At 38.3% G+C, this 57,671-nt stretch carries 48 protein-coding genes and 1 tRNA gene (2 of these 49 cut by a window edge); 41 read left to right on the top strand and 8 right to left on the bottom strand.

What is annotated here, in order from left to right; translation table 11 throughout:
• The 6 genes from ACESNQ_RS06870 to ACESNQ_RS06895 form a co-directional block, all read left to right on the top strand.
• Nucleotides 1-331, top strand: partial view of a tRNA1(Val) (adenine(37)-N6)-methyltransferase gene (locus tag ACESNQ_RS06870; protein ID WP_314944175.1) — the final stretch only. 419 nt of this gene lie to the left of the window's left edge; the window shows 331 of its 750 coding nt (coding positions 420-750); its start codon lies beyond the left edge, outside the window; it ends in the stop codon at nucleotides 329-331.
• Nucleotides 321-605: a GIY-YIG nuclease family protein gene (locus tag ACESNQ_RS06875; protein ID WP_373075870.1), complete on the top strand. Its 285-nt coding sequence runs from the start codon at nucleotides 321-323 to the stop codon at nucleotides 603-605. The genes ACESNQ_RS06870 and ACESNQ_RS06875 overlap by 11 nt, the downstream gene beginning before the upstream one ends.
• A gap of 84 nt (nucleotides 606-689) precedes the next feature.
• A complete protein-coding gene (locus tag ACESNQ_RS06880) occupies nucleotides 690-1,625 on the top strand; it encodes a manganese-dependent inorganic pyrophosphatase (protein WP_373075871.1) in 936 nt (311 codons plus the stop codon).
• A 53-nt stretch (nucleotides 1,626-1,678) separates the two neighbouring features.
• Entirely contained in the window at nucleotides 1,679-2,005 is a 327-nt protein-coding gene (locus tag ACESNQ_RS06885) for a DUF2568 domain-containing protein (protein WP_006145278.1), read from the top strand.
• A 122-nt stretch (nucleotides 2,006-2,127) separates the two neighbouring features.
• Complete coding sequence (locus tag ACESNQ_RS06890; RefSeq protein ID WP_373075872.1) at nucleotides 2,128-2,640, top strand: YiiX/YebB-like N1pC/P60 family cysteine hydrolase; 513 nt, start codon at nucleotides 2,128-2,130, stop codon at nucleotides 2,638-2,640.
• Nucleotides 2,624-3,274 (top strand): DUF1803 domain-containing protein, encoded by a 651-nt coding sequence (locus tag ACESNQ_RS06895; RefSeq protein ID WP_373075873.1) that lies wholly within the window; start codon nucleotides 2,624-2,626, stop codon nucleotides 3,272-3,274. The genes ACESNQ_RS06890 and ACESNQ_RS06895 overlap by 17 nt, the downstream gene beginning before the upstream one ends.
• A 33-nt stretch (nucleotides 3,275-3,307) precedes the next feature.
• Here the strand turns inward: ACESNQ_RS06895 and ACESNQ_RS06900 are convergent, their stop codons facing one another.
• A complete protein-coding gene (locus tag ACESNQ_RS06900; RefSeq protein ID WP_373075874.1) occupies nucleotides 3,308-4,753 on the bottom strand; it encodes a UDP-N-acetylmuramoyl-L-alanyl-D-glutamate--L-lysine ligase in 1,446 nt (481 codons plus the stop codon).
• Between the two features lie 105 nt (nucleotides 4,754-4,858).
• On the opposite strand from ACESNQ_RS06900, the gene ACESNQ_RS06905 reads away from it, so the two are divergent.
• From ACESNQ_RS06905 to ACESNQ_RS06980, 16 genes are all read left to right on the top strand, one after another.
• Entirely contained in the window at nucleotides 4,859-6,481 is a 1,623-nt protein-coding gene (locus ACESNQ_RS06905; protein WP_373075875.1) for a putative polysaccharide biosynthesis protein, read from the top strand.
• 189 nt (nucleotides 6,482-6,670) lie between these two features.
• Nucleotides 6,671-8,629 (top strand): peptide ABC transporter substrate-binding protein, encoded by a 1,959-nt coding sequence (locus tag ACESNQ_RS06910; protein WP_373075876.1) that lies wholly within the window; start codon nucleotides 6,671-6,673, stop codon nucleotides 8,627-8,629.
• A 146-nt stretch (nucleotides 8,630-8,775) separates the two neighbouring features.
• The gene (locus ACESNQ_RS06915; RefSeq protein ID WP_373075877.1) at nucleotides 8,776-9,870 is read left to right on the top strand and encodes a cystathionine gamma-synthase; all 1,095 of its coding nucleotides are present in this window, start codon (nucleotides 8,776-8,778) and stop codon (nucleotides 9,868-9,870) included.
• A gap of 4 nt (nucleotides 9,871-9,874) precedes the next feature.
• Nucleotides 9,875-11,041, top strand: coding sequence for a MalY/PatB family protein (locus tag ACESNQ_RS06920; RefSeq protein WP_373075878.1), 1,167 nt, complete (start codon nucleotides 9,875-9,877; stop codon nucleotides 11,039-11,041).
• Between the two features lie 91 nt (nucleotides 11,042-11,132).
• Nucleotides 11,133-14,231 carry a pilus expression-regulating Snf2 family helicase gene (locus tag ACESNQ_RS06925; RefSeq protein ID WP_373075879.1) on the top strand — a complete coding sequence of 1,033 codons (3,099 nt, stop codon included), beginning with the start codon at nucleotides 11,133-11,135 and terminating at the stop codon, nucleotides 14,229-14,231.
• A gap of 46 nt (nucleotides 14,232-14,277) precedes the next feature.
• Nucleotides 14,278-14,871, top strand: coding sequence for a divisome accessory protein ZapJ (zapJ, locus tag ACESNQ_RS06930; RefSeq protein ID WP_373075880.1), 594 nt, complete (start codon nucleotides 14,278-14,280; stop codon nucleotides 14,869-14,871).
• 11 nt (nucleotides 14,872-14,882) lie between these two features.
• Nucleotides 14,883-16,217, top strand: coding sequence for a UDP-N-acetylmuramate--L-alanine ligase (murC, locus tag ACESNQ_RS06935; RefSeq protein ID WP_006151975.1), 1,335 nt, complete (start codon nucleotides 14,883-14,885; stop codon nucleotides 16,215-16,217).
• An 8-nt stretch (nucleotides 16,218-16,225) separates the two neighbouring features.
• Nucleotides 16,226-16,741, top strand: coding sequence for a GNAT family N-acetyltransferase (locus ACESNQ_RS06940; RefSeq protein WP_373075881.1), 516 nt, complete (start codon nucleotides 16,226-16,228; stop codon nucleotides 16,739-16,741).
• Nucleotides 16,738-17,232: a GNAT family N-acetyltransferase gene (locus ACESNQ_RS06945; protein WP_036753537.1), complete on the top strand. Its 495-nt coding sequence runs from the start codon at nucleotides 16,738-16,740 to the stop codon at nucleotides 17,230-17,232. Before ACESNQ_RS06940 ends, ACESNQ_RS06945 begins: the two co-directional genes overlap by 4 nt.
• An 82-nt stretch (nucleotides 17,233-17,314) precedes the next feature.
• A complete protein-coding gene (gene mltG, locus ACESNQ_RS06950) occupies nucleotides 17,315-18,982 on the top strand; it encodes an endolytic transglycosylase MltG (RefSeq protein WP_444465317.1) in 1,668 nt (555 codons plus the stop codon).
• Nucleotides 18,983-19,056: 74 nt separating this feature from the next.
• Nucleotides 19,057-19,539 (top strand): transcription elongation factor GreA, encoded by a 483-nt coding sequence (greA, locus tag ACESNQ_RS06955; protein WP_006148148.1) that lies wholly within the window; start codon nucleotides 19,057-19,059, stop codon nucleotides 19,537-19,539.
• An 82-nt stretch (nucleotides 19,540-19,621) separates the two neighbouring features.
• Nucleotides 19,622-20,995 (top strand): amino acid permease, encoded by a 1,374-nt coding sequence (locus tag ACESNQ_RS06960; RefSeq protein WP_373075882.1) that lies wholly within the window; start codon nucleotides 19,622-19,624, stop codon nucleotides 20,993-20,995.
• Between the two features lie 98 nt (nucleotides 20,996-21,093).
• Nucleotides 21,094-21,504, top strand: a complete 411-nt coding sequence (locus ACESNQ_RS06965; protein WP_373075883.1) for a GNAT family N-acetyltransferase — start codon at nucleotides 21,094-21,096, stop codon at nucleotides 21,502-21,504.
• A gap of 180 nt (nucleotides 21,505-21,684) precedes the next feature.
• Nucleotides 21,685-23,145 carry a nicotinate phosphoribosyltransferase gene (locus ACESNQ_RS06970; RefSeq protein ID WP_373075884.1) on the top strand — a complete coding sequence of 487 codons (1,461 nt, stop codon included), beginning with the start codon at nucleotides 21,685-21,687 and terminating at the stop codon, nucleotides 23,143-23,145.
• Nucleotides 23,142-23,966 carry an NAD(+) synthase gene (gene nadE / locus ACESNQ_RS06975; RefSeq protein ID WP_373075885.1) on the top strand — a complete coding sequence of 275 codons (825 nt, stop codon included), beginning with the start codon at nucleotides 23,142-23,144 and terminating at the stop codon, nucleotides 23,964-23,966. The genes ACESNQ_RS06970 and nadE overlap by 4 nt, the downstream gene beginning before the upstream one ends.
• 391 nt (nucleotides 23,967-24,357) lie before the next feature.
• Nucleotides 24,358-24,900 (top strand): GNAT family N-acetyltransferase, encoded by a 543-nt coding sequence (locus tag ACESNQ_RS06980; protein ID WP_373075886.1) that lies wholly within the window; start codon nucleotides 24,358-24,360, stop codon nucleotides 24,898-24,900.
• A gap of 46 nt (nucleotides 24,901-24,946) precedes the next feature.
• Here the strand turns inward: ACESNQ_RS06980 and ACESNQ_RS06985 are convergent, their stop codons facing one another.
• From ACESNQ_RS06985 to ACESNQ_RS07000, 4 genes are all read right to left on the bottom strand, one after another.
• Entirely contained in the window at nucleotides 24,947-26,029 is a 1,083-nt protein-coding gene (locus ACESNQ_RS06985; RefSeq protein WP_075230825.1) for a M24 family metallopeptidase, read from the bottom strand.
• A gap of 115 nt (nucleotides 26,030-26,144) precedes the next feature.
• On the bottom strand, nucleotides 26,145-26,927 hold the full coding sequence (gene gatD / locus ACESNQ_RS06990) for a lipid II isoglutaminyl synthase subunit GatD (protein WP_373075887.1): 783 nt from the start codon (nucleotides 26,925-26,927) through the stop codon (nucleotides 26,145-26,147).
• A complete protein-coding gene (murT, locus tag ACESNQ_RS06995) occupies nucleotides 26,927-28,270 on the bottom strand; it encodes a lipid II isoglutaminyl synthase subunit MurT (protein WP_373075888.1) in 1,344 nt (447 codons plus the stop codon). Before murT ends, gatD begins: the two co-directional genes overlap by 1 nt.
• An 87-nt stretch (nucleotides 28,271-28,357) precedes the next feature.
• Nucleotides 28,358-29,674, bottom strand: coding sequence for an FAD-containing oxidoreductase (locus ACESNQ_RS07000; RefSeq protein WP_074324623.1), 1,317 nt, complete (start codon nucleotides 29,672-29,674; stop codon nucleotides 28,358-28,360).
• Nucleotides 29,675-30,012: 338 nt separating this feature from the next.
• Here ACESNQ_RS07000 and cshA point away from each other — a divergent pair, with 338 nt between their 5' ends.
• The 17 genes from cshA (at nucleotide 30,013) to ACESNQ_RS07085 (ending at nucleotide 52,452) form a co-directional block, all read left to right on the top strand.
• Complete coding sequence (gene cshA, locus ACESNQ_RS07005) at nucleotides 30,013-31,590, top strand: degradosome RNA helicase CshA (RefSeq protein ID WP_373075889.1); 1,578 nt, start codon at nucleotides 30,013-30,015, stop codon at nucleotides 31,588-31,590.
• Nucleotides 31,591-31,863: 273 nt separating this feature from the next.
• Nucleotides 31,864-32,652 (top strand): GTP-sensing pleiotropic transcriptional regulator CodY, encoded by a 789-nt coding sequence (codY, locus tag ACESNQ_RS07010; RefSeq protein WP_373075890.1) that lies wholly within the window; start codon nucleotides 31,864-31,866, stop codon nucleotides 32,650-32,652.
• Nucleotides 32,652-33,227, top strand: coding sequence for a cysteine hydrolase family protein (locus tag ACESNQ_RS07015; RefSeq protein ID WP_247921705.1), 576 nt, complete (start codon nucleotides 32,652-32,654; stop codon nucleotides 33,225-33,227). The genes codY and ACESNQ_RS07015 overlap by 1 nt, the downstream gene beginning before the upstream one ends.
• Before the next feature lie 77 nt (nucleotides 33,228-33,304).
• Nucleotides 33,305-33,390, top strand: a tRNA-Leu gene (locus tag ACESNQ_RS07020).
• A gap of 135 nt (nucleotides 33,391-33,525) precedes the next feature.
• Nucleotides 33,526-34,803 (top strand): ABC transporter permease, encoded by a 1,278-nt coding sequence (locus tag ACESNQ_RS07025; RefSeq protein ID WP_373075891.1) that lies wholly within the window; start codon nucleotides 33,526-33,528, stop codon nucleotides 34,801-34,803.
• A 118-nt stretch (nucleotides 34,804-34,921) separates the two neighbouring features.
• Nucleotides 34,922-35,554 carry an ABC transporter ATP-binding subunit Vex2 gene (gene vex2 / locus ACESNQ_RS07030; RefSeq protein ID WP_006150586.1) on the top strand — a complete coding sequence of 211 codons (633 nt, stop codon included), beginning with the start codon at nucleotides 34,922-34,924 and terminating at the stop codon, nucleotides 35,552-35,554.
• A gap of 258 nt (nucleotides 35,555-35,812) precedes the next feature.
• Complete coding sequence (gene vex3 / locus ACESNQ_RS07035; RefSeq protein WP_373075892.1) at nucleotides 35,813-37,192, top strand: ABC transporter permease subunit Vex3; 1,380 nt, start codon at nucleotides 35,813-35,815, stop codon at nucleotides 37,190-37,192.
• Nucleotides 37,193-37,262: 70 nt separating this feature from the next.
• Nucleotides 37,263-37,919, top strand: coding sequence for a response regulator transcription factor VncR (gene vncR / locus ACESNQ_RS07040; protein WP_263393812.1), 657 nt, complete (start codon nucleotides 37,263-37,265; stop codon nucleotides 37,917-37,919).
• The gene (vncS, locus tag ACESNQ_RS07045; protein ID WP_373075893.1) at nucleotides 37,916-39,235 is read left to right on the top strand and encodes a sensor histidine kinase VncS; all 1,320 of its coding nucleotides are present in this window, start codon (nucleotides 37,916-37,918) and stop codon (nucleotides 39,233-39,235) included. The genes vncR and vncS overlap by 4 nt, the downstream gene beginning before the upstream one ends.
• Before the next feature lie 147 nt (nucleotides 39,236-39,382).
• A complete protein-coding gene (locus ACESNQ_RS07050; protein WP_033688381.1) occupies nucleotides 39,383-40,264 on the top strand; it encodes a class II fructose-bisphosphate aldolase in 882 nt (293 codons plus the stop codon).
• 130 nt (nucleotides 40,265-40,394) lie between these two features.
• Nucleotides 40,395-41,327, top strand: a complete 933-nt coding sequence (locus ACESNQ_RS07055) for an alpha/beta fold hydrolase (protein WP_373075894.1) — start codon at nucleotides 40,395-40,397, stop codon at nucleotides 41,325-41,327.
• 50 nt (nucleotides 41,328-41,377) lie between these two features.
• Nucleotides 41,378-41,923 carry a histidine phosphatase family protein gene (locus tag ACESNQ_RS07060; RefSeq protein WP_045613970.1) on the top strand — a complete coding sequence of 182 codons (546 nt, stop codon included), beginning with the start codon at nucleotides 41,378-41,380 and terminating at the stop codon, nucleotides 41,921-41,923.
• 313 nt (nucleotides 41,924-42,236) lie between these two features.
• Nucleotides 42,237-43,229, top strand: coding sequence for an ABC transporter ATP-binding protein (locus ACESNQ_RS07065; RefSeq protein ID WP_373075895.1), 993 nt, complete (start codon nucleotides 42,237-42,239; stop codon nucleotides 43,227-43,229).
• Nucleotide 43,230: 1 nt separating this feature from the next.
• Nucleotides 43,231-44,049 carry an ABC transporter permease gene (locus ACESNQ_RS07070; RefSeq protein ID WP_373075896.1) on the top strand — a complete coding sequence of 273 codons (819 nt, stop codon included), beginning with the start codon at nucleotides 43,231-43,233 and terminating at the stop codon, nucleotides 44,047-44,049.
• Between the two features lies 1 nt (nucleotide 44,050).
• Complete coding sequence (locus ACESNQ_RS07075; RefSeq protein WP_373075897.1) at nucleotides 44,051-44,836, top strand: ABC transporter permease; 786 nt, start codon at nucleotides 44,051-44,053, stop codon at nucleotides 44,834-44,836.
• Nucleotides 44,837-45,265: 429 nt separating this feature from the next.
• Nucleotides 45,266-51,697 (top strand): S8 family serine peptidase, encoded by a 6,432-nt coding sequence (locus ACESNQ_RS07080; protein ID WP_373075898.1) that lies wholly within the window; start codon nucleotides 45,266-45,268, stop codon nucleotides 51,695-51,697.
• Between the two features lie 440 nt (nucleotides 51,698-52,137).
• The gene (locus ACESNQ_RS07085) at nucleotides 52,138-52,452 is read left to right on the top strand and encodes a hypothetical protein (protein ID WP_223333230.1); all 315 of its coding nucleotides are present in this window, start codon (nucleotides 52,138-52,140) and stop codon (nucleotides 52,450-52,452) included.
• Between the two features lie 36 nt (nucleotides 52,453-52,488).
• Here the strand turns inward: ACESNQ_RS07085 and ACESNQ_RS07090 are convergent, their stop codons facing one another.
• Both ACESNQ_RS07090 and ACESNQ_RS07095 read right to left on the bottom strand, forming a co-directional pair.
• On the bottom strand, nucleotides 52,489-54,174 hold the full coding sequence (locus ACESNQ_RS07090; RefSeq protein ID WP_373075899.1) for an N-acetylmuramoyl-L-alanine amidase: 1,686 nt from the start codon (nucleotides 54,172-54,174) through the stop codon (nucleotides 52,489-52,491).
• A 109-nt stretch (nucleotides 54,175-54,283) separates the two neighbouring features.
• The gene (locus ACESNQ_RS07095) at nucleotides 54,284-54,643 is read right to left on the bottom strand and encodes a DUF3397 domain-containing protein (protein ID WP_371499692.1); all 360 of its coding nucleotides are present in this window, start codon (nucleotides 54,641-54,643) and stop codon (nucleotides 54,284-54,286) included.
• Nucleotides 54,644-54,888: 245 nt separating this feature from the next.
• On the opposite strand from ACESNQ_RS07095, the gene ACESNQ_RS07100 reads away from it, so the two are divergent.
• Together ACESNQ_RS07100 and ACESNQ_RS07105 are read left to right on the top strand one after the other, a co-directional pair.
• Nucleotides 54,889-56,139, top strand: coding sequence for a dicarboxylate/amino acid:cation symporter (locus ACESNQ_RS07100; RefSeq protein WP_373075900.1), 1,251 nt, complete (start codon nucleotides 54,889-54,891; stop codon nucleotides 56,137-56,139).
• Between the two features lie 14 nt (nucleotides 56,140-56,153).
• Nucleotides 56,154-57,095, top strand: a complete 942-nt coding sequence (locus tag ACESNQ_RS07105; protein ID WP_373075901.1) for an ATP-grasp domain-containing protein — start codon at nucleotides 56,154-56,156, stop codon at nucleotides 57,093-57,095.
• Between the two features lie 66 nt (nucleotides 57,096-57,161).
• On the opposite strand, the gene ACESNQ_RS07110 is transcribed toward ACESNQ_RS07105, so the two are convergent.
• A protein-coding gene (locus ACESNQ_RS07110; protein ID WP_373075902.1) for a YihY/virulence factor BrkB family protein crosses the window boundary here: on the bottom strand, nucleotides 57,162-57,671 show its 3' portion. The gene runs 354 nt beyond the window's last position; 510 of the gene's 864 nt are visible here — the last part of the coding sequence; its start codon lies beyond the right edge, outside the window; its stop codon occupies nucleotides 57,162-57,164.

Raw genomic sequence — 57,671 nt, forward strand, 5'->3', positions numbered from 1 at the left:
GCATTATCTTTTAGCTCGGCATGAAATTACAACCAATCTTAAGGAAATCTGTCGTAGTGCCCAGAGTATTCTCAAATCAAATGGGCGTTTGGCAATGGTTCATCGTCCTGATCGATTATTAGATATCTTAGCTACGCTCCAACAGCATAATCTGGCTCCAAAACGTCTGCAATTTGTTTATCCTAAACGGGAGAAGGAAGCTAATATGCTTTTGATTGAGGCTATTAAGGACGGCTCCACTAGTGGTTTTAAGGTTTTACCACCACTCATTGTTCATAATAGTGATGGTACTTATACACCAGAAATTCAAGAGATTTACTATGGATCATAAGGCTTATATGTATGTGGTTGAGTGTTGTGATGGTTCCTACTATACTGGTTACACGACAGATGTTAAGAAACGGATTACTGTTCACAATAGCGGTAAAGGAGCCAAATATACACGAGCTCGATTGCCAGTAAAACTCATCTTTGCAGAAGGTTTTGATAGTAAGGAAGAGGCCATGTCTGCTGAAGCTTTTTTCAAGCGCAAGACACGTATGCAAAAAGAACATTATCTCAAAGAGAATCAAAATAAGAATTTAGTCGATACTTTTGACATGTAATGAGGAGTCCTTTGGCTCCTCAACCTTTTGTCAAAAATTGAAAAAAATGCTACAATAAAGAGAATAAAGAAACGAGGTATTATCATGTCTAAGATTCTAGTATTTGGTCACCAAAATCCAGACTCAGACGCCATTGGTTCATCTGTTGCTTTTGCTTATCTTGCAAAAGAAGCATACGGTTTGGACACAGAAGCGGTGGCTCTTGGAACTCCAAATGAAGAAACGGCCTATGTATTGAACTATTTTGGTGTGGAAGCACCGCGCGTGATTACATCTGCTAAAGCAGAAGGTGCAGAGCAAGTCATTTTGACTGACCACAATGAATTCCAACAATCAGCGTCAGACATTGCTGAAGTTGAAGTTTATGGTGTGGTGGATCACCACCGTGTGGCTAACTTTGAAACTGCCAGCCCACTTTACATGCGTTTGGAACCAGTTGGATCAGCATCATCTATTGTTTACCGCATGTTCAAAGAGCATGGCGTAGCTGTTCCAAAAGAAATCGCAGGTTTGATGCTATCAGGTTTGATTTCAGATACTCTTCTTTTGAAATCTCCAACCACTCACCCATCAGATAAAGTCATTGCTCTTGAATTGGCTGAATTGGCTGGTGTGAACTTGGAAGAATACGGTCTTGCCATGCTCAAGGCTGGTACAAATTTAGCAAGCAAATCTGCTGAAGAATTGATTGATATTGATGCTAAGACATTTGAACTCAATGGAAACAATGTCCGTGTGGCTCAAGTGAATACAGTTGATATTGCTGAAGTATTGGAACGCCAAGCTGAAATCGAAGCAGCTATCCAAGCTACAAATGCAGCTAACGGCTACTCTGACTTTGTCTTGATGATTACAGACATCGTCAACTCAAACTCAGAAATTTTGGCTCTTGGTGCTAATATGGACAAGGTAGAAGCAGCTTTCAACTTCAAACTTGAAAACAACCATGCTTTCCTTCCAGGTGCTGTTTCACGTAAGAAACAAGTGGTACCACAATTGACTGAAAGCTTTAATGGGTAATATTTAAGGAATATTTAGAACTGTTAATTTGACTATTTATAGAAGGTGATAGCATGATGCGATTGATTGAAGGGCTACGCTTTTTGGTTGAGGTTGTGGCAATACTTGGTCTTTTCTCCGTGTCTGTAATACAAATTTCTTGGCTGGAAAAATTCCTATTTTTTCTTCTAGCAGTTCTATTAATCTTATTTTGGGCACGATATATGGCGCCAAAATCTCCACATGCTTTAAAAAAATGGCATCGCCTCGTTGCTGAGACGTCGATTTTTATTTTAGTTAGTTGTATTTTTTGGCATTTGTATGGATTGCAAATAGGAATCTTCTACTTAGCTCTGTCTTTTGGAAGTTTGGTGCTTCTTTATTATTTTCAGCTAGAGTGATTCTTGGAATATAGTTAATGAATTATTTAAATGGTAATTATTTGACTAGAGATTGACACGAGAAAACGATGTTTTCCATATAACTAAAGGAGTTTCGACTCCTTTTTTTCTAGGAGAGAAAGATGTTAGAAAATGGCGATTTGATTTTTGTGAGAGAAGATACAGAAATGGGGCAGGCTATCCAGGCTTCTACAGGTAACTACAGTCACGTGGCTATCTTTTTGGACGGACAGGTCTATCATGCCACGGTAGAAGGTGGTGTCCTTGCTCAGTCTCCTGAGGTCTTCTTTGAAGCTGGAAAAGTCTATGACCGTTATCACTATGAGCAGATTGATTGTGCAGAGGTCAAAAAGCGAGCAGAGAGTCTCTTAGGGGCTCCCTACAATGCGTCCTTTTATCCAGATGGAGATGGTTTCTATTGTTCCCAGTTTGTAGCAGAAATTCTCCCTATTTTTGAGACCATTCCCATGAAGTTTGGTGATGATACACAGGAAATCAGTGATTTCTGGAGAGAATATTATCGAGAGTTGGGGATTACTGTGCCTCTGAACCAGCCGGGGACCAATCCCAGTCAGTTGGCAGCCTCTCCACTTTTAGTATGTAAAGAAAGGAATCTTCATGATTCAGATTTTTAATCCATCACGTTTGACACGGCAGCCATTCTTTTGGGACTTGGTTGACTATCTTGATCGGCATGATGATGTGATCCTCCGTGAAATCAAGGCTCAGTTTCCAGAGGTCGCAGTTGACAAGCTCTTGGAGGAGTACATTAAAGCGGGATTGATTTTAAGAGAAAATAAACGCTACACTCTCAATCTCCCATTTCTAGAATCTACAGATTCTCTTGCACTTGACCAAGAAGTCTTTGTGAGGGATGATAGTCCTATCTATCAAGAAATCCTGGAGAAAGATTTTATGACAGAATTGCGCAATCAAACAAATGCAGCTATCCTAGAAGAACACACCGATTTTGCAAGGGAAAAGATGACCTTGTCTAATTACTTCTACAAGGTCAAGTTCCAGTATCCACTGACGGAAGAACAGCAGAGACTGTATGAAATTTTAGGGGATGTCAATCCTGAGTATGCTCTCAAGTATATGACAACCTTTTTGCTTAAATTTCTCAAAAAAGACCAGCTTATGCAGAAACGTCGAGATATCTTTGTTGATAGTTTAGTCTTATTAGGTTACATCGTTCAAAATGAAGATGGGAAATATGAGTTGGCTGTAGAATTTGATAAAGAACGATTCATCTTTATAAAAAAATAAGGCTAGGAAATTTCCTAGCCTTATTTAAATATACTATAGATAACGTTCTGCAACAGCAGCATCTCCAGGATAGTCTTCTTTCTTACCTTGGATGATTTGGTAGCAGTCAGCTCCTTTACCAGCGATAATGACAGCATCTAGTTCTTGACTTGTAACTGACATCGCAGTTTTGATGGCTTGTTCACGGTCAGCAATCTTTTCAACAGGACGATGGATGTAGCTACTAATTTCATCAGCAATGGCCATCGGATCTTCATAGTTTGGATCGTCAGCCGTAAGGAATACTTGAATTTCAGGATGTTGATCGAGGAGAAGTCCAAAGTCCTTACGACGGCTTTCTCCCTTGTTTCCAGTTGAACCAAGTACTAAAGCAATCTTTCCAGTCTGATGTGTTTCAACGACTGAAATCAATTTCTTCAAGCTATCACCATTATGGGCGTAGTCAATGAAAACTTTTGCGCCATTTTTCTGAGTGAGAACTTCCATACGGCCAGGGACGCGTGTTGTAGCAATCCCTTTTTTAATGTCATCCAGACTAGCACCTAAACGAAGGCAGGCAAGTCCAGCTGCGACTGCATTTTCTTGGTTAAAATGTCCAATCAACTGGATGTCATAATCACCAGCTAATTTACCAGTAGCTGAGAAGCTAAAGGCTTTGGAGTTTTCGATTTGGTTATCAGATTGGCTACCGTAGAAGTCATGCTCTTGGTTCTCAACTTGTTCTTTTAGAACAGAGAAGTGGTCCATATCGCTATTAATGACAACTGCTCGGCTATTTTTCATCAAGAGACGCTTGTGGTAGAAGTAGTCTTCAAAGGTTGGATGCTCAATAGGGCCAATGTGGTCAGGACTGATATTTAGGAACACTCCTACATCAAAAGTGAGGCCGTAGACTCGCTTCACCAAGTAGGCTTGACTAGAAACTTCCATAATAAGGTGGCTTCTTCCATTATCAACTGCCTGCGCCATCATATCAAAGAGGTCGATGCTTTCAGGTGTTGTCAGAGCAGACTTGAAGAAAGTTTTTCCGTCCAAAGTCGTATTCATAGTTGATAACATAGCAGGACGATGTTGCTGATTTAAGATATTGTAGGCGAAGTATGCCGCTGTTGTTTTTCCTTTGGTACCAGTGAAAGCGAGAAGTTTTAGTTTTTCCTGCGGATTGCCATAAAATTCCATGGCAATCAAACTCATAGCCTTCTTAATATCGCTAACAACGATGACAGGAATGCCTACTTCATAATCCTGCTCCGCTACATACCAACCGAGTCCTTGTGAGATTGCCGAAAGAAGAAATTCCTTCTTAAAAGCAGCTCCTTTTACAAAAAAGAGGCTATTATCATTGGCTTTTCGGCTATCGTAGCAAATGCTATCAAAAGTTACATCATTAAAATAATAGTGGTAATGTCCTTGGTCGATAATCTCACGGAAGAGATCGTCTTTTTTTAAAATATCTAATACGGTTTCAATCTTTATCATACTTTCTATTGTAAACTGAAAGTCTGAATTTTACAAGTAACAAGGAAAAGTTTATAATGGAAGATAAGGAACTTTTCCTAGTGATTAAAATTGAATGAGGAAGTTATGTCTAACGAAAATAATCATCAGCAGGCCCAGATGTTACGCGGGACTGCCTGGCTTACAGCTAGTAACTTTATCAGTCGCCTGCTCGGGGCTATTTACATCATCCCTTGGTATATTTGGATGGGAACATATGCTGCTAAGGCAAATGGACTTTTCACCATGGGTTATAATATCTATGCTTGGTTCTTGTTGATTTCGACAGCAGGTATCCCAGTGGCGGTCGCTAAGCAGGTCGCTAAATACAATACCATGCATGAGGAAGAGCATAGTTTTGCCCTGATTCGAAGCTTCTTAGGCTTTATGATTGTATTAGGACTTGCCTTTGCTTTGATCTTATATCTCTTTGCACCTTGGTTGGCCGATCTTTCGGGTGTCGGGAAGGATTTGATTCCCATTATGCAGAGTCTAGCTTGGGCTGTCTTGATTTTCCCGTCTATGAGTGTTATCCGTGGATTTTTCCAAGGGATGAATAATCTTAAACCTTATGCCATGAGCCAAATCGCTGAACAGGTCATTCGTGTTATCTGGATGCTCTTAGCAACCTTTATCATCATGAAGCTGGGTTCAAAAGATTATATATCAGCAGTTACCCAGTCTACCTTTGCGGCCTTTGTGGGAATGGTAGCTAGTTTTGCAGTCTTGATCTATTTCCTATACAAAGAAGGAATGCTTCAAAAAGTTTTTGAAACCCGAGATAAGATTGATAGTAAGAGTCTTTTGGTTGATACGATTAAGGAAGCTATTCCTTTTATCTTGACTGGTTCGGCTATTCAGCTTTTCCAAATCTTGGACCAAAATACCTTTATCAATAGTATGAAGTGGTTTACCAACTATAGTAATGAAGACTTAATTGTCATGTTTTCTTATTTCTCTGCCAATCCTAATAAAATTACTATGATTTTGATTTCGGTTGGAGTTTCGATTGGTAGTGTAGGTCTGCCTCTCTTGACGGAGAACTATGTCAAAGGGGATTTACCAGCAGCTTCTCGTCTAGTTCAAGATAGTATCACCATGCTCTTCCTATTCCTCTTACCTGCAACGGTTGGAGTAGTTATGGTAGGTGAACCACTCTATACAGTATTTTACGGTAAGCCAGATGGCTTGGCTATGGGCTTATTTATCTTTGCGGTCTTGCAATCAACAATTCTAGGCTTGTACATGGTCTTGTCACCAATGCTTCAGGCTATGTTCCGTAACCGTAAGGCGGTCTTGTATTTTGTTTATGGCTCAATTGCTAAGATTGTTCTACAATTACCATCGATAGCTATTTTCCATAGTTATGGTCCTCTCATTTCAACGACTATCGGTCTTATCATTCCGAACGTCTTGATGTATCGTGATATCTGTCAGGTTACAGGCGCGCGTCGAAAGATTATTCTGAAGAGAACAATCTTAGTCACTATTTTGACTCTAGTTATGTTTATTCTAGTAGGACTCTTGCAATGGATTATTGGATTTGTCTTCCAACCAACTGGACGTTTCTGGAGCTTCCTCTATGTCGCCTTAATTGGTACAATCGGTGGCGGGCTTTACGGAGTTATGTGTCTCTATACTCGTCTCTTGGATAAGGTTATTGGACAGGAAAAAGCAAATCAGTTACGAGCACGCTTGAAAATATCATAATAGTTAATAAATAAAACGAACAATTTTAACTTTTTGCGTAAAAGAGTCTAAATTGTTCTTTTTTTCTTAAAAAAATACAAAAAAATATAAAAAATGTAGAAAAATATAATTTTTTAGAGCATAATCACTTGACTAAAAAAAACAATAGCTGTATAATGATACAAATATTTAAATTTGGAGGTTCTGTTTATGAAAAAGTCTAAGGCCAAGTATGCAGCACTTACAGGTGTCGTGTTAAGTGCAGGTATTTTATTAAGCGCGTGTGGAAATTCAAGTACAGGGTCAAAAACATATAGCTATGTTTATACTAGTGATCCGTCTAGTTTGAACTATCTAGCAGAAAACCGTGCAACAACCAATGATATCGTGGTTAATCTGGTAGATGGGCTCATGGAAAATGACCAGTATGGGAACTATATCCCATCCTTGGCAGAGGATTGGAGTGTATCCAAGGATGGTTTGACCTATACCTACAAACTGCGTAAAGATGCTAAATGGTATACTGCGGATGGGGAAGAATACGCTCCTGTAACTGCCCAAGATTTTGTGACAGGTTTGAAATATGCGGCTGATAAAAAATCAGAAGCCTTGTACTTAGTTCAAGAATCCGTTGCTGGTTTAGATGACTATATCACTGGTAAAACAACAGACTTTTCAACTGTTGGAGTTAAGGCTCTTGACGACCAAACGGTTCAATATACCTTGACACGACCAGAATCTTATTGGAACTCAAAAACAACTTCAACCATTCTCTTCCCAGTTAATGCGGAGTTCTTGAAATCAAAAGGGGATGATTTTGGAACAGTTGATCCTTCAAGTATTTTGTACAATGGACCTTTCTTGATGAAATCCTTTGTTTCAAAATCTGTCATCGAATTCAAGAAAAATCCTAACTACTGGGATGCTAAAAATGTCTTTGTAGATGATGTGAAATTGGCCTATTATGATGGTAGTGACCAAGATGCACTGGCTCGTAACTTTGTAGAAGGTGCTTATAGCTACGCTCGTCTTTATCCAAATAGTTCAAGTTTTGAAGGAATTAAAGAAAAGAATAAGGATAATATCATTTATAGTTTACAAGATGCTACTTCTTACTTCTTAAACTTTAATCTAGATAGAAAATCTTATAAATTCACTTCCAAGACAAGTGATGCTGAGAAGAAATCGACTCAAGAAGCGGTTCTTAATAAAAACTTCCGTCAAGCCATCAACTTTGCCTATGACCGTACAGCTTACGGGGCTCAATCTCAGGGAGAAGATGGTGCAACTAAGATTTTGCGTAACTTGGTTGTTCCTCCAAACTTCGTAAGTATCAACGGAAAAGACTTTGGTGAAGTAGTAGCCTCTAAGATGGTGAATTATGGTAAGGAATGGCAAGGAATCAACTTTGCGGATGCTCAGGATCCATACTACAATGCTGAAAAAGCTAAAGCCAAATTTGCTGAAGCTAAGAAAGAACTCCAGGCCAAAGGAGTCCAATTCCCTATCCACTTGGACATGACAGTTGACCAAGCTGCTAAAAAGGGTGTCCAAGAGGCAAACTCTATGAAGCAATCTATTGAGGCGGCTTTAGGTGCAGAAAATGTTGTAATTGATATTCAACAACTCACTACGGAAGATTATGACAATTCAAGCTATTTAGCTCAGACAGCATCTCAGAAGGATTATGATCTTTACAACGGTGGTTGGGGACCTGATTACCAAGACCCTTCAACTTATCTTGATGTCTTAAACCTTAATTCTGGAGGTTTGTTGCAAAATCTAGGTTTAGAGCCAGGTGAAGCCAATGACAAGGCCAAGGCTGTTGGGCTAGATGTCTACACTCAAATGTTGGAAGAAGCCAATGCTGAACAAGATTTGAACAAACGTTATGATAAATACGCTGAAGCACAAGCTTGGTTGGTGGATAGCTCTCTAGCAATTCCAAACGTTTCTAAAGGTGGAACACCTACATTGAGAAAAACAGTTCCATTCTCTGCCGCCTTCTCTCAAGCTGGTAATAAGGGTGTTGAATCCTACAAATACGTGAAATTGCAAGATAAGATTGTCACAACAGCTGAGTATGAAGAAGCTAGACAAAAATGGCTGAAAGAAAAAGAAGAATCTAATAAAAAAGCCCAAGAAGATTTTGCTAAACACGTTAAGTAATCAGTCTATTCAACAGGAAAAACGATAGTTTCTCAGGAAGCTATCGTTTTTTATATAGTTTGAAACTATAACTAGCTCTTGAAAACAAGAAAACGAAGGATCCAAAATAAGTGGTACAATAGTTACTATAGATTTGGAGGTATTGTATGAGTAAATCATTTCACATCAACACAATTTTAGCACAAGCAGGTATTAAGTCTGATGAGGCAACAGGTGCTTTGGTTACACCTATTCACTTTTCAACGACCTATCAACATCCAGAATTTGGTCAATCAACTGGATTTGACTATACACGCACCAAAAACCCAACTCGTAGCAAGGCAGAGGAAGTTTTGGCAGCTATTGAATCCGCCAAGTATGCTTTGGCGACTAGTTCAGGTATGTCTGCTATTGTGTTAGCCTTTAGCGTTTTTCCAGTAGGAAGTAAGGTTTTGGCTGTCCGTGACCTTTACGGTGGCTCTTTCCGCTGGTTCAATCAAGTGGAGCAGGAAGGACGTTTCCACTTTACCTATGCCAACACAGAAGAAGAGCTAATTGCCGAGCTAGAAAAGGATGTGGATGTACTTTATATCGAAACACCAACCAACCCTTTGATGTTGGAATTTGATATTGAAAAATTGTCAAAATTAGCTCATGCTAAGGGTGCTAAAGTTGTCGTCGACAATACCTTCTATAGCCCGATTTATCAACGTCCAATTGAAGATGGAGCAGATATTGTCCTTCATTCAGCGACAAAATACCTTGCAGGCCATAATGATGTTCTAGCTGGTGTAGTTGTGACAGACAGTACTGATTTATACGAAAAACTCTTTTATAATCTCAATACGACAGGGGCTGTTTTGTCACCATTTGATAGTTATCAATTGATTCGTGGTCTTAAAACATTGTCACTTCGTATGGAGCGCTCAACAGAGAATGCTCAAGAAATCGTAGCATTTTTGGAACAATCACCTGCAGTCAAAGAAGTCTTGTATACAGGTCGTGGAGGGATGATTTCCTTTAAAGTGGCAGATGAAAAACGTATCCCTCATATCTTGAATACCTTAAAAGTATTCTCTTTTGCTGAAAGTTTGGGTGGTGTAGAAAGTCTGATTACCTACCCAACCACTCAAACCCATGCAGACATTCCTGCAGAGGTTCGTCATTCTTATGGACTGACCGATGACCTTTTACGCTTGTCTATTGGTATTGAGGATGCTAGAGACTTGATTGAAGATTTGCGTCAAGCTTTGGAAGGATAAGACTATGGGGAAATATGATTTTACGACTTTGCCCAATCGTTTTGGACATCATACCTACAAATGGAAAGAAGCAGAGACTGACCGTCAAGTATTGCCGGCCTGGATTGCTGATATGGACTTTGAAGTCTTACCTGAGATTCGTCAGACTGTCCATGACTATGCTGAGCAATTAGTCTATGGCTATACCTATGCTAGTGATGGATTGATTGAAGCCGTTCAAAAATGGGAGGAAAAACACCATAGTTATCGCTTTGAAAAGGATGCTCTAGTCTTTATCGAAGGGGTAGTGCCAGCTATTTCAACAGCTATTCAAGCCTTTACCAAAGAAGGTGAAGCAGTTCTGATTAACACACCGGTTTATCCTCCTTTTGCTCGAAGCATTAAGCTCAATAATCGTAGACTAATCACCAACTCTCTAGTAGAAAAAGACGGGCTTTTTGAGATTGACTTTGATCGATTGGAGAAAGACTTTGTCGAAGAAGATGTGAAACTCTACGTCCTTTGTAATCCTCATAATCCTGGTGGACGCGTTTGGGAAAAGGAAGTCTTAGAGAAGATTGGACAGCTGTGTCAAAAACATGGAGTCTTGCTAGTATCTGATGAGATTCACCAAGATTTAGCCTTGTTTGGAAACAAGCACCAGTCATTCAACACGGTAAATGAAGATTTTAAAGAATTTTCATTGATTTTAAGCAGTGCTACCAAGACCTTTAACATTGCTGGGACGAAGAATTCCTACGCTATTATCGAAAATCCTAAGTTGAGACTTGCTTTCCAAAAGCGCCAGCTGGCTAATAATCAACATGAAATCTCAGGTTTGGGTTATTTGGCAACAGAAACTGCCTATCGATATGGTGAAGATTGGTTGACAGAACTCAAAGAACTGATTGAGAAACACATCGATTATGTAGTGGATGTATTTGGCAAAGAAACTAAAATCAAGGTCATGAAACCTCAAGGGACCTATCTCATTTGGCTTGATTTTTCAGCCTATGATATTAGCGATGAAGAGTTAAGAAAGCTTTTACGAAACGAAGCCAAAGTTATCCTGAATAGAGGCTTGGACTTTGGTGAAGAAGGAGCCCTCCACGCTCGTCTCAATGTAGCCATGCCGACATCTATTTTGGAAGAAGTCTGCCAACGAATCATTGCCACTTTTTCAAATCTTTAAAAACTAGCCTTTTAGGAGAAAAGTCTTCCTAGAAGGCTATTTTCATAGGCGAAAATATGGTATAATTAAGAGATAAAGTAAAGGGGAAATTATGGCTAAATTGATTCCAGGAAAGCTTCGAATGGAGGGAGTGGAACTCTATGAAACTGGTCAGATTGAAATCATTAAAGAACAAGACCATCGTATCTATGCGCGTGTAGCGGAAGAAGAAATTCGTTATAGTTTAGACGATGACTTGATTTTTTGTGCATGTGATTTTTTCAAAAAAAGAGGTTACTGTGTTCATTTAGCAGCTCTAGAATATTACTTGAAAAATGACCAGCTAGGACAGCAAATCTTACTCAATCTGGAGGCTAATCAGGAAGAGAAGGAAACTGTTGAGACACAGGTGACTTTCGGAGGAGAATTCTTGAAGTCTATCCAAGTTCCGCGTCAATCTAACATCTATCGGCTTTCTGCTCAAGGGCAGGTGGAAGCAGGAACCAATCGCATTATCTGGACTTTAAGAATTGGTCTTTCTCAGCAAGACAAGTTTTATGTGATTAGGGATATCCCTCTTTTCTTAAAAATCATAGAGTTTGCCAAACCCTACATGATAGGAAAGCATTATGAGACTTCATTAAGACTTGAACAATTTGATAAAGCCAGTCAAGAAGTTTTGAATTTTTTACTTGGATTAGTTGAGGAGAAAACAGACAATTCTATTTTTTTCCCAAATCAAGGACGACATCTCTATTTCCCTAAAACCTTTTTTGAGCAGGGGGCTAGTCTACTGATGGGATTAGAAGCCTTTCAGTTTGACCACCAACTTTCGAGTTATCATCGTCTTCTCTTCCAAGACTTTGATGGCCAAGCAAGTTTGTTTTCATTTAGAATTGAAGAAAAATCCAACTATTTTGAAATGGAGATTTTCGAACAGACAGGGCTTAATTTCTTTTACAGGGGACAAGTATTATTCTACAAGGGGAATTTTTTCCTGATGACGAAAAAACAGGCTAGTTTATTAGATGCGCTTAGAAAAGTTCCTTTAGACAATGGTGGCAAAAAAATCTTACAGTTTGATACTCGTGATCGAGATCTTTTAGCTTCGACCTTGTCACAGTTTAAATGCATAGGAAAAGTAGAGGCTCCTGATTCACTACAAATCCAATCCTTCCGTCCGTCTTTTTACATGGATCGTGAAGAGGATGGTTCTATTCGATTAGATATGCAATTTCAATATGAAACTTGCCTAGTAACCAATCGTAATGAACTAGAGAAACTTCCTTTTGCTAGTGACATTCAATTGGAAAAACAGATTTTTCAGTTGGCCTTATCTGCTGGGTTTGAAGCGGATTTTCGTTCGTGGCGTCAAAGTTTGAAAGCTGAAGCAGTCCATGTTTTCTTTCAGGAAGTTTTACCAGCATTTGCAGCGCTTGGAGAATTAAAGATTTCAGAGAGCATGCAAGATCTTTATCAGATTCAAAAACCTCAAGTTCAGATATCATCTAAGGGAAGTCTTTTAGAAATTCAATTTGATTTTCAGGATATAGACCAAGAAGAAATCAATCGAGCAATGAAAGCTCTCGTTGCCAAGCAGGACTATTATATTAGCTCGTCTGATCAGGTCTATTATTTTGATGAACAGACAAAACGTATTCGACAAGATTTAGAGGAATTAGGAATTGATGAGATAGAGAGTACTGCTTTCCAGGCTCGCAAGTCTTTGGCTTATACCTTATCTCATCTGTTTAAGGACCAGGATCAAGTTACGTTTACTGATGAATTTCGTCATTTGGCGCATCATTTAACGCATCCAGAGGATTTTCCGATGAAGTCCCTAGATATTCGAGCCCAACTCAGGGATTATCAGAAAAAAGGGATTCAATGGCTTCAGATGTTAGACCATTATGGATTTGGTGGAATTTTAGCTGATGATATGGGACTTGGAAAAACCTTACAAGCCATCGCCTTTTTAAGTAGCCAACTTCAGGAAAATAGCCGTGTCTTGATTCTTGCTCCATCTGGTCTCATCTACAATTGGGCTGATGAATTTAAAAAATTTGCACCGAATTTGGATGTGGCTGTCGTACATGGATTGAAACCTTATCGCGAGACTATTTTAGCAGAAAAACATCAGGTCTATGTGACCAGTTATGCCACTTTCCGTCAGGATAGTGAAATCTATCGAAATTTATCTTTTGATTTTCTATTTCTAGATGAAGCCCAGGTGATGAAAAATGCCCAAACCAAAATTGCTAAGATTTTGAGAAAGTTTGTGGTTCCATCAGTTTTTGCTCTTTCCGGAACACCAATTGAAAATAATCTAGGGGAATTATGGTCTATCTTTCAGATTGTATTGCCAGGACTTTTGCCGGCAAAAAAAGACTTTATGAAATTGCCTGCTGAGAGAGTGGCACAGTTTATCAAACCATTTGTCATGCGTCGAAAAAAAGAGGATGTTCTTACAGAGTTACCTGATTTGATAGAAGTCGTTTATAAAAATGAACTGGAAGATCAGCAAAAGGCCATCTATCTAGCCCAACTTCAACAGATGCAAGAGCGTTTGGGACAAGTGACCGATGCAGAATTTCAACGAAATCGAGTTGAAATTTTAACAGGACTCATGCGTCTTCGCCAGATTTGTGATACTCCAGCTCTATTTATGGAGGATTATAAGGGAGATAGTGGGAAGCTTGATAGTTTACGAGATCTGCTAAGTCAAATTGCTGAGGGAAATCATCGTGTACTCATCTTCTCTCAATTTAGGGGAATGCTTGATCGCATCGAAAAGGAGTTGCCTCAGCTTGGCTTAACTTCCTTTAAGATTACTGGCTCTACACCATCACAGGAGCGTCAAGAAATGACCAAGGCTTTTAACCAAGGTGAGCGCGATGTGTTTTTGATTTCTCTAAAAGCTGGTGGAGTTGGTCTCAACCTTACTGGTGCGGATACAGTTATTCTGGTAGATTTATGGTGGAATCCAGCTGTTGAATCGCAGGCTATTGGCCGGGCCCACCGTATGGGACAAGACCAAGCTGTTGAGGTTTATCGTCTGGTAACTAGAGGCACAATTGAGGAGAAGATTCAAGAGTTGCAGGAAGAGAAAAAGAATCTGGTCTCAGAAGTATTGGATGGAACAGAGTCTCGTGGAAGTCTCACACTTACTGAAATTCAAGAAATATTAGGAATTTCTGAAGCCAAGACTTGAAAAATCAAGACTTTACGTTATAATGGAGTATTGAAAGGGAATAAAAATGAAACAAGTACGATTTCCAATAGTGTCAGATGATGAGATCATGCTGACAGAGATGCCATTTATGGATTTATATGATGAGTCGGATCTCATTAGTAATATCAAGGGAGATTACCAGGACAAAAACTACTTGGAATGGTCACCAATTACTACCGAAAAAAAGCCACTGGTTCAAGCATCAGATAAGCTACCTGAAAAGAAGGAAAAATCCTATGCTGAACTTGCCCGTGAAGAAGCAAGAGCTGATCTAAAACGGAAACGTTCAGCAAAATATTTGACTCAAGATGTTAGTTTTACGAAACGTTATAAACCTTCAAGTAATGTAGTAAGACAGGCAAATCAGCCAACAGCTCCATTCCAAAAGGAAAATCCTGGGGAGCTAGCAAAATTTAGTGACAAACTAACTCAGAACCATTATATTTTGGCTGAAATGGCTCCACAGATGCAACAGACAACCAAAGAAGAGCATCTTGGACCAAAGAAAAATAATTATGATTTTTTAAAGAAAAGCCAAATTTATAACAAAAAAGAAAATCAATCAGAAAAAGAACGTAAAATTGCTCAAGAGTTGAACTTGACAAATATGACAGAGTAAAGGGGAAAAAGATGGCAAAAACCTATCATTTTATCGGAATTAAAGGATCAGGGATGAGTGCCTTGGCTTTGATGTTGCACCAAATGGGGCATAAGGTCCAAGGTTCTGATGTAGAGAAATACTACTTTACACAAAGAGGCTTAGAGCAAGCGGGTATCAAAATTTTGCCTTTTGATGAGAAGAATCTTCAAGGGGATTTAGAAATCATCGCTGGGAATGCCTTTCGTCCAGACAACAACGTTGAAATTGCCTATGCAGACAAGAATGGGCTAAGCTATAAACGTTATCATGAGTTTCTTGGTAGCTTTATGCGTGACTTTATCAGCATGGGAGTTGCTGGAGCACACGGTAAGACTTCAACAACAGGTATGCTTTCTCATGTTTTGTCACACATCACTGATACAAGCTATCTAATTGGAGATGGTACAGGTCGTGGTTCTGAAAATGCCAAGTATTTTGTCTTCGAATCAGACGAGTACGAACGTCATTTCATGCCATATCACCCAGAATACTCTATTATTACTAATATCGACTTTGACCATCCTGACTATTTCACAAGCTTAGAGGATGTCTTCAACGCCTTCAATGATTATGCGAAACAAATCACCAAAGGTTTGTTTGTCTACGGTGAAGATGCTGAGTTGCGTAAGATTACGGCAAATGCCCCAATCTATTATTACGGTTTTGAAGCAGACAACAATGACTTTGTAGCTAGTGATTTGCTTCGTTCTACTACAGGTTCAACTTTTACAGTTCACTTCCGTGGACAAGAGTTAGGTCAATTCCACATCCCAACTTTTGGTCGCCACAACATCATGAATGCAACAGCAGTAATTGGTTTGCTTTATACTGCTGGATTTGACTTGGATTTGGTACGTGAACACTTGAATACTTTTGGAGGCGTTAAGCGTCGCTTTACCGAAAAGATTGTTAACGATACAGTCATTATCGATGATTTTGCGCATCACCCAACTGAAATTATCGCAACTCTAGATGCTGCACGTCAAAAATACCCAAGCAAGGAAATCGTTGCTATTTTCCAACCTCATACTTTTACTCGTACAATTGCTTTGTTGGATGATTTTGCACAAGCTTTGAATCAGGCTGACGCAGTTTACCTAGCACAAATCTATGGATCTGCTCGTGAAGTTGACCATGGTGATGTTAAGGTTGAGGATTTAGCAGCTAAAATTGATAAAAAACATCAAGTTATCACTGTTGAAAATGTGTCTCCGCTCTTAGACCATGACAATGCTGTATACGTCTTTATGGGAGCAGGTGACATTCAATCATATGAATACTCATTCGAACGTCTCTTGTCAAATTTGACAAGTAATGTTCAGTAAGGAAAACCATGGAATTTCCAATTAAAATAAGGGAAGTTCAGCAATCTGATATCGAGCAGGTTTGCTTGATACAGGAGAGTACTCAAAACTTCCAAGAAATAGTTAAGAGAGAAATAATAGAAGAACGTATCCGTAATTTTGCGGATACGTTTCTCTTAGCTAGTTTAGATGATCAGGTGATTGCTTATATTTTAGCGACAGATTTTGCTACATCCTCAGTAAGTAGATGGATAGTAGAGATGGCAGATGGAGAAGCTATTAGTAATAGAAATCTTGTTATTGATGCTTTATCTGTTCATCCAAATTATCAAGGGCAAGGATTTGGAACCTTGTTGCTCGCAGCCATGAAACAAGTCGCTCTTCAGAAAAATAGCCCCAGTATTTATCTGGTCTGTAAAGATGAATTCCTGTCTTATTTTGAGATGAATGAATTTATAGAGCAAGGAATAGTAGATCTGGGAGTCGGAAATGAAGTTAATTTTCTCATGTGTTGGAAGAATCCCTTTTATCAGGAGGAGCTATGATTATTCGACAAGCTAGACTGAGTGATTTAGACCGTATTTTAGAGATTGAATTAGAGAATTTCTCAATTGAAGAAGCCATACCTCGATCTGTCTTTGAAGCACATTTAAAGGAAATAAAAACGAGCTTTCTAGTGGCTGAAAAAGAGGGAGAGATACTTGGTTATATCGAAGGACCAGTAGTCCCTCATCGTTATTTACAAGACCAGTCTTTCACTGAAGAAATAAAAGACCACAGTCATAAGGAAGGTGGTTATATTTCTGTGACTTGTCTTTCGATAGCAAAAAAAGCTCAATCTCTAGGGCTAGGGAAAAAACTCCTGACCGCTCTTAAAGAAGTGGCTCTTAAGCATGAACGAGAGGGGATCAATCTGACCTGTCATGACTACCTTATTGAATACTATGAGAAGCATGGTTTTGTCAATGAAGGAAAGTCTAAGTCCCAATTTGCGGGAGAAGAATGGTATGATATGGTCTGGGAAAACAAGAATTAGTGAGTAGAAAGGCTTCTAAGGTTGCTTTTCTTTAGTTTTTAAGATATAATATTAAGGATTATCAACAAGGAGGTAAATACTTTTGAGCGAAAATTCAAATGAAGAAAAGTTGAGTTTTAAAGAGCAAATTTTGCGAGATTTAGAACGACTAAAAAAAGAGGCAAATGAAGTTGAACAAACGGATGATCTTTTTTCAACTTTAGCAAAACCTTCTGAAGCAACTTCAGAAAAAAAGAAACCAAGTATTTCGGAAGAGGAGTTGATTGCAAAATCAGTTGCAGCTGTTGATCAATTGATTGATAATGCCCCAACTGTTCCTGAGCGTCCTGTTCTTGTAGAAGAAGTTCCAGAAGAAGCTGCAGAGGAAGTACAAGAAGAAATTCCAGAAGCAGTACGAGAAGAAGTAGTTGAGTCATCTCAATCAATTCCGGAAAAAGAAGAGAACAATTCAATTCCAACTAGAGTTTCAGTTTCTTATCGTGCATTTGATACTGTTCCAGAAAAAGAAACAGTAAACCTTGCGTCACACAAGGAAGAATTGACAAGTCAAGAAGCTACTGAAGAAGCAGACCTTCCTAGAAGAAGTCGGAGAGAGACTGTGAAACCAGCCAAGAAAAAGAAGAAATCCCGCTTAAAAGGATTTTTAGTAACAGTTTTGGTATTATTGATTCTAATTGGTGCTGGTGGATTCTTTGGCCTACGCTATGCTGAATCAGCTCTACAACCAGTAGATCCAAGTTCTAAACAATATATGTCAGTTCAGATTCCAGATGGTGCTAATACTCAAGAAATTGGCTCAGTTTTGGAAAAATCTGGTGTTATTAAGAACGGTTTGGTCTTTACGCTTTATGCCAAGTATAAAAACTACACTGGATTGAAGTCTGGTTATTATAACTTGCAAAAGAGTATGAGTGTTGAAGATGTCATTAAAGAGTTGCAAAAGGGTGGTACACCTGAACCTCAGGAAGTTGCTCTTGCAGACTTGACTATTCCTGAAGGCTATACTTTGGAACAAATTGCTCAAACTGTTGGCCAACTTCAAGGTGACTTTAAGGAACCTTTGACAGCGGAAGCATTCTTGGCTAAGGTCCAAGATGAGACCTTTATTGCTCAAGAGGTTGCCAAATATCCAAACTTACTTGAAAGCTTGCCAGCAAAAGATAGTGGTGTTCGTTACCGTTTAGAAGGTTATCTTTTCCCTGCGACTTATACGATCAAAGAAAGTACAACTGTTGAAAGCTTAATTGATTCAATGCTTGCAGCTATGGATAAGAACCTTTCTTCACACTATGCTGCTATCAAAGAAAAGAACTTGACCGTAAATGAGCTCTTAACAATTGCATCACTTGTTGAGAAAGAAGGTGCAAAAACAGAAGATCGTAAGCTGATTGCAGGAATCTTCTATAACCGCTTAAACCTCGGTATGCCACTTCAAAGTAATATTGCTATCCTTTACGCAGAAGGCAAACTTGGTCAAAACATCAGTCTCTCTGATGATGCAGCCATTGATACATCTATTAATTCACCATACAATGTCTATACAAAAGTAGGCCTAATGCCTGGACCAGTTGATAGCCCAAGCTTGGATGCTATCGAATCAAGTATCAATCAGACAAAGAGTGAATATCTCTATTTTGTAGCCAATGTTCAAGATGGTAAAGTTTACTATGCAACAACACTAGAAGAACATGATCGTAACGTTCAAGAACATATCAATAGTAAATTACCTCAATCAAATAGCACAAACTAAAATTATGTGGTTTTCCACATAATTTTGCTTTAAAGCATATATTTATTAATTCAATCAAAAGAAAGTTGAGAAAAATGGTAGAAAAAACATATCCAATGACCTTGGAAGAAAAGGAAAAACTCGAAAAAGAATTAGAAGAATTGAAACTAGTACGTCGTCCAGAAGTTGTAGAACGTATCAAGATTGCTCGTTCATATGGTGATTTGTCAGAGAACAGTGAGTATGAAGCAGCGAAAGACGAGCAAGCTTTCGTTGAGGGACAAATCTCAAGTCTAGAAACTAAGATTCGTTACGCAGAAATCGTTAACAGCGATGCCGTTGCAAAAAATGAAGTTGCTATCGGAAAAACTGTAACAATCCAAGAAGTTGGAGAAGACGAAAAAGAAGTATACATTATCGTTGGTTCAGCTGGAGCAGATGCTTTTGCAGGAAAAGTGTCAAATGAAAGCCCAATTGGTCAAGCATTGATTGGTAAGAAAAAAGGTGATGTTGTTACAATCGAAACACCTGCTGGAAGCTATGATGTTAAGATCTTGAAGGTTGAAAAAACCGCTTAATAGGATAAAAAGAAGGAGTGGGATTTAGGGAAAGCGTTTTCTATCACTCCTTTTCTTAATTCTAAAAACTTAAGGAGACTAGATGAATTCAGAAAATAAACATAAAAAGAAAAGTAAAATGGAGCGTGGCTTAACAAACCGCCACGTTCAGGTTATGGCCATTGCGGGAACAATCGGAACTGGTCTATTTTTAGGTGCTGGTCGCTCTATCAGTTTAACGGGACCTTCGATTGTCCTTGTCTATATGATTACGGGTGGTTTTATGTATCTCATGATGCGTGCAGTCGGTGAGATGCTTTATCAGGATCCCGAACAACATACCTTTATCAATTTCATTACTCGTTATCTCGGTAAAGGTTGGGGATATTTCTCTGTTTGGTCCTATTGGTTATCAGTAGTCTTTATCGGTATGGCTGAGATCACAGCTATCGCTCATTATGTTCAGTTTTGGTTTCCATCCTGGCCATCTTGGTTGATTCAGGTTGTCTTTTTAACAATTTTAGGATTGGTTAATCTGATTGCAGTTAAAATATTTGGTGAAGTGGAATTTTGGTTTGCCATGATTAAAATCGTTGCTATTCTTGCCATGATTGCAACAGGGGTCTTTCTAGTCTTGACTGGTTTTGAAACGCCATATGGTTCAGCAAGCCTTGTCAATATCAGTGAGCAATTCTCCCTTTTCCCAAATGGAGGAATGAACTTTGTCATGGCCTTTCAAATGGTTTTCTTTGCTTACTTGATGATTGAATTTATCGGAGTTACAACATCTGAAACTAAGGATCCTCGGAAAGTATTGCCTAAGGCGGTTAAGGAAATTCCTTTGCGAATTATCTTCTTCTACGGTGGGGCTCTCTTAGCCATCATGTCTATTATTCCTTGGCGTGAGCTTTCTGCGACGGATTCACCATTTGTAACGGTATTTGAACTTGTTGGTCTTAAGTGGGCAGCAGCCTTGATTAACTTTGTTGTCTTGACTTCCGCGGCGTCAGCCTTGAATTCAACCCTTTACTCAACAGGTCGTCACTTGTACCAAATTGCCCATGATTCACCAAATCGTTTTTTGAAAGCTATTAAGGCAGATACACTTTCACGCCACAACGTTCCTCAGAATGCTATCATTGCTTCTGCGGTATTGATTGGTTTTGCTGCCTTCATCAATGTACTTCCTGGCGTATCAGATGCCTTTGCTTTGATTACGGCTTCTTCATCAGGTGTTTATATCGCCATCTACATCTTAATCATGGTGGCCCATCTTAAGTATCGCAAGTCAAAAGACTTTATGGCAGATGGCTATCTCATGCCCCAATATCGCTTGCTAAATCCTCTGACTATGCTCTTCTTCATCTTTGTATTCGGAACTCTCTTTTTACAAGAATCAACTGTAATGGGAGCCAGAGGTTCAGCTATCTGGATTGTTGCTTTTGGTATTTATAGCCAATGGAAATTTAGAAAATAAGTCAGAAGCTCATCAACATCAGTTAGTGGGTTTTCTAGTTTGACAGCTCTTGGTAATAAGACTATAATCAAGCTATAAGTATCTTCGAGGAGGTTTGGATGCAGATAAGATTGGAAAATACAGAGTCTCAGAAATCGCAAATTATAGGAGACTTGATTCGCTCCTATAATCGATCCAAAAGAGAAGTTGCTGAAAGTGAACCACTAAACCTTTATGTCGAAGATGAACATGGTAAAATCATGGCTGGCTTAGTAGCAGAGACTTTCGGGAATTGGTTAGAAATTGAGTATTTGTTTGTGAAGGAGGACTTGCGAGGACAAGGAATCGGATCCCAACTATTGCACCAAGCAGAAAGTGAAGCTAAAAAGAGAAACTGTCGCTTTGCTTTTGTGAATACCTATCAGTTTCAAGCACCAGGCTTTTATCAAAAGCAGGGCTACAATGAAGTCTTTACCTTAAAAGATTATCCCTACATTGGACAAAGGCACTATTATCAAAAAGATTTGTAAACATAGAACTCTCTATCATGTAAGTGGTAGAGTTTTTTGTTTATAAAAAATTAAATACAGAATAGGATAGTACAATGTTCCTCTTTTCTCAATGTTCCTAAAATGTGTTATAATAGTACTAATTTATGAGAAAAGAAGAAACATTTTCATCTTTTTACAAATAGGGAAGAAGGACAGTATATGTACCCAGATGACAGTTTAACATTGCACACAGATTTGTATCAGATTAACATGATGCAGGTTTACTTCGACCAAGGAATTCATAACAAGAAAGCAGTTTTTGAAGTTTATTTCCGCCAACAACCGTTTAAAAATGGTTATGCTGTTTTTGCAGGTTTGGAACGAATTGTGAACTACCTAGAAAACCTGCGCTTTTCTGATAGTGATATTGCTTATTTAGAATCACTGGGTTATCATGGTGCCTTCCTGGAATATCTCCGTAATCTCAAGTTAGAGTTGACGGTACGTTCTGCTCAAGAAGGGGACTTAGTATTTGCTAATGAACCAATCGTTCAAGTGGAGGGCCCTTTGGCGCAGTGTCAATTGGTTGAAACAGCCCTCTTGAATATTGTCAACTTTCAAACCTTGATTGCGACCAAGGCTGCTCGTATTCGCTCGGTCATTGAAGATGAGCCTTTGATGGAGTTCGGAACACGTCGTGCGCAAGAGATGGATGCAGCTATCTGGGGAACACGTGCGGCTGTCATTGGTGGTGCTAATGGAACCAGTAATGTCCGTGCTGGTAAGCTCTTTGGAATTCCAGTTTTAGGGACTCACGCCCATGCTTTGGTTCAAGTCTATGGGAATGACTATCAGGCTTTCAAGGCTTATGCCTCAACTCACAAAAACTGTGTCTTCCTAGTGGATACCTACGATACTCTTCGCATCGGTGTTCCAGCAGCAATTCAGGTTGCGCGTGAACTTGGTGACAAGATTAATTTCCTTGGTGTTCGTATTGACTCTGGAGATATCGCCTATATTTCTAAAAAAGTTCGTCAACAACTGGACGAGGCAGGGTTTACTGATGCTAAGATTTATGCATCAAATGACCTTGATGAAAATACCATCCTTAACCTCAAAATGCAAAAAGCTAAGATTGATGTCTGGGGTGTCGGGACTAAGCTCATTACAGCCTATGACCAACCAGCTCTAGGAGCAGTTTATAAGGTTGTTGCCATTGAAGATGAAAATGGTCAGATGCGCAATACCATCAAACTTTCAAATAATGCAGAGAAGGTTTCAACACCAGGTAAGAAACAGGTTTGGCGCATCACTAGTCGTGAAAAAGGCAAGTCAGAAGGTGATTACATTACCTATGACGGTGTCGATGTTGCTAGCATGACTGAAATTAAGATGTTCCATCCAACCTATACTTACATCAAGAAGACTGTCCGTAATTTTGATGCCGTTCCTCTCTTGGTAAACATCTTCAAGGACGGTAAGCTAGTCTATGATTTACCAAGTCTTCCTGAAATTCAAGCTTATGCTCGTAAGGAATTTGATAAGCTTTGGGACGAATACAAACGCGTACTTAATCCACAACATTATCCTGTTGACTTGGCTCGTGATGTATGGCAAGATAAGATGGACTTGATTGATAAGATGCGTAAGGAAGCTCTAGGTGAAGGAGAAGAAGAATGAGTTTGCAAGAGACCATTATCCAAGAACTGGGGGTTAAACCAGTCATTGATGCTCAAGAAGAAATCCGTCGTTCGATTGACTTCTTGAAAAGATACTTGAAAAAACATCCTTTTTTAAAGACATTTGTCTTAGGAATTTCTGGAGGACAGGACTCGACCTTGGCAGGACGCTTGGCTCAACTAGCTATGGAAGAAATGCGAGCAGAAACTGGAGATGACAGCTACAAATTTATCGCTGTACGCCTGCCTTATGGAGTGCAAGCTGATGAAGCAGATGCCCAAAAAGCCCTAGCTTTTATCCGACCAGATGTGAGCTTGGTCGTTAATATCAAGGAATCTGCTGATGCTATGACAACAGCAGTGGAAGCAACAGGCAGTCCTGTTTCCGATTTTAACAAGGGAAATATCAAGGCTCGCAGTCGTATGATTGCCCAATATGCCCTTGCGGGTACCCATAGCGGAGCTGTTATCGGGACAGACCATGCTGCGGAAAATATCACAGGTTTCTTTACCAAATTTGGTGACGGTGGTGCAGATATTCTCCCACTTTATCGCCTCAATAAACGCCAAGGAAAACAACTTTTGAAGGAACTTGGAGCTGATCCAGCCCTCTATGAAAAAATCCCAACAGCAGATTTGGAAGAAGAAAAACCAGGTATTGCAGACGAAGTAGCTTTAGGAGTTACTTACAATGAAATTGATGATTACCTCGAAGGTAAGCAAGTCAGCCCAGAAGCCCAAGCCACCATTGAAAAATGGTGGTACAAAGGCCAACACAAACGCCATCTACCAATCACAGTGTTTGATACGTTTTGGGAGTAAAAAGGTCCGGGGGACCTTTTTACCCTGAGTCTAGAAACAGGAGAACGAGGAAGGTCCGGGGGACCTTTTTAGCCCGAGCCTGAAAATACAAAAGCGAGGAGAGTTCGGGGGATCTTGAACCCCGAGTCTTGAAATGGGAAAACGAGGCAGGTCGGTAACTCGAAGAGTTCGATTTCCTTGTCTCACCACCGCAAGGCTTACTAGGCTTGAAAAAACTTGCTAAAGGGCATTTCAAGCCAGACAGCTACTGCGTCATGAAATTAGAGGAAACTGTTGTTTTCTCAATGTTTATGAGTAAAGTGTTTTTACCCTGATCCTAGAAATAGGAAAGCTAAGAAGGTCCAGTGGAACTTTTTAGCTTGAACATTCAAATAGAAAGCGAGTAACGATTATGAAAGCACTAGGTACACAAACTATTGAGACAGAACGTTTGATACTGAGGAGATTTGTGGAAGATGATGCTCAAGCTATGTTTGAGAATTGGGCTTCTCGTCTAGATAATCTAACCTATGTTACTTGGGATCCTCATCCAAATGTTGATTTCACAAAGAGCTCAATTAGAACTTGGGTAGCATCTTATGACAATCCTAACTATTACAAATGGGCCATTTGTCTCAAAGAAAATCCAAATCACGTTATCGGAGATATTAGTCTGGTCAGTATGGATGAAGAGAACTCTAGCTGTGAAGTCGGATATATCTTAGGCTTGAACTACTGGGGACGAGGAATCATGACAGAAGCATTGAAAGATGTTTTATCATTCTGTCTAGATGAGATTGGTTTTGACCAGGTAGATGCTTGCTATGCAAGTTTAAATCCTGCCTCTGGTTGTGTCATGGAAAAGGCTGGAATGACTTTTTGGAAGACAATTCCAAATGCAGTTGAACGAAAAGGCTACATAGCAGATAAAATCTATTATCAAATCAAAAAATAAGATGGAAAAGTTATTCTTTTCCATCTTATTTTTTATAATATACTTTTTAATCAAAATAAAGCAAGTCTTTGCTGGTACTTGTAAAGAGGTCGAAGCCATCCTTCGTAACAACACCGCAGTCCTCGATACGAACACCGACTTTACCAGGGATGTAGATACCAGGCTCAACTGAGAAGCACATGCCTTCTTCGATAACCATGTCGTTTCCTTCCATGATTGAAGGGAATTCGTGGACATCCATACCGATACCGTGACCGAGACGGTGGTTGAAGTACTCACCGTAGCCAGCTTTTTCAATCACTTCACGAGCTGCGCGGTCTACTTCATGAGCTGTCACACCAGGTTTGATAAAGTCAAGGGCAGCTTGTTGAGCTTCAAGAGTCAAGTTGTAAATATCTTTCTTGAATTGGTCTGGTTTACCAACAGCGACTGTACGAGTCATATCTGATGCATAACCATTGACCATCACACCGAGGTCAAAGAGGAGAAGGGCATTGTTTTCAACCTTGTTAGCTCCCGGGATACCATGAGGATTTGCAGCGTTATCTCCTGTCAAGACCATAGTATCAAAGCTCATTTCATAGCCTTCACGTTTCATAGCAAAGTCGATTTGCGCAATGATATCAGTTTCTGTATTATCAAGAGAGATATTGTCAAAACCAACTTTAACAGACTTGTCGGCGTAAACACCTGCAACCATCATCTTTTGCACTTCGTCTGCTGATTTTATCAAGCGCATACGTTGGATCAATGGAGTCAAGTTCTCAAACTCAGCACTTTCAAAGACAGTTTTCAAACCGTGGTATTTAGTCAAGATGAGATTGTCAAACTCAACTGCTACACGTTTGAAATCAAGCTGTGGAAGAGCATTTTGAATTTTCTTCCAAGGGTTTTCAGAGTCCACGTAGCCAACTACTGGGAAAGAGACAGTGCTAGTCGCACGTTCAACCTCAAGGGCTGGCACAAAGAGAAGTGGTTCTTGGTTTCCAAGGACAAAAAGGAACATTTGACGTTCGTGTGGATCACTGTAAAAGCCAGTGAGGTAATTAATTGTGACGGGGTCAGATACGACAGCGACGTCTAGCTTTTCTGATTCAAGATAAGTTAAGATTTGTTGTAATTTAGACATATGCTACCTTCTTTCTACCCCTCTATTTTTGCAAAAATTAGGAGAAAATGCAAGGAAGAAGGAGAAAAGAACCTAAAAAAATTCCAACAGCTAATAGCATGTTGGAATCTAAATATTAATTGAAGTCTGCCTTGCTTTTAACATCGCTGTATTCTTCAGCAACTTCTTGGCTGAGAATATCCTCGTAAGTTGGTAGAACGATGTCCTGACCGTATTTTTTCTTGAGGGCAGTAGTGACCAAGCGATAGGCTAGATTGGCGTTACGAGAAAGGATTGGTCCGTGGAAATATGAACCAAAAACGTTTTTATAGTGAACACCTTCTCCGATTTTCTCTTCATTATTTCCATTTCCATAGACAACCTGCCCCAATGGTTTTTGGTCATCTGAGAGGAAGGTACGACCTTGGTGGTTTTCAAATCCATAGTAGGTTTCATCAAACTCTTCATTGTGAATCTTAATATCACCGATGAAGCGGTTATTGGTTTGGTTGAGTGTGTAGTGTCCCATAACACCCAAACCTTCGATACGCTTACCAGAAGCTTCAATATAGTATTGGCCTAATAGTTGGAAGCCACCACAGATAGCAAGGACGACACCATCATTTTGGATAAAGTTGTCAATACTATCTTTTTTAGCAGGTAAATCACCAGCAATGATACTTTGTTCAAAGTCTTGACCACCACCGAAAAAGGCGATATCGTAGTGATTTTCATCGAAATTATCATGAAGCGAAACGATATCAACTGTTACATGAGCCCCGAGTTTTTCAGCTACGTACTTGAGCATAAGGATATTTCCATTATCTCCGTAGGTGTTCATGAGATTCCCATAGAGGTGGGCGATATTTAGTTGGTAAGGATAATTGCCGTCTTTTGAGGAAAGTGAAGTATAAACCATTAGTTCATCTCCTTTCTAACAAGCTGACGATTGGCTAGTAATTCTCGGAATTCCAGCATAGCAGTGTATGTCGCCAGGATATAGGCATGCTTGCAGTCTTGAGATTCGATTGTTTTGAGAACTTGTTCCAGGCTACTTGTTTCAGTGATCTTGTCAGCTGGATAGCCAGTAACACGTAGACGACGAGCAATTTCAGAATGACGAACTCCACCCGCATTGATTTCAGGAATGTCCATATCAGTAATTTGCTCAAAGTCAGCATCCCAAATCCAGCTGGTATCAATCCCGTCCGCATAGTTAGCATTGAGGAGAACAGATAAACTAAATGGGTAAGGAGCTAGTTTGATCATTTCGATGGCCTGGGTAGCACCAACAGGATTTTTAATAAGAACCAGTGTGCATTCCTTGTCACCGATATGGAAGGTTTCTTGTCGTCCAAAGACAGCACGACTCTTGTCAAATCCTTGTTTAATCAGTTGAGAATCAGCGCCTAGGTAACGAGCAATAGCGACTGCAGCCAGAGCATTGTAGATGTTGTAGAGACCACCTATTTGAATACCATATTCCTGACCGTCAATAACAAAACGAGAACGATTGTTAGTCAACTCAACCAATTCTGTCAAACGGTAGTCCAAGTCAGGACGTTTACATCCACAATTCTCACAGATATAAGCTCCCAAGTTGGCATATGTATTTAGCTCATATTTTAAAATACTTTGACATTCAGGGCAGAGAATACCTTCAGTATTGTAGTGAGCAAGTTGCGCTGGACCTTTTTCTAGATCAAAACCAAAATACTGAACAGGATTTGAAATTGCAGGCTTGTAAAAAAGCGGACTATCACCGTTCAGCAGGACAGTAGCAGTAGGAACTTTTCGAATAGCGTCCAAAATCATGTTGTAGGTCGTATAGATCTCACCGTATCGGTCCATCTGATCGCGGAAGATATTAGTGATAACGAAAAGACTAGGCTGGATATAGTCACAGATATGTGAGAGACTAGCTTCGTCGATTTCAAGTACTGCTATATTTTTTCCAGTTTTTGAAGATTTTGCAGTCAAGAAAGTAGTCGTAATCCCTGTGATCATGTTGGCACCACTAGGATTAGTTAAAACTTGACCATAAATTTCCTTTAGGATACCGACAGTGAGAGCGGTCGTCAAGGTTTTTCCATTGGTACCAGTTACCACAACAATCTCGTAGTTCTTCGCTAAATTTTGTAGAATATCTTTATCAAATTGAAGGGCGAGTTTTCCAGGCAGCGTACTTCCACGTCCAAGACGACTCAAAATAAAATGAGAAGAACGCCCAGCAAGAAGGCCCAAAGTAGTTTTTAATTTCATGTTTCTATTATATCATAAATGCTGGAAAAGACAGATTTGAGATTTTAGAAAAAGAAAAACAGCCCGCTATCGGACTGCTTTCTATAATTAAATCGCAAACAAGTCATTCAAGTTTTCAGCCAAGGTTGGGTGAGTGAAGATTTGTTTTGTGAAGTAAGTGTATGGAATCTTGTTGTCCATTGCAACAGTGATGATGTTGATGATTTCTTGTGATCCTTCTGAAAAGATAGTTGCACCTAGAATTTCTTTGGTTTCAGTGTTGACAACAGCTTTGAAGGCTCCACGAAGGTCACCATTTACATGACCACGAGGCATAGCAGCAACAGGAATTTCCTTAACAGCGTATGGAAGTTTCAAATCAGCTGCTTGGCTTTCAGTCAAACCAACTTGTGAAAGGGCAGGTGTGATAAACATAGTGTTTGGCACATTGAGACGGTCTTCAAGTGTGTAGCTGCCATCACCAGCAAGGTAGCTGTAAACAACACGGAAGTCATCTAGTGAAATGTAGGTAAATTGAAGTCCACCGTTGACATCTCCAACTGCAAAGACACCAGGAACGTTTGTTTGACAATGTTTGTCCACCTTGATAGCACCACGTTCAGTTAGTTGAATATCCGTATTTTCAAGATGAAGTGGCTCTACATTTGGTTTACGTCCTGTTGCGTAGAGAAGGGCATCGAAACGGTAGGTTTCATTCTCTGTCACGACAAGAACTTGGTCACCATCGTTTTTGATTTCAGTAGTATGGATATTTTGAAGGAGTTCAATGCCGTCTTCTTCCATGTATTGTTTAGCAAGAGCAGCAATGGAAGGTTCTGCGCGAGGTAGGAAAGTATCTAGAGCATCTAGGACTGTTACCTTGCTTCCAAGTTTATTGTAGAGACCAGCAAACTCAAGACCGATATTTCCACCACCAAGAATTCCAAGTTTCTCTGGTAATTGTTCCAAGTTTTGGATACCAGTTGAATCAAAGACATTCTTGCTAGTAGCTAGACCTGGAATTGGTAAAACGTTTGAAACAGCACCAGTGTTGATGACGATTGTTTCAGCAGTTAGTTCTTGTTTTTCATCACCGGCTTGAATTTCGATGACCTTGTTTGAAACAAAGTGGGCTTCGGCATCAATGATATCAACTCCAGTACCAGCGATAGTAGCATAGTTTTTACCATTGAGGCGGCTCGTAATTGTATTTTTTGTTGCCATAACCTCGTCAAATGACAAGTCCTTCTCTGCGGCAACTAACAAGGTTTTAGTTGGAATACAACCGATGTTGATACAAGTTCCACCGTACATTGCTTTGTTGCGTTCGATAAGGGCAACTTTTTTACCAGCTGAAGCTAGTTTGGCAGCAAGGGTCTTACCTGCCTTACCAAATCCAATGACAATTAAATCGTATGTTAACATTTTTAAATCCTCCTGTTTGATTTCATTCTAGCATAAGAAAAAAATTTTTTCACAATTCTGCTACGGGAAAAAATATTGGACTAATTTAGTCTCACGAAAGCTTTTGAGAATCAAGTTCAAAAATAGAAAAATCGTTTACATGATTTAATCAAGTGGTTAGACTATCTTTTGGCCCTGGTCTATGGTATACTAGATAGGTTGCAAAGAAAGCAGTACTTTTCTTTAGTGGAAAAGAAGCAACACGGTCTTTCATAAAAACTGAAAGTACGTCATGACAAGAAAAGTATAAACTAAGCGCTATAGGATGGCTTCGCACCATCTTTAGAAAGAAGAATAACGTGAAATTTAATGAATTTAATCTTTCTGCTGATTTGTTAGCAGAAATTGAAAAAGCAGGATTTGTAGAAGCAAGTCCTATCCAAGAGCAAACCATTCCTTTGGCTCTTGAGGGAAAAGATGTTATCGGTCAAGCACAGACTGGTACAGGGAAAACTGCAGCCTTTGGATTGCCAACCCTTGAAAAAATTCGTACAGAAGAAGCAACTATCCAAGCTTTGGTGATTGCCCCAACTCGTGAACTGGCTGTTCAAAGTCAGGAAGAACTCTTCCGCTTTGGTAGAAGCAAGGGTGTGAAAGTCCGTTCAGTATACGGTGGTTCAAGTATTGAAAAACAAATCAAGGCTCTTAAATCAGGTGCTCACATCGTTGTAGGAACACCAGGACGACTTCTTGACCTCATTAAACGCAAGGCTTTGAAATTACATGATATTGAAACCTTGATTTTAGATGAAGCAGATGAAATGCTGAACATGGGATTCCTTGAAGATATTGAAGATATCATCTCTCGTGTACCGGAAAATCGTCAAACCTTGCTCTTTTCAGCGACTATGCCAGATGCCATCAAACGTATTGGTGTTCAATTCATGAAAGAACCTGAGCATGTGAAGATTGCTGCTAAGGAATTGACAACAGAGCTGGTTGACCAATACTATATCCGAGTTAAAGAACAAGAAAAATTTGACACCATGACACGTCTTATGGATGTTGATCAACCTGAGTTGTCAATCGTTTTTGGTCGTACCAAACGTCGTGTGGATGAGTTGACTCGTGGGCTTAAGATCCGTGGTTTCCGTGCAGAAGGGATTCATGGAGATTTGGACCAAAACAAACGCCTTCGTGTCCTTCGTGATTTTAAAAATGGCAACCTCGATGTCCTCGTTGCAACAGACGTTGCTGCCCGTGGTCTAGATATCTCAGGTGTGACTCATGTCTACAACTATGATATTCCTCAAGACCCTGAGAGTTATGTTCACCGTATTGGTCGTACAGGGCGTGCAGGGAAGTCAGGTCAGTCCATTACCTTCGTTTCACCAAATGAAATGGGTTATCTCCAAATTATCGAAAACTTGACTAAGAAACGCATGAAAGGTCTCAAACCTGCAAGTGCAGAAGAAGCCTTCCAAGCTAAGAAGCAAGTAGCTCTTAAGAAAATTGAACGTGATTTTGCTAATGAGGAGATTCGTAGCAACTTTGAGAAGTTTGGTAAGGATGCTCGTCAATTGGCTTCAGAATTCAGTCCAGAAGAATTGGCAATGTACATCCTTAGCTTGACGGTTCAGGATCCAGACAGTCTTCCAGAAGTTGAAATTGCGCGTGAAAAACCACTACCGTTTAAACCTTCAGGTAATGGCTTCGGTGGGAAAGGTAAGGGAGGTCGTCGTGGAGATGACCGCCGTGATCGTGACCGCCGTCGCGACAATCGTCGTGGTGAACGTCGAGATGATTTCAAAAAAGGCAGTCGCAAAAACGACCGCTTTGACAAGGAAAAACGTTACCGTAAAGACAACAAAAAACCTCGCACAACATCTAGCGAAAAGCAAACAGGCTTTGTTATTCGAAACAAAGGAGATAAATAACAAAAAAAGCGGTTCACTGAGGTGGATCGCTTTTATATATAAGGAGACCGAGAGTCATATGAAAAGTAATACGAGAAGTTTGTATTTATAAATTTGTTATCTTGTAATATTATCTTATCAAAAAAATAAAATACTGTCAATAAGAAAATAATAAAAAAATAGGAAAAATTTTCGAATACACTTGAATTGCAATTCAATAAACAATTTTCAGATAATTGTTGAAGTAGTCAGAATTTTATGATATAATGAAAGCGATTATATGCGAGGTAAAAAATGGCACATTTATTAGAAAAAACAAGAAAAATCACATCAATTTTAAAGCGTTCGGAGGAGCAATTACAAGATGAGCTTCCTTATAATGCCATTACACGTCAATTAGCAGATATTATTGACTGTAACGCTTGTATTGTGAATAGCAAGGGTCGTTTGTTGGGCTACTTTATGCGCTACAAAACTAATAATGACCGAGTAGAGCAATTCTTCCAATCAAAGACTTTTCCAGAAGATTATGTGCAAGGTGCAAACATGATCTACGATACGGAGGCCAATCTTCCAGTAGAGCATGATTTGACAATTTTCCCAACTGAGAGTCGTTCTGATTTTCCAGATGGTTTGACAACGATTGCTCCAATTCATGTCTCAGGGATTCGCTTGGGTTCTTTGATTATTTGGCGTAATGATAAAAAGTTTGAAGAAGATGATTTGATTCTGGTTGAAATTGCCAGCACAGTAGTAGGAATTCAACTCTTAAACTTCCAACGTGAAGAAGATGAGAAAAATATTCGTCGTCGTACGGCTGTAACTATGGCGGTTAATACCCTTTCTTACTCTGAACTTAGAGCAGTATCGGCTATTCTATCTGAATTAAATGGTAATGAAGGTCAATTAACAGCTTCAGTCATTGCAGACCGTATCGGTATCACTCGTTCTGTAATTGTTAATGCCCTTCGTAAACTTGAATCGGCAGGGATTATTGAGAGTCGTTCTCTTGGTATGAAAGGAACTTATCTCAAAGTTCTCATTCCAGATATTTTTGAAGAAGTGAAAAAGAGGGACTATTAATGGCTAAGGCTTTAATTTCTATTGACTATACAGAAGATTTTGTAGCGGACCATGGGAAACTGACTGCGGGAGCTCCAGCTCAAGCAATATCTGATGATATATATGGGGTGACCCAAAAGGCTTTTGAACGTGGAGATTATATCTTTTTTACCATCGATGCTCATGAAGAAAATGATGTTTTTCATCCTGAAAGCAAACTATTCCCACCACATAATATTATTGGGACTAGTGGACGAAACTTGTATGGCAAACTAGCCGAGTTCTATCAGGAATACGCCGATGATAGTCGTGTTTTCTGGATGGACAAACGTCACTATTCGGCCTTTTCTGGAACAGATTTGGATATCCGTCTCAGAGAGCGTAGGGTAGATACAGTCATTTTGACAGGAGTTCTTACTGACATTTGTGTCTTGCATACGGCCATTGATGCTTATAATCTTGGTTATCAAATAGAAGTGGTCAAACCAGCAGTTGCATCCATTTGGCCTGAAAATCATGCCTTTGCACTTGGACATTTCAAGAATACACTTGGTGCGAAATTGGTTGATGAAAATTTGCTTGAAATTACAGAATAATACATTTCAAGATGAAAAAATCTGAAAAAAGTCTTGACAATTTTTTTCAAAGTTGATATACTAGTAAAGTAATCGACGCGGGGATGGCGGAATTGGCAGACGCGCAGGACTAAGGATCCTGTGACCGCTTTAGGTCGTGAGGGTTCAAGTCCCTCTCTCCGCATAGGAAAAGAGTTAGCTTTGGCTAGCTTTTTATTTTTCATCAAAAAGAGCAAAAATATTTTTGCTCTTTTTTTGGTATTTCATAAACATTTCATATTTGAATATTATAATGGTTTTACAAATATGGAGGTGCTATATGAATCCCACTCAAAGAGCTTGGGCTTACGTCAGCAGAAAACGACTGAGAAGTCTCATATTATTCTTGATTTTATTTGTATTATTGGCTGGAATATCGGCTTGTTTGACGCTCATGAAGTCTAACAAAACAGTAGAAAATAATCTCTATCGCTCATTGAATACATCTTTTTCTATTAAAAGAATAGAAGCAGATCAGACTTTTCAACTGTCTCAACTAGATGACCTTAAAAAGATAAAGGGGCTTGAGAAGATTTCACCTGAGCTAGAAACAATAGCCAAGTTAACTGACAAAGAAGTTGTTACTGGAGAACAAAGTATCCAAAGGGATGATTTGACAGAGGCTGAAAAAAATCTTATCAGTTTAATTGCTTTAGAAGATTCTTCCAAGGATGTTTCTTTTACAAGTTCCGCCTTTAGTCTTAAAGAAGGAAGACATCTCGAAAAAGGGGATCGTAAAAAAATCTTAATCCATGAAGATTTAGCTAAGAAAAACAATCTAAAGCTAGGAGATAAGATTAGTTTAAATCCTGGTCAAGTTGAAGGAAATAGTGGACAAAGGCTAGACTATGAAATCGTAGGTATTTTCTCAGGTAAGAAGCAAGAGAAATTTACCGGTCTCTCATCAGACTTTAGTGAAAACACGGTCTATACAGACTACGAAAGTAGCCAAACTCTTCTTGGAAATAAGGAAGCTCAAGTTAGCGCCGCTCGTTTTTATCTAGAAAATCCAAAAGATATGGACAGCATCATTCAAGAGGTTGAAAAGTTATCCCTAGAAACTAAAGGTTACCAAGTCGAAAAGGAAAATAAGGCTTTTGAACAAATCAAGGATTCAGTTTCGACCTTCCAAACCTTCTTACAAATTTTCCTCTATGGCATTATGATTGCTGGTGTAGGAGCGCTGATCTTGGTCTTGTCACTTTGGTTACGAGAGCGAGTCTACGAGGTTGGTGTTTTATTGGCACTAGGTAAAGGGAAAATAGCAATCTTTAGCCAATTCTGCCTGGAAGTCATCCTAGTTTCATTGGCATCTATTTTGCCTGCATTTGTAGCTGGGAATGCCATTACTTCCTATCTCTTGAAGACTGTACTAGCAAGCGGTGACCAAGCTGCACTACAAGATACGCTAGCAAAAGCAACGAATCTTTCAACAAGTCTTTTATCATTTGGAGAATCTTATATCTTCCTACTTATCATTAGTTGCTTGTCAGTTGCACTTTGTTTCCTATTTTTATTTAGAAAATCACCTAAGGAAATTTTATCATCTATTAGTTAATACTCTTCGAAAATCAAATTCAAACCACGTCAGCTTCGCCTTGCCGTACTCAAGTACAGCCTGCAGCTAGCTTCCTAGTTTGTTCTTTGATTTTCATTGAGTAGAAGAAGGAGAAATCATGACTTTACTACAATTACAAGATCTTACTTATCGTTACAAAAACACTGCAGAAGCAGTATTATATAAAATCAATTACGATTTTGAACCTGGCAAGTTTTATAGTATTATCGGAGAATCAGGAGCTGGGAAGTCAACACTCTTATCTCTATTAGCAGGACTTGATAGCCCAGTCGAAGGAGCTATCTTATTCGAAGGCAAGGATATTCGTGAACAAGGTTATTCTTATCATCGCATGCACCACATCTCGCTAGTTTTCCAAAACTATAACTTGATTGATTATCTTTCTCCATTGGAAAATATCCGCTTGGTTAATAAAAAAGCTAGCAAGGATACCCTTCTTGAACTTGGTTTAGATGAAAGTCAAATCAAGAGGAATGTTCTCCAATTATCAGGAGGGCAGCAACAACGTGTTGCCATTGCTCGTAGCCTTGTATCGGAAGCACCAGTGATTTTAGCAGATGAACCAACAGGAAACTTGGATCCTAAGACTGCTGGGGATATCATCGATTTGCTCAAATCTCTCGCTGAGAAAACAGGCAAGTGTGTGATCGTTGTGACCCACAGCAAGGAAGTAGCACAGGCGTCAGATATTACACTTGAATTGAAGGATAAGAAATTGACTGAAAAATAGAGTCTACTTCTTAAACTTTTGGAATTGCTTTAGTAAACTATTAAGTAATTATAAACGAAGTGATTCTTAAACAGTTATTTCCCGCTATAGTGGTATCCTAGATAATAACTTTGTTATTATCTAGGACGGGATTTTTGAGACAGATGGCTCAAAAATTAGGGATGAAATTCTAAAATGAAGTTGCTCCCGTCCGCACTATTTAAGGGAAATAAAGAAATATAAAAACATATAAGCGAAGTAAATCTAGAAAGGAATCTTATGTTACACAACGCATTTGCCTATGTCACAAGAAAATTTTTTAAGTCGCTTGTGATCTTTCTTATCATTCTCTTGATGGCTAGTTTGAGTTTGGTCGGCTTGTCTATCAAGGGAGCGACAGCCAAGGCTTCTCAAGAAATCTTTAAAAATATTACCAATAGTTTCTCCATGCAAATCAATCGTAGGGTCAATCAAGGAACTCCACGTGGTGCGGGGAATATCAAGGGTGAAGATATCAAAAAAATTACCGAGAATAAGGCTATTGAATCCTACATCAAACGGATTAATGCTATCGGTGATTTGACAGGCTATGAACTGATTGAAACGCCTGAAACCAAGAAAAATCTAACTGGAGATCGAGCTCAACGTTTTGGAAGTAGCTTGATGATAACAGGTGTCAATGACTCTTCTAAAGAAGACAAGTTTGTGTCAGGCTCTTACAAACTGGTCGAAGGAGAACATTTAACAAACGATGACAAATACCAAATTCTCATGCACAAAGACTTGGCTGCTAAACATGGCTGGAAGGTAGGGGACAAGGTCAAACTAGACTCAAATATCTACGATGCAGATAATGAAAAAGGTGCCAAGGAAACAGTAGAAGTAACGATCAAAGGACTCTTTGATGGACATAACAAATCTGCTGTGACCTATTCACAAGAACTTTATGAGAATACAGCTATCACAGATATTCACACAGCTGCCCAACTCTATGGTTATACAGAAGATACAGCTATTTATGGAGATGCTACCTTCTTTGTTGCTGGAGATAAGAACCTAGATAGTGTTATGCAAGAATTAGGGTCGATCAACGGTATCAACTGGAAGATGTATAGCTTGATTAAGAGTTCATCTAACTATCCTGCCCTCGAACAATCTATCTCAGGTATGTACAAGATGGCTAATCTTCTCTTCTGGGGTAGCTTGAGCTTCTCAGCTCTTCTACTGGCTCTCTTACTGACACTATGGATTAACGCCCGTCGTAAAGAGGTTGGAATTCTCCTTTCCATTGGTCTAAAACAAGCAAGTATTCTAGGTCAATTTATCACAGAAGCAGTTATGATTGCAATTCCAGCACTAATTTCAGCTTACTTCTTAGCTAACTATACTGCTCGTACTATTGGAAATACAGTTCTTGCAAATGTCACATCAGATGTGGCTAAGCAGGCTAGTAAGGCAGCCCAAGCCTCTAATCTTGGTGGTGGTGCAGAAGTTGACGGCTTTAGTAAGACACTTTCAAGTCTGGATATTTCCATTCAACCTTCTGACTTTGCTATCATCTTTGTACTTGGCTTAGTTCTTGTAGTATTAGTTATGGCACTTGCTTCAAGCAATCTCCTCTTTAAACAACCAAAAGAACTCTTGTTGGATAGTGAATAAAAAACATGCTACCTATTCTCATTCAAATGAGATATAATATAGGTAGCATTTTTGATAGAAAAGGATTTATATGAAAATTCTAATTGTAGAAGATGAAGACATGATCCGCGAGGGAATTAGTGACTATTTGACGGATTGTGGCTATGAAACCATTCAGGCAGCAGATGGCCTTGAGGCCTTAGAACAATTTTCCAATCACCAAGTTGCCTTGGTTCTCTTAGATATTCAAATGCCGAAACTCAATGGTTTAGAGGTTTTGTCAGAAATTCGAAAAAGTAGCCAAGTTCCGGTCTTGATGTTGACAGCCTTTCAGGATGAGGAGTATAAGATGAGTGCCTTTGCTGCATTAGCAGATGGTTATTTGGAAAAGCCTTTTTCTCTATCTTTGTTAAAAGTACGAGTGGATGCTATTTTCAAACGTTATTATGATACTGGTCGTATATTTACCTATGGGGATACTCAGGTAGACTTTGACAGTTATAGCGCTAAAGTAGCTGGTCAAGAAGTTGCAGTGAATGCAAAAGAACTGGAAATTTTAGACTATCTGGTTAAAAATGAAGGTCGAGCCTTAACACGGTCGCAGATTATCGATGCTGTATGGAAGATGACTGATGAGGTTCCTTTTGACAGAGTGATCGATGTCTATATCAAGGAACTACGGAAAAAATTGGATTTAGACTGTATTCTTACCGTGCGCAATGTTGGTTATAAATTGGAGAGAAAATGAGACGTTCAGGTTTATTTAAAAAAATTTTTATCTATACCTTCTCGGTATTTTCTACCTTGGTCATTTGTTTGCATTTGGCCATCTACTTCCTCTTTCCTCCGACCTATCTCAGTCATCGTCAGGAGAGTATCGGGCAAAAGGCTACAGAAATTGCCCAGTCTCTCCAAGGCAAAGATGGTCAAGCTATTCAGGAAGTCCTTGAACTTTATTCTAAAAGCAGTGATATTAAGGGAGCTGTTAAGGGAGAGATGACTCAGGATAAGTTGGAAGTCAATGATAATCTTCCCATTGATAAACAACGACAAACGGCCTCCTTGGTTATTGAGGAAAGAGAAGTTCAAACTAAGGATGGTCAGACCATGACCTTACAGTTTTTAGCTTCTATGGATTTGCAGAAAGAAGCAGAAGACATCAGTCTTCAATTTCTGCCTTATACTTTATTAGCGTCTTTCATCATTTCGCTCCTCATCGCCTTTATCTATGCTAGAACCATTGTTGCTCCTATTTTGGAAATCAAACGAGTGACTCGACGGATGATGGATTTGGATGCAGAGGTGAGGTTGCGCGTGGATTCTAAGGATGAAATTGGCGATCTTAAAGAACAAATCAACAGCCTTTATCAGCATCTCTTGACGGTCATTGCAGACTTGCATGAAAAGAACGAGGCCATCCTTCAGCTGGAAAAGATGAAGGTTGAGTTTTTGCGAGGTGCTTCCCACGAACTGAAAACACCCCTAGCTAGTCTAAAGATTCTTCTGGAGAATATGAAAGCCAATATTGGACGCTATAAAGATCGGGACCATTATCTGGGAGTTTCTTTGGGGATCGTGGATGATCTGACTCACCACGTTCAGCAAATCTTATCCCTTTCTTCAGTGCAAGAATTGCGAGATAAGAAAGAACAAATCAACCTTCTTGAAATGACAGATTTACTCTTAAAGGATTATGATTTATTAGCCAAAGAGAGGGAAATCTCAGTCGTGAATCAACTGACTGACCAACAAACTTATCTAAATCCTTCGGTACTCAAGTTGATTCTTTCCAATCTTATCAGTAATGCTGTGAAACACTCTGTTCAAGGTGGTTATTTAAAAATTGGGACAGAAGATGGCTGGGTCTTCATTGAGAACGCCTGTACACCTGAGGAGCAAGATAAGTTTGAACAATCCTTTACGGTTTCTAGTCGACAAAGTAAGGGAGCTGGCTTGGGACTATTCGTAGTTAAAAGTTTATTTGAAAACGAAGAAATTGACTATCGATTTGAACGCTATGAAGACCACTTAGCCTTTTATATGAACCTACCTAAAGACCTGTAAAATTAGGACTTTGAGGAGAGTTACATATTTTAAGATAGAAGAAATTCAATTCAAACTACAGGAAAAACTAGATTTTTTTGTCAAAAAGTGATAAAATGAACAATGTAAATGGGATATCCCATAAAAATATACAGGAGGCCTGATAAAATGGCAATCGTTTCAGCAGAAAAATTTGTCCAAGCAGCTCGTGACAACGGTTATGCAGTTGGTGGATTTAACACAAACAACCTTGAGTGGACTCAAGCTATCTTGCGTGCAGCAGAAGCTAAAAAAGCTCCAGTTTTGATCCAAACTTCAATGGGTGCTGCTAAATACATGGGTGGTTACAAAGTTGCTCGTAACTTGATCGCTAACCTTGTAGAATCAATGGGTATCACTGTACCAGTAGCTATCCACCTTGACCACGGTCACTACGAAGATGCACTTGAATGTATCGAAGTTGGTTACACTTCAATCATGTTTGACGGTTCACACCTTCCAGTTGAAGAAAACCTTAAATTGGCTAAAGACGTAGTTGAAAAAGCACACGCTAAAGGTATCTCAGTAGAAGCTGAAGTTGGTACTATCGGTGGTGAAGAAGACGGTATCATCGGTAAAGGTGAATTGGCTCCAATCGAAGACGCTAAAGCAATGGTTGCAACTGGTATTGACTTCTTGGCAGCTGGTATTGGTAACATCCACGGTCCTTACCCTGCAAACTGGGAAGGTCTTGACCTTGACCACTTGCAAAAATTGACAGAAGCTCTTCCAGGCTTCCCAATCGTATTGCACGGTGGATCAGGTATTCCTGATGAGCAAATCCAAGCAGCTATCAAACTCGGTGTTGCTAAAGTTAACGTTAACACTGAATGCCAAATCGCATTCGCTAACGCAACTCGTAAATTTGCTCGTGACTACGAAGCAAACGAAGCAGAATACGACAAGAAGAAACTCTTCGACCCACGTAAATTCTTGGCTGACGGTGTAAAAGCTATCCAAGCATCAGTTGAAGAACGTATCGACGTATTCGGTTCAGAAGGTAAAGCTTAATCTAGCTGAACAATACAAAATGAAACCCGCCTGTGAAGGTGGGTTTTTTGTTTCTGGATATAGACAGATTATACTGGAAATTTCTTAAACTTAAGTTGCTAAAAGAGTCTAATTTTTGTACAATAATGCTATGAAAATACTGAAAAAATCAGCCCTTGTCCTTGTTAGTTTCCTTATCTTGTTTTTAGTAGGGACATTTATCTTTCATCGTATCAGCTTAGAAAAGGAACAAGCCTCTCTAACTCCTATGGGTAAAACTGATCTCGTTAATGGGCACAAAATCAATGTTTACGTTGATGGTGATGGTCCAGAGACTATAGTAGTTCTCTCAGGTGCTGGAATTGCTTCCCCAATCTTGGACTTTAAAAATGTTTCGGATTCCTTATCAAAAAAATATAAGGTAGTCATCGTAGAGCGGGCTGGCTATGGTTATAGCGAGGATAGTAATCAATCAAGAGATGTGATGGAAGTTTTGTCTGAGACACGTCAAGCTCTATCACAAGCAAATATATCAGGACCTTTTATCATTCTGTCTCATTCAATGGCTAGTCTTGAAAGTCTGGATTGGCAGGAGAAGTATCCTGATGAAGTGAAAGCCTTGGTTGGTCTGGATTGGGCATTACCAGCAAGTTATGAGGATTTAAAGGATAATCAGGCCTTGCTTACTGTGGCTTATTGGAGCAGTAAGATTGGCTTATTACGCTATTTCCCTGAGTCCTTTTATATAAAAAATCCAACTCTGACTGAAGCTGAACGACAACAATATAAATTACTAGCATATAAGCAGTTGATGTCACAAGCCATGCTTCATGAATCCCGTTTGGTAAAGGAAAATGCCAAGAAAGTTCCATCTAGCATTAATCCGAAAATTCCCACCTTATTACTGGTTTCTAACGGTGAAGGCACGACCTTTAGCCAATCAGAGTGGCAGCATTATGCAGAGAGATTTGCTAGTGGACAGTCCAATGTGAAAGTCGTCTATATGGATGCGCCTCACGAACTTTATCATTATCAAAGTCATGAAATAGTTTCTCGAATTGAAGAATTTTTAGAGAATAATTGAGGGCTTAAAAATCCATTGAGACTGATGATAATAATTGAAAGGAATGACTTATGAATAATTCTTATATTTTACTTAGACATGCTCATTCAAGATTTTCAAGTGATGATTTTAATAGAACTTTGTCAGAAAAAGGATTTTCATCTCTTGACCAGTTAGAGTTTTTGAATTCTTTTAATATTGATTATTATTTTTCTAGTCCTTATAAACGAGCATTTGAAACAATTAATAGCTCGCCAATTCAATTTGATAAAATAGTTCTTGATAATCGGTTACGAGAGCGAAAATTATCTTCAACCTTTATAAAAGATTCTGAGTTTGAAGACAGTATTAAATATTTATGGCAAAATCCCAGTGAATCTCTTTCAGAAGGGGAATCAAATCAAGATGCACTAGCTAGAGTACTAAATTTTTTAATGGAATTGGAAGAGAGATACTCAGAAAAAACGATTTTACTTAGTTCACACGGGAATTTGATAGGAATACTACTACATCATTTTGATTCCAGTTTTGATTATGAAAAATGGGAGCAGATGACCTTTCCAGATTGTTTTCTAATTGATAGAAATGGGATTGTGAAAAGAATTATGAAAGATTAGTTCTTTGATTAAATAGTGATTCTTATTGATCAAAATAGTTTGCCTTTTTACAATTCGTAGCCTGCCCCTAATGGCAGGTTTTTTGGTGTCTTAAGGAAACTATTTAACATAATTTTTGATTAAAAGCATCATTTTAAGAGAGAAATCTCTAATTTCATAATCTATAAGCAAACGCTTGCATTCCTTTATTTATTGGATTATAATAGGTTGGTATAAATCCTTCTGTAATAATATTGAGAAGGTGTAGAAAGTAAGGATTTAGAATATTTGTAGTCAAAAATACAATGTTGTTTCTTACGATAAGGAGATAGATATGGCAATGATAGAAGTGCAACATCTTCAGAAAAATTTTGTGAAGACTGTTAAGGAACCGGGCTTGAAGGGAGCTTTGCGCTCCTTTATTCATCCTGAAAAGCAGACCTTTGAAGCGGTCAAGGATTTGACTTTTGAAGTACCCAAGGGGCAGATTCTAGGCTTTATCGGAGCTAATGGTGCTGGGAAGTCGACCACCATCAAAATGCTAACAGGGATTTTGAAACCGACATCTGGTTTTTGTCGGATTAACGGCAAGATTCCCCAGGATAATCGCCAAGATTATGTCAAGGATATTGGAGTCGTTTTCGGACAACGTACCCAGCTATGGTGGGATTTGGCCCTGCAAGAGACCTACACGGTTTTGAAGGAGATTTACGATGTGCCAGACTCGCTTTTCCATAAGCGTATGGACTTTTTGAATGAAGTTTTGGATTTGAAGGAATTTATCAAGGATCCTGTGCGGACTCTTTCATTGGGTCAACGGATGCGGGCGGATATTGCGGCTTCCTTGCTTCACAATCCCAAAGTTCTCTTTTTAGATGAGCCGACTATTGGTTTGGATGTGTCGGTCAAGGATAACATCCGACGTGCTATCACCCAGATCAATCAAGAGGAAGAAACTACTATTCTCCTGACTACTCATGATTTGAGTGACATTGAGCAACTCTGTGATCGGATTTTTATGATTGATAAGGGGCAAGAGATTTTTGATGGGACGGTGAGCCAGCTCAAGGAGACCTTTGGCAAGATGAAGACTCTTTCCTTTGAACTGCTACCAGGTCAAAGTCATCTCCTTTCTCACTATGAAGGCCTGCCAGATATGTCCATTGATAGACAAGGAAATAGCCTTAATATTGAATTCAATAGTTCCCGCTACCAGTCAGCTGATATTATCAAGCAAACCTTATCTGATTTTGAAGTCCGTGATTTGAAGATGGTAGATACGGACATTGAAGATATTATCCGTCGCTTCTATCGAAAGGAGCTCTAAGATGGTCAAATTGTGGAGACGTTATAAACCCTTTATCAATGCAGGTGTTCAGGAGTTGATTACCTATCGAGTCAACTTTATTCTTTATCGGATCGGTGATGTCATGGGTGCTTTTGTGGCCTTTTATCTCTGGAAGGCAGTCTTTGACTCCTCCCAGGAGTCTTTGATTCAGGGCTTCAGTATGGCAGATATCACCCTCTACATCATTATGAGTTTTGTGACCAATCTTTTGACCAGGTCTGATAGCTCCTTTATGATTGGGGAGGAGGTCAAGGATGGCTCTATTATCATGCGCTTGCTGAGACCAGTGCATTTTGCGGCCTCTTACCTTTTCACCGAACTTGGCTCCAAGTGGTTGATTTTTATCTCTGTTGGACTGCCATTTTTAAGTGTCATTGTTTTGATGAAAATCTTATCTGGGCAAGGTATTTTAGAAGTGTTGGGATTAACTGTCCTTTACCTCTTTAGCTTAACCCTAGCCTATCTGATTAATTTTTTCTTTAATATCTGCTTTGGATTTTCAGCCTTTGTGTTTAAAAATCTATGGGGTTCCAATCTACTCAAGACTTCAATAGTGGCCTTTATGTCTGGCAGTTTAATTCCCTTGACTTTCTTTCCGAAAATTGTTTCAGATATTCTGTCCTTCTTGCCTTTCTCATCCTTAATTTACACTCCGGTCATGATTATTGTTGGGAAATACGATGCCAGTCAGATTCTTCAAGCACTTTTGCTTCAGCTTTTCTGGCTTATAGTGATGGTGGGCTTGTCTCAGTTGATTTGGAAACGAGTCCAGTCATTTATCACCATTCAGGGAGGTTAGGATGAAAAAATATCAACGCATGCATCTGATTTTTATCAGACAATACATCAAGCAAATCATGGAATACAAAGTTGATTTTGTGGTTGGTGTCTTGGGAGTCTTTCTGACTCAAGGCCTGAATCTCTTGTTTCTTAATGTACTCTTTCAACACATCCCCTCGCTAGAAGGTTGGACCTTTCAAGAGATTGCCTTTATCTATGGATTTTCCTTAATTCCAAAGGGATTAGATCATCTCTTTTTTGACAATCTCTGGGCTTTAGGTCAACGACTAGTTCGAAAAGGGGAGTTTGACAAGTATCTGACTCGTCCTATCAATCCTCTCTTTCACATCCTCGTTGAGACCTTTCAGATTGATGCCTTGGGTGAACTTTTGGTCGGTGGAATCTTACTAGCGACAACGGCGACTAGCATTGCTTGGACTCTTCCCAAATTCCTGATTTTTCTAGTCTGTATTCCTTTTGCGACCTTGATTTATACTTCCTTGAAAATTGCGACAGCTAGCATCGCTTTTTGGACCAAGCAGTCAGGTGCCATGATTTACATTTTCTATATGTTTAATGATTTTGCCAAGTACCCGATTTCCATTTACAATTCGCTCCTTCGTTGGTTGATTAGCTTTATCGTTCCTTTCGCCTTTACGGCCTACTATCCTGCCAGTTATTTCTTGCAGGACAAGGATGGATTCTTTAATATCGGTGGTTTGATTCTGATTTCCCTTGTTTTCTTTATCATTTCCCTCAAACTTTGGGACAGGGGATTGGATGCCTACGAAAGTGCGGGATCGTAAGAGATAATATAGGATGAGATTTAAAAATTAAGTATGTTACAAACAACCGTTGAAAATTATTGCGGTTGTTTTTGCATGTTTATGAAGACATAAATTCTATCCATACCACTTTTTGCGATTTTGGTAGTTATTCCAGTTGATTGATAATATTTTTGATGGTAGGAATGAGTCTATATTGTACCCAGTTAACTATAATATTTATCGATTAGATCATTTGTTAACATGGATTAAAAAAAAAATTAACCCGCGTTAATTTCTCTTGACTTAAATTTTTTTAATTGATATACTATTTTTCAGAGAGCTAACAATTATATATAAATGTACTACTCTATTTCCTAGATAATACTTAGTAAAACTTTTTATAACAAAGGCTAGCAAAGTTAAAGTTTTCTATCTATTGGAAGTTAAATAAATATGTAAGGAATTAAAATGAAAAAAAGTACAGTATTGTCACTAACTGCAGCTGCAGTTATTTTAGCAGCATATGTCCCTAATGAGGTAGTCTTAGCAGATACATCTAACTCTGAAGATGCTTTAAATATCTCTGATAAAGAAAAAGTAGTAGTAGAGAAGGAAACAGAAAATAAAGAAAAACATGAAAATATTCCTAATGCTATAGAAACTTCAAAGGATACTGAAGAGAAGAAAACAACAATTATTGAGGAAAAAGAAGTTGTTAGTAAAAATCCTGAGATAGATAATAAAACTAGCAATGAAGAAGCAACAATCAAAGAAGATTCCAATCAATCTCAAGGAGATAAAGCGGACTCGTCTGCAAGTAAAGACCCAGAAAGTCCCAAAAAAGAGGATAAACTTGTCTATATTGCTGAATTTAAAGATAAAGCATCTGGAGAAAAAGCAATCAAGGAATTATCCAATCTTAAGGATACAAAAGTTTTATATACTTATGATAGGATTTTTAACGGTAGTGCTATTGAAACAACCCCAGATAATCTGGACAAAATTAAACTAATAGAAGGTATCTCATCGGTTGAACGATCACAAAAAGTCCAGCCAATGATGAATCATGCTAGAAAGGAAATTGGAGTTGAAGAGGCAATTGATTACCTAAAGTCTATCAATGCTCCATTTGGTAAAAATTTTGATGGTAGAGGTATGGTCATTTCAAATATCGATACCGGGACAGATTATAGGCATAAGGCCATGAGAATTGATGATGATGCTAAAGGCTCAATGAGATTCAAAAAAGAAGACTTAAAAGGTACTGATAAAAATTTCTGGTTGAGTGATAAAATCCCTCATGCTTTCAATTATTATAATGGTGGTAAAATCACTGTAGAAAAAGCTGATGATGGAAGCGATTATTTTGATCCACATGGGATGCATATTGCAGGGATTCTTGCGGGAAATGATACTGAAAAAGATATTAAAAACTTTAACGGAATAGATGGAATTGCTCCTAATGCACAGATCTTCTCTTATAAAATGTACTCTGACGCAGGATCTGGGTTCGCAGGGGATGAAACAATGTTTCATGCTATTGAAGATTCAATCAAACACAATGTCGATGTTGTTTCAGTATCATCTGGCTTTACAGGAACGGGCCTTGTAGGTGAGAAATATTGGCAAGCTATTAGGGCGTTAAGAAAAGCAGGCATTCCAATGGTTGTAGCTACGGGTAACTATGCAACTTCTGCTTCAAGTTCTTCATGGGATTTGGTGGCAAATAATAATCTGAAAATGACCGACACTGGAAATGTAACACGAACTGCAGCACATGAAGATGCGATAGCGGTCGCTTCTGCTAAAAATCAGACAGTTGAGTTTGATAAAGTCAACATAGGTGGAGAAAATTTTAAATACAGAAATATAGGGGCCTTTTTCGATAAGAATAAAATCACAACAAATGAAGACGGTTCAAAAGCTCCTAGTAAATTGAAATTTGTATATATAGGTAAAGGTCAAGACCAAGATTTGATAGGATTGGATCTTAAGGGCAAAATTGCAGTAATGGATCGAATTTATACCAAGGATTTAAAAGATGCTTTTAAAAGAGCAACGGATAAGGGCGCACGCGCCATTATGGTTGTAAATACTGTCAATTACTACAATAGAGATAATTGGACAGAGCTTCCAGCCATGGGATATGAAGCGGATGAAGGGACTAAAAGTCAAGTATTTTCAATTTCAGGAGATGATGGTGTAAAGCTATGGAACATGATTAATCCTGATAAAAAAACTGAGGTTAAACGAAATAGTAAGGAAGATTTCAAAGATAAATTGGATCAATACTATCCAATTGATATGGCCAGCTATAATTCTAATAAACCGAATGTAGGTGACGAAAAAGAAATTGACTTTAAGTTTGCACCTGACACAGACAAAGAATTGTATAAAGAAGATGTTATAGTTCCAGCAGGATCCACATCTTGGGGACCGAGAACAGATTTGCTTTTAAAACCTGATGTCTCAGCACCAGGTAAAAATATTAAATCCACTCTCAATGTCATTAATGGGAAATCAACTTATGGTTATATGTCAGGGACTAGTATGGCAACTCCAATCGTGGCAGCTTCTACTGTTTTGATTAGACCAAAGTTAAAGGAAATGCTTGAAAGACCTGTATTGAAAAATCTTAAGGGAGATGACAAAATAGACCTTACAAGTCTTACAAAAATAGCCCTACAAAATACTGCACGGCCTATGATGGATGCGACTTCTTGGAAAGAAAAAAGTCAATACTTTGCATCACCTAGACAACAGGGAGCAGGTCTAATTAATGTTGCCAATGCTTTGAGAAATGAGGTTGTAGCGACTTTCAAAAACACGGATTCTAAAGGTTTGGTAAACTCTTATGGTTCTATTTCTCTTAAAGAAATAAAAGGAGATAAAAAATACTTTACAATTAAGCTTCACAATACATCAAACAGACCTTTGACCTTTAAAGTTTCAGCATCTGCTATAACTACAGATGCTCTAACTGACAGACTAAAACTCGATGAAACATATAAAGACGAAAAATCTCCAGATGGGAAGCAAATTGTTCCAGAAATCCATCCAGAAAAAATCAAAGGAGCAAATATTACATTTGAGCATGACACTATTACCATAGGAGCAAATTCTAGCTTTGATTTAAATGCGGTTATAAATGTTGGAGAGGCTAAAAACAAAAATAAATTTGTAGAATCATTTATTCATTTTGAGTCAGTGGAAGAAATAGAAGCTCTAAACTCCAACGGGAAGAAAACAAATTTCCAACCTTCTTTATCGATGCCTCTAATGGGATTTGCTGGGAATTGGAACCACGAACCAATCCTTGATAAATGGGCTTGGGAAGAAGGATCAAAATCAAAAACAATGGAAGGTTATGATGATGATGGTAAACCAAAAATTCCAGGAACCTTAAATAAGGGAATTGGTGGAGAACATGGTATAGATAAATTTAATCCAGCAGGAGTTATACAAAATAGAAAAGATAAAAATACAACATCCCTAGATCAAAATCCAGAATTATTTGCTTTCAATAACGAAGGGATCAACGCACCATCATCAAGTGGTTCTAATATTGCTAAAATTTATCCTTTAGATTCAAATGGAAATCCTCAAGATGCTCAACTTGAGAGAGGATTAACACCTTCTCCACTTGTATTAAGAAGTGCAGAAGAAGGATTGATTTCAATAGTAAATACAAATAAAGAGGGAGAAAATCAAATCGACTTAAAAGTCATTTCGAGAGAACACTTTATTAAAGGAATTTTAAACTCTAAGAGAAATGATGCAAAGGGAATCAAATCTTCTAAGCTAAAAGTTTGGGGTGACTTGAAGTGGGATGGACTCATTTATAACCCTAGAGGTAGAGAAGAAAATGCACCTGAAAGTAAGGATAACCAAGATCCTGCTACTAGGATAAGAGGTCAATTTGAACCGATTGCGGAAGGTCAATATTTCTATAAATTTAAATATAGATTAACTAAAGATTATCCATGGCAGGTTTCCTATATTCCTGTAAAAATTGATAACACAGCTCCTAAGATTGTTTCAATTGATTTTTCAAATCCTGAAAAAATTAAGCTGATTACAAAGGATACTTATCACAAGGTAAAAGATCAGTATAAGAATGAAACGCTATTTGCGAGAGATCAAAAAGAACATCCTGAAAAATTTGACGAGATTGCAAACGAAGTTTGGTATGCTGGCGCCGCTCTGGTTAATGAAGACGGAGAGGTTGAGAAAAATCTTGAAGTAACTTATGCAGGTGAGGGTCAAGGAAGAAACAGAAAACTTGACAAAGATGGAAATACCATTTATGAAATTAATGGTGCGGGAGATTTAAGAGGAAAAATCATTGAAGTCATTGCACTAGATGGCTCTAGCAATTTCACAAAGATTCATAGAATTAAATTTGCTGATCATGCTGATGAAAAGGGGATGATTTCCTATTATCTAGTAGATCCTGATCAGGATTCATCTAAATACCAAAAGCTTGGCGAGATTGCCGAATCTAAATTTAAAAATTTAGAAAATAGAAAAGAGGATAGTCTTAAAAAAGATACAACTGAGGAAGAAAATCATCAAGACAATGAAGAGTCTATCGAAGAAAAATCTAGCTTGACTATTCATAAAACGATTTCAACAATTAGAGAGTTTGAAAGTAAAGACTTAAAGAAACTCATTAAAAAGAAATTTAGAGAAGTTGATGACTTTACAAGTGAAACTGGTAAGAGAACAGAGGAATACGATTATAAATACGATGATAAGGGAAATATCATTGCTTATGACGATGGTAGTGCCTTAGAATATGAAACTGAAAAACTTGACGAAATAAAATCAAAAATTTATGGTGTTCTAAGCCCGTCTAAAGATGGACACTTTGAAATTCTTGGAAAGATCAGTAATGTTTCTAAAAATGCCAAGGTATATTATGGAAATAATTATAAATCTATAGAAATCAAAACGACCAAGTATGATTCCCACTCAAAAACGATGACATTTGATTTATACGCTAATATTAATGATATTGTGGATGGATTAGCTTTTGCAGGAGATATGAGATTCTTTGTTAAAGATGATGATCAGATAAAAGCTGAAACTAAAATTAGAATGCCTGAAAAAAATAAGGAAACTAAAACAGAATATCCCTATGCATCAAGTTATGGGAATGTAATAGAATTAGGAGAAGGAGATCTTTCAAAAAACAAACCAAACAATTTAACTGAAATGGAATCTGGTAAAATCTATTCTGATTCAGAAAAACAACAATATCTGTTAAAGGATAACATCATTCTAAGAAAAGGCTATGCACTAAAAGTGACTACCTATAATCCTGGAAAAACGGATATGTTAGAAGGAAATGGAGTCTATAGCCAGGAAGATATAGCAAAAATACAAAAGGCCAATCCTAATCTAAGAGTCCTTTCAGAAAAAATAATTTATGCTGATAGTAGAAATGTTGAAGATGGAAGAAGTACTCAATCCGTATTAATGTCGGCTTTGGACGGCTTTAACATTGTAAAATATCAAGTGTTTACCTTTAAAATGAACGATAAAGGGGAGGCAATCGATAAAGATGGAAATCTTGTAACAGATTCTTCTAAACTTGTATTATTTGGTAAGGATGGTAAAGAGTACACTGGGGAGGATAAATCCAATGTAGAAGCTATAAAAGAAGATGGTTCTACGTTATTTATTGATGCAAAACCAGTAAATCTTTCAATGGACAAGAACTACTTTAATCCATCTAAATCTAATAAAATTTATGTACGAAATCCAGAATTTTATTTAAGAGGTAAGATTTCTGATAAGGGTGGTTTTAACTGGGAGTTGCGAGTGAATGAATCGGTTGTAGATAATTATTTAATCTACGGAGATTTACACATTGATAACACTAGAGATTTTAACATTAAGCTTAATGTTAAAGACGGTGACATCATGGACTGGGGAATGAAAGACTATAAAGCAAACGGATTTCCAGATAAGGTAACAGATATGGATGGAAATGTTTATCTTAAAACTGGCTATAGCGATTTGAATGCGAAAGCGGTTGGAGTACACTATCAATTTTTATATGATAATGTTAAACCAGAAGTAAACATTGATCCTAAGGGAAATACTAGTATTGAATATGCTGACGGAAAATCTGTTGTCTTTAACATCAATGATAAAAGAAATAATGGATTCGATGGTGAGATTCAAGACAAACATATTTATGTAAATGGAAAAGAATATAAATCATTTGATGATATTAAACAACTAACAGATAAGACACTAAACATTAAGATTGTTGTAAAAGATTTCGCAAGAAATACGACCGTAAAAGAATTCATTTTAAACAAGGATACGGGAGAGGTAAGCGAATTAAAACCTCATACGGTGACTGTGACCATTCAAAATGGAAAAGAAATGAGTTCTAAGATAGTGTCGGAAGAAGATTTCATTTTACCTGTCTATGAGGGTGAATTAGAAAAAGGATATCAATTTGATGGCTGGGAAATTTCTGGTTTCGAAGGTAAAAAAGATGCTGGTTATGTTATTAATGTGTCAAAAGATACCCTTATAAAACCTGTATTCAAGAAAATAGAGGAGAAAAAGGAGGAGGAAAATAAACCTACTTTTGATGTATCGAAAAAGAAAGAAAAAACACAACCTGATTCAACTAATGATGTCAACAGTATTGTTTCTGGTAAAAATGATAAAAACTTTGAAAATAAGAAGGAAGTTTATCTTAATGAACAAGAGAGCATAGCTAATAAACATACCGATATCGATAGTAAATCAACTACTAACAATTCTGATAGGTTGCCAAAAACTGGAACAGTTAGAGCAGTTCTTACACCATTCATTGCTGGAATATTGTTTATAGTAGGATCACTCCTTGGATTGAAGAAAAAAGATCAAGATTAGGACAAAAGCTATAGATAAAAAATTGGTTTATGTACTGAGATTAGCTAGTGTGATAATGAAACAGTTTTGTGAAAATAGTCATTTTTAACTCAATTAGTTAGTTTGCTTTGATATTGATACCCTTTTTGGATTTATGAATGGACTTAGTTTAGGTAAGTAATGAATTGATTGAAAGGGTTAGTCTTGACAATATTGGTCATATTGATTAGAAAATAGAGTCTATCAAAATTTAAAGGTTAATAGAGGTGATGAGACAATTTCAAGGAATTAAGTAGCGTTTGGTTACTTAATTCCTTTTTCTTTTATAAAATTCTGACCACATAGTCTATCATGACTACCAGATAGGCAAAACCTATTGTTTGCTTTTTTTATTTCTGTTATAGTAGTAATTGTCAAGGGGGGATTAAACTTCCTAACAAAATAGAAAATGAGGTTATATCATGAAAAAAGTAGTAGGTATCGGATTTTTAGTCGTTGCAGCAGCAGTTTTGTATTTTGGTTTAGTTGGATGGCCAAGTTTGGATGTTAACATCTGGGCACTCTTTCCAGTAGGTCTATTTCTATTCTTTACTCTTGAGAATCTAGTGAAAAAAGATTATAAAGCTAGTCTCATGTGCTTGATTATTGCTTTTATTATTGCAAATGCTATTCTTGATATTTTGCCACTTTCAAGTGGGTTGGTAATCGGTGCTGGTGTTCTGGCTTGTGTGGGGATTGGATTTCTATTTCCTGACGCTAATAAGAAAGAAGCATAATACAAAAAAGCCTCGAGATTCCTCGAGGCTTTTTCTTTATTTGCCTGCGTAATATTTTTGAATACCTTTGACAATACCTGCCACCAATCTATTTTGGTAAGCATCACTACGAATTTGTTGGTTTTCGTTGAAATTGTCCATATAACCAAGCTCTAGGAGAACTGCTGGTTTATCTGTTTCTCGAAGAACAGCAAAGCTACTTTGGAGGAGGCCAGCATCCTTAGCACCTGTTTCAGCTAGGAGTGAAGAGTGGATATCAGCAGCAAGGCGATTACTTTCACTGATGCGATCAGGATGGTTATGCCAGTAAGGATTAATCTTAGCGCGATAGCCCGGAGCGTCTTCGTAAGAATAGGTCTGAATTCCAGAACGATTAGAAGCAGGGTTGCCACTAGCATTAAAGTGGATACTAATGAAAATATCTGAGTTTGTACTATTCACCATTTTTGAACGTTCAGTGATAAAGTCGACATAGACATCACTATCTCTCGAAGAAAGAACGGTATAACCAAGCCCCTCGAGTTCCTTGCGAAGTTTCTTGTAAACTTGCATAGTGAGGTCTTTTTCATTCGTGTTATAGTAAACAGCACCAGGGTCTCTACCACCGTGTCCTGGATCTAAGAAAACAGTCTTCGTGTATTTTCCCTTTTCAAATCCACGACTTACAGGAATTTCGCCAATCCATTTTCCATTACTTTGGAACTGATGTGCTTTTCCATCAATTTTACGAGTTCCTGTGACATAAATACCACTTTCTTCTAGGTAATACCAAGCATTATAGTAGTTATCAAAGATCCATTCATTCTTAGCCATGTAACCACCTGACTTAAGGTAGTATGAGCCAATCCATTCACGTGCAGCGTATGCACCACCTGATTTTAAATAGAACCAACTATTGTAGTTATTATCGAAAATCCATTCTCTTTCAGCCATGGCACCGCTAGCTTTTAGGTAGTAGCTACCTTGCCATTGGTTACTTGCCATAGTGGCATCTTCATTAAAGTAGTACCAAGTACCACCAATTTTATCCCACTTATTTTTACTTAATCTGCCAGAAGTTTGGGCATAGTACCATTTACCATCTTGTTTGACCCAAGCGCTCTCAGCCATAGCCCCACTATTGGTAAAGATATAACCATCAAAAATGGTGTTACTGAGCATGATTCCGTCTTTGTCAAAGTAGTACCATACACCACCAACTTTTTCCCATTTTTGCTGAGAGATTTTACCAGATGGCTTTGCATAATACCATTTATCTTTGATTTTACCCCAGCCGCTATCAACCATAGCACCGCTACTAGTCAGGATGTACCCATCATAGATTGTATCGCTGAGCATGATTCCATTTTTATCGAAATAGTACCATTTGCCGTGAATTTTTTTCCAATTTAGAGCAGGTTTGTTTGCTTCATAGAAGCGCCAGATATTTTCTTCAAATACCCAACCATTCTTTTTGACTTCTGGAGCTTTTGTCTCTTCTTTCTTGTCTGAACTTGTACTTGTAGTTGTAGTAGATGTTGTAGGGAGGCTTGAACTTGTTTCAGTAGAAGGAGCAGTTTCCTTGGTTGAAGGGGTGTTCTTTTCGACTTTTTCAGTAACTGTATTCTCTTGTGTCGTTTCTGCTGTAGTAGTTTGCAGGTTATTCTCTTCAGCAAAAGCTGAGTTTGTTGCGAATCCTAGAAAAGTAAGCGTGATGGCACTTGCCAAGAGCGTTTTTTTCACTTGTTTGATCTCCTATTTTTTTAATAATCTCTTTTTAAAATGTCATTAGAAAAGCACCTCATGTGGAAGAACTAGTCGCCAACTGTTGAGGTGCTGGCATGATTTATTTTTATTTCATCATGAAGATTTGAACAATCATAACGATGTAGATGAGCAATGTGAGTAGAAATCCAGCTCTCCAAAAGAATTTAAGGAATTTTGGATAATAAAAGCTGCGTTTTTTGCTCAGGAAGTAAAAAGCTAGAATAATGGCTAGCAAAGATAGGGCTGCCCCCAAAATGGGAAGTTGATTATGGGTAAAAACCTTTGCACTGATTAAATAGTATTCAAAAATCAGAAAAGGAAAAGCCAAATCTGCAAAGTTAATTCCCTTTTTCTTTAACTTAAAAAATCTACTAAAGATAATAGCCAAAGCCAAGGTTAGTACCAAAAGCAAGACGGAAGCGAGTTTCATTAAAATCATAACAATATTGTATCATAAAATTTGAATAAAAGAAAAGCATATTCCTTGATTTAACAGTGTTTTTCTAAAAATACTTGTTTAGAAATTGATTTTTTATACTATATCAAACATCAATGTGATTTACTTTGTAAAGTTGGAGTAGTTTGAACCTTCATTATAAATCTTTTTTATGGTGACAATAAAAAATATATATTAGTCAGGGGAGAAGAATAGTAGTAGAATGGGTAGCAAATAAAACAAAGGAGTTTCTTATGAAATTAGTTACGTTATGGTCAAAACTCTCACTAGGAATTCAATTATTGGTGGCTTTGGTCTTGGGTGTTATCGCTGCCCTTATCTGGCCACAATTTGCAGGCTTTTATCAATTTTTAGGTCAAGCCTTTATTAAATTGATCAATATGGTTATCATTCCGCTAATCTTCCCAACCATCGTTGTTGCAGTAGCTGGAGTTATTGGAAAAAAATCTTTCGGAAAAATCTTGACCAAGAGTTTGGTTTACTTTTTTGCCGTGACAACTGCCATTACTCTTTTGTTTGTATTTGCTAGTTACTATTTAGGATTTGGTCAAGGAGTGAATATCGGTCAAACTGGTGGAAACCTTGATGGGATTGCTAACAATGTCAAGTTCAGCGAATTTTTGCTTGGTTTCATTCCATCAAATATCGTTAAATCTCTTTCAGATGGCGCTCTATTGCCAATTATCGTTTTTGCAATCTTTCTTGGTTACGGAATTGGGAATCTTAAGTCTGATAAATCTCAGAAGATTATCGAAGGTTTCCAAATCTGGATTGAAGCCATTTACAAGATTGTTGCAGTAATTATCAAACTATCACCGATTGGTATTTTTGGATTTATCGCTAAAGATGTTGCAACTACGGGTGTCGACAAGTTGATTGGGCTTGGTCAGTTTGTAATTGGAACTTATCTGGCTTATGCTGTTTTGGTTCTCCTTATTTTCCCTTTGATTGCCGTCTTCTTTAAAGTACCGTATTTATCAGCCTTTCGTGAAAATTGGAGTCTCTTGACTCTGGCTTTTGTTACTGGAAGTTCTAGTGTGGTCTTGCCATCACTTCTTAAAGATTTGAAAAAACAGGGGCATGACGAGCATACAATTGATTTAGTTGTTCCTTTAGGATATACTTTTAACTTAGAAGGAGCAGCAGTTTATTTCTCAGTAGCGACAATTTTTATCGCCCACGCCTATGGTATTCAATTTTCTTTATCAAGTCTCTTGTTTACTGTTTTGTTGTTGACCCTGATTGGAAAAACTGCAGCAACTGTGCCATCAGGAGCTATCGTAGTTCTATTAGCTGCAGCACCTCAATTGGGCTTGCCAGTTGAAGGAGTGGCCTTGATTTTTGCAGTTGATTTCTTTGTCAATGCAGGCCGTACGATGATCAATGTTTTGGGTCAAATCTTAACAGTTAGCGTTATCGAAAAAACAGAAGGATATATTTTAGAAGAAGAAAAGAAAAGCCAATTATCAGTCAGCTTTTCTTAAGGAGTTTATAAGTAATGAGTGAAGCAAAAGTTTATGTGATTCATGAGAATTTAGAATGGACTCAACATTTAGTGAAATGGTTGGAAGAATTAGAAGTCCCTTATGAACTATGGGATTTGTCTAGTGGGATTTTAGATTTGCAAAGCCCACCGCCGCAAGGTATCTTTTACAATCGTATGTCTGCCTCTTCTCACACAAGAGGACATCGTTATGCGCCAGAATTTACAGAGCAAGTGATTACTTGGTTAGAAGCACACGGACGCAAAGTTGTGAATGGTACCGGTGCTATCAACCTTGAAATTAGTAAAGTCAAACAATATTTGAAGTTAAACGAATCTGGTATCGAGACTCCTGCAACAGTTGCAGTTTTGGGTCAAGAAAACATCATTGAAGCAGCAAGAAAATTGAATATCTATCCTTTGATTACCAAGCACAATCGAGCAGGTAAGGGATTAGGCGTTCAACTCTTCCAAAATGAAGAGGAACTTGAAGCTTATGTCAATAGTCCCCTCTTTGAACCATCAGTGGACGGGATTACCTTGTTACAAGCTTACATCAAGCCAAGTGATGGACGTATCCGTCGTTCAGAGTTTATCAATCAGAAGTTTCTCTATACTGTTTCGATCGATTCTTCAGATGGATTCCAACTGTGTCCAGCAGATGGTTGCCAAATCGGCAAGAGACCAGAGCAACTAGAAACGTCTGAAAAATTCCAGATTACAGCACCTCTACCAGATGACCGGAGAGAAGCTTATGAGAATTTCTTGAAAAATGCTCAGATTGAAGTTGCGGCGATTGAATGGGTTCAATCAGAGAGTGGAGACATTTATGTCTATGATGTAAATACCAACACCAACTACAATCCTACCGCAGAAAAAAATGCCAATATTTTTGCTCACCAACATTTAGCTCAGTACCTAAAAACAGAATTGCAAGCCCTGACTAGTGGACAATAAAGTAGGAAATTCAAAAATCCCCCAGTATCAAATGACTGGGGGATTAATTGGTTTACTATGTAAAACTTATGGCTTTGCTTTAAAGTCTGGATCCTTCAAACTTTGAACGCTAGCATTGAGGACAGCACCGATAATTAATATCTTGGCAATGATAATGAACCAAAACATCATCACAACAACGACGATAGAACTGAAAAATCTGACGTCAACGAGATAATTGACATAATTGTTGAAATAAGCTGCAAAGATGTTTAATAAAGCAATAGTGGTAACTAGTACAAAGAGACTTCCAGGTATGACGTATCGAATCCGACTTACTTTAACATTTGGTAGGAAATAATAGAGCATAATCACGGTAGCAAAAAGAAAGGCATAGATCAGAGGACCTGTAAAATCCTGTAGATAAGAAAATAGAGCACTCTCGGATTTCCAGTAGTTTTTAAGCAAGTCCAATAACATATGGCCGAACATACTGAGGAATAAGGCAAGGGCAAAGAGAATTTGAAGGCCAAAGCTAACCAAGAGACTCATCAGCTGGTGTGAGATAATTCCTCTATTTTTTGCAACTCCATAGGC

It is taken from the genome of Streptococcus infantis, from assembly GCF_964243025.1.
Classification (GTDB): domain Bacteria; phylum Bacillota; class Bacilli; order Lactobacillales; family Streptococcaceae; genus Streptococcus; species Streptococcus infantis_N.

Coding starts and splice junctions, on each gene's coding strand:
- ACESNQ_RS06875 (WP_373075870.1), top strand. CDS start 321: ATGGATCATAAGGCTTATATGTATGTGGTTGAGTGTTGTGATGGTTCC.
- ACESNQ_RS06880 (WP_373075871.1), top strand. CDS start 690: ATGTCTAAGATTCTAGTATTTGGTCACCAAAATCCAGACTCAGACGCC.
- ACESNQ_RS06885 (WP_006145278.1), top strand. CDS start 1,679: ATGATGCGATTGATTGAAGGGCTACGCTTTTTGGTTGAGGTTGTGGCA.
- ACESNQ_RS06890 (WP_373075872.1), top strand. CDS start 2,128: ATGTTAGAAAATGGCGATTTGATTTTTGTGAGAGAAGATACAGAAATG.
- ACESNQ_RS06895 (WP_373075873.1), top strand. CDS start 2,624: ATGATTCAGATTTTTAATCCATCACGTTTGACACGGCAGCCATTCTTT.
- ACESNQ_RS06900 (WP_373075874.1), bottom strand. CDS start 4,753: ATGATAAAGATTGAAACCGTATTAGATATTTTAAAAAAAGACGATCTC.
- ACESNQ_RS06905 (WP_373075875.1), top strand. CDS start 4,859: ATGTCTAACGAAAATAATCATCAGCAGGCCCAGATGTTACGCGGGACT.
- ACESNQ_RS06910 (WP_373075876.1), top strand. CDS start 6,671: ATGAAAAAGTCTAAGGCCAAGTATGCAGCACTTACAGGTGTCGTGTTA.
- ACESNQ_RS06915 (WP_373075877.1), top strand. CDS start 8,776: ATGAGTAAATCATTTCACATCAACACAATTTTAGCACAAGCAGGTATT.
- ACESNQ_RS06920 (WP_373075878.1), top strand. CDS start 9,875: ATGGGGAAATATGATTTTACGACTTTGCCCAATCGTTTTGGACATCAT.
- ACESNQ_RS06925 (WP_373075879.1), top strand. CDS start 11,133: ATGGCTAAATTGATTCCAGGAAAGCTTCGAATGGAGGGAGTGGAACTC.
- zapJ (WP_373075880.1), top strand. CDS start 14,278: ATGAAACAAGTACGATTTCCAATAGTGTCAGATGATGAGATCATGCTG.
- murC (WP_006151975.1), top strand. CDS start 14,883: ATGGCAAAAACCTATCATTTTATCGGAATTAAAGGATCAGGGATGAGT.
- ACESNQ_RS06940 (WP_373075881.1), top strand. CDS start 16,226: ATGGAATTTCCAATTAAAATAAGGGAAGTTCAGCAATCTGATATCGAG.
- ACESNQ_RS06945 (WP_036753537.1), top strand. CDS start 16,738: ATGATTATTCGACAAGCTAGACTGAGTGATTTAGACCGTATTTTAGAG.
- greA (WP_006148148.1), top strand. CDS start 19,057: ATGGTAGAAAAAACATATCCAATGACCTTGGAAGAAAAGGAAAAACTC.
- ACESNQ_RS06960 (WP_373075882.1), top strand. CDS start 19,622: ATGAATTCAGAAAATAAACATAAAAAGAAAAGTAAAATGGAGCGTGGC.
- ACESNQ_RS06965 (WP_373075883.1), top strand. CDS start 21,094: ATGCAGATAAGATTGGAAAATACAGAGTCTCAGAAATCGCAAATTATA.
- ACESNQ_RS06970 (WP_373075884.1), top strand. CDS start 21,685: ATGTACCCAGATGACAGTTTAACATTGCACACAGATTTGTATCAGATT.
- nadE (WP_373075885.1), top strand. CDS start 23,142: ATGAGTTTGCAAGAGACCATTATCCAAGAACTGGGGGTTAAACCAGTC.
- ACESNQ_RS06980 (WP_373075886.1), top strand. CDS start 24,358: ATGAAAGCACTAGGTACACAAACTATTGAGACAGAACGTTTGATACTG.
- ACESNQ_RS06985 (WP_075230825.1), bottom strand. CDS start 26,029: ATGTCTAAATTACAACAAATCTTAACTTATCTTGAATCAGAAAAGCTA.
- gatD (WP_373075887.1), bottom strand. CDS start 26,927: ATGGTTTATACTTCACTTTCCTCAAAAGACGGCAATTATCCTTACCAA.
- murT (WP_373075888.1), bottom strand. CDS start 28,270: ATGAAATTAAAAACTACTTTGGGCCTTCTTGCTGGGCGTTCTTCTCAT.
- ACESNQ_RS07000 (WP_074324623.1), bottom strand. CDS start 29,674: ATGTTAACATACGATTTAATTGTCATTGGATTTGGTAAGGCAGGTAAG.
- codY (WP_373075890.1), top strand. CDS start 31,864: ATGGCACATTTATTAGAAAAAACAAGAAAAATCACATCAATTTTAAAG.
- ACESNQ_RS07015 (WP_247921705.1), top strand. CDS start 32,652: ATGGCTAAGGCTTTAATTTCTATTGACTATACAGAAGATTTTGTAGCG.
- ACESNQ_RS07025 (WP_373075891.1), top strand. CDS start 33,526: ATGAATCCCACTCAAAGAGCTTGGGCTTACGTCAGCAGAAAACGACTG.
- vex2 (WP_006150586.1), top strand. CDS start 34,922: ATGACTTTACTACAATTACAAGATCTTACTTATCGTTACAAAAACACT.
- vex3 (WP_373075892.1), top strand. CDS start 35,813: ATGTTACACAACGCATTTGCCTATGTCACAAGAAAATTTTTTAAGTCG.
- vncR (WP_263393812.1), top strand. CDS start 37,263: ATGAAAATTCTAATTGTAGAAGATGAAGACATGATCCGCGAGGGAATT.
- vncS (WP_373075893.1), top strand. CDS start 37,916: ATGAGACGTTCAGGTTTATTTAAAAAAATTTTTATCTATACCTTCTCG.
- ACESNQ_RS07050 (WP_033688381.1), top strand. CDS start 39,383: ATGGCAATCGTTTCAGCAGAAAAATTTGTCCAAGCAGCTCGTGACAAC.
- ACESNQ_RS07055 (WP_373075894.1), top strand. CDS start 40,395: ATGAAAATACTGAAAAAATCAGCCCTTGTCCTTGTTAGTTTCCTTATC.
- ACESNQ_RS07060 (WP_045613970.1), top strand. CDS start 41,378: ATGAATAATTCTTATATTTTACTTAGACATGCTCATTCAAGATTTTCA.
- ACESNQ_RS07065 (WP_373075895.1), top strand. CDS start 42,237: ATGGCAATGATAGAAGTGCAACATCTTCAGAAAAATTTTGTGAAGACT.
- ACESNQ_RS07070 (WP_373075896.1), top strand. CDS start 43,231: ATGGTCAAATTGTGGAGACGTTATAAACCCTTTATCAATGCAGGTGTT.
- ACESNQ_RS07075 (WP_373075897.1), top strand. CDS start 44,051: ATGAAAAAATATCAACGCATGCATCTGATTTTTATCAGACAATACATC.
- ACESNQ_RS07080 (WP_373075898.1), top strand. CDS start 45,266: ATGAAAAAAAGTACAGTATTGTCACTAACTGCAGCTGCAGTTATTTTA.
- ACESNQ_RS07085 (WP_223333230.1), top strand. CDS start 52,138: ATGAAAAAAGTAGTAGGTATCGGATTTTTAGTCGTTGCAGCAGCAGTT.
- ACESNQ_RS07100 (WP_373075900.1), top strand. CDS start 54,889: ATGAAATTAGTTACGTTATGGTCAAAACTCTCACTAGGAATTCAATTA.
- ACESNQ_RS07105 (WP_373075901.1), top strand. CDS start 56,154: ATGAGTGAAGCAAAAGTTTATGTGATTCATGAGAATTTAGAATGGACT.